Origin of the sequence: Thiomonas sp. OC7 (genome assembly GCF_900634595.1) — a bacterium.
Classification (GTDB): Bacteria; Pseudomonadota; Gammaproteobacteria; order Burkholderiales; family Burkholderiaceae_C; genus Thiomonas; species Thiomonas arsenitoxydans.
Genome location: NZ_LR131953.1, coordinates 3748208 through 3804712 on the forward strand (window position 1 = coordinate 3748208; position 56505 = coordinate 3804712).

Genomic DNA, 56505 nt, shown 5'->3' on the forward strand with positions numbered 1-56505 from the left:
GAGCAATGAACAAGATCATTCTGGCTCTCGTGGCGCTGGTCGTGGCCATTTTGTTGCTGTCTTCCAGCCTATTCGTGGTTGATCAACGGCAGTTCGCCGCCGTGTTCGGCTTGGGGCAGATCAAGCGGGTCATCAGCACCCCCGGTCTGTATTTCAAGATTCCGGCGCCTTTCGAGAATGTGGTGTTTCTCGACAAGCGCATCCTGACCCTGCAAAGCCCGGATACCGATCGTTTCATCACGGCCGAGAAGAAAAACGTGGTGGTGGACTGGTATCTGAAATGGCGCATCACCAATCCGACCGAGTTCATTCGCAGTTACGGCGGCGATCAGCGACGCGCGGGCGACCGGCTTGCGCAGATTGTCAAGGCCGCACTGAACGAGCAAATCACGCGTCGCACCGTGCGTGAGGTGTTGTCTTCGCAGCGCGACCAGGTCATGCAGGACGTGCAGACCGGCATTGCGAAAGACATCAATGGCACGGGCATCCAGATCGTCGACATGCGTCTGACCCGCGTGGATTTCGTTTCCGCCATCACCCAGTCGGTTTATCGACGCATGGAAGCCGAGCGCCAGCGCGTCGCCAACGAATTGCGTTCGACGGGCTACGCCGAGGCGGAGAAGATTCGCGCCGAAGCCGACAAGCAGCGTGAAATCGTGATTTCACAGGCGTACAGCAAGGCGCAGACCATCAAGGGTCAGGGCGATGCCGAAGCCTCGTCGATCTATGCCAAGTCGTTCGGACAGAACCCGCAATTCGCCGAGTTCTACCGCAGCCTCGAGGCTTATCGCGCCAGCTTCAACAGCAAGTCCGATGTCTTGGTGCTCGACCCGAACAGCCAGTTCTTCCAGTTCTTCCGCGGGCCGGGTGGGGCCGCCTTGAAGCCGGGCAAGTAAATCCGCAACAGAGACCGTCTTAACCGGCGGTCTCTGGCGGTCTCAATGTTGTGCTGCGATGCAGAACGTCTTGTTCCTTGCCATTGGCATGGTTCTGGTCATCGAAGGCCTGATGCCGCTGTTTTTTCCCCGACAGTGGCGAGACATGTTCCGGCAGATCATGGCACTGACCGACGGTCAACTGCGCTTCGTTGGTCTGATCGCTGTCGCGACCGGCCTTCTCCTGGTGTTCCTCCTCAAGTAAGCTTGGATGTTGCACGGATGACCGTGCCCCATTTTTCTGCGCGTCTTATGAGCAACTGGCGTCTTCCCGAATATTTTTCCGATGTGTTGCCGCGTGAGGCTACAGTGATCGAGCACCTGCGCCGCGCCTGTCTCGATACGGCGCGGGGGTATGGCTACGCCCTGGTCATGCCGCCGCTGCTGGAGTTCGTCGATTCGCTGCTGTCGGGCACCGGGCAAGACCTCGATCTGCAGACCTTCAAGCTGGTTGACCAGATCTCCGGGCGGGCGCTGGGCTTGCGTGCCGACATGACGCCGCAGGCCGCGCGTATCGACGCTCACTTGCTGAATCAGGACGGCTTGACGCGCGTTTGCTATTGCGGCAGCGCGGTGCGCACGCATCCTGAGGGCGTGCACGCCAGCCGGGAAATTCTCCAATTTGGCGCCGAACTGTACGGGCATGCCGGTCTGGAAGCCGATCTCGAAGTGCAGCAGCTTGCGCTGGACTGCCTGCGACTGGCCGGGGTGGAGCGGGCCGCGCTCGATCTGGCCGACAATCGCATCGTGCGTGGCGTGCTGTCAGGCTTGCTGCTCGGGTCGCAAGACATGGAAGCGATTCTCGATGCACTGGCCAGCAAGGATGCCGGGGAGCTGCGGTTGCTGACGCGCGACTGCACGCCAACCCAACGCGCGGCCATTCTCGCCCTGCCCGAGCTGTACGGTGATGCGGACGTGCTGCTTGAGGCGCGCCGCGTGTTGCCGCAGCATGCACTCATTTCCCAGGCGCTCGACGATCTGTCGGCGCTGGCTCGCCACCACCAGCAGCAGGGCGCGCAGGTGCAGATCGATCTGGCCGATATGCGCGGCTATCGCTATCACAGCGGGGTGATTTTCAGCGTGTACGCACAAGGCTATGCCAATGCCGTGGCGCGTGGCGGGCGCTACGACGAAGTCGGCGCCAGCTTTGGCCGGCCGCGCGCTGCCACCGGATTCTCCATGGACTTGCGCGAAGTGGCGGGCTTCGCCGCCGCGCCGCAGGCCAGCGCCGCCATTGCTGCGGAGTGGTCAACAGCCTCTGGTTTGCCGGAGGCTGTCGCCGATTTGCGACGCCGGGGCGAAACCGTGGTGCAATTACCCCTTGGTCAGGCGCACGAAGCAAGCGCCTTCCGCCGCCAGCTTGTTCAGCGAGCCGGTGCCTGGCTGGTTGAAGATCGCGGCTGATCTTCCCTAACGCTATCGTTGGATTGACTGATTTACTTGAGAGAACACACGCGTGAATACTGGTCGTCATGTGGTCGTAGTGGGCACCCAATGGGGCGATGAGGGCAAAGGCAAGGTCGTCGATTGGCTGACCGATCATGCTCAGGGCGTGGTGCGCTTTCAGGGCGGTCACAACGCGGGGCATACGCTGGTGATCAACGGGCAGAAAACCGCGCTGCAGCTCATTCCTTCAGGCGTGATGCGCGCGGGCGTGGCCTGCTATGTCGGCAATGGCGTGGTGGTCGATCCGCAACACCTGCTGCTTGAAATTGGTCGCCTCGAAGCGGCTGGAGTGGATGTGCGCTCACGGCTGCACATCAGCGAGTCCTGTCCAGTCGTGCTCCCTACGCATGTGGCGCTCGACAAAGCGCGCGAGGTGCGCCGCGAAAACGACGGCAGCGGCAAGATCGGCACCACCGGCAAGGGCATCGGGCCGGCTTACGAAGACAAGGTGGCCCGCCGCGCCATCCGTCTGCAAGATCTTAAGCATCCGCAGCGCCTGCAGGCCAAGCTTGCTGAAGTGCTCGATCTGCACAATTTTGTTTTGAAGAATTATCTGCACACCGACCCGCTCGATACCGGAATGGTGATGGATCAACTGCTCCAGTCCGCCGAGCAGGTGCGGCCCCTGTTGGCCGACGTGGGCTACCTGATTCATCAGGCCCATCTGCGCGGTGATCGCTTGCTGTTCGAAGGGGCGCAAGGTTCGCTGCTCGACATCGACCACGGTACTTATCCCTTCGTGACTTCGAGCAATTGCGTGGCCGGTACGGCCGCGGCAGGATCGGGCGTCGGCCCCGGCATGCTGCACTATGTGCTGGGCATCACCAAGGCGTACACCACCCGGGTGGGCAGCGGCCCCTTCCCGACGGAGTTGCCCACCACGGAGGCGGGCAGCGTGGGGCATCACCTCTCCAGCGTGGGTCAGGAGTTCGGCACAGTGACGGGGCGTGCGCGCCGCTGTGGCTGGCTGGATGTTGCGGCGCTCAAGCGGGCGGTCATCATCAACGGCGTGTCGGGGCTGTGCATCACCAAGCTCGATGTGCTCGACGGCCTGCCGACCATCCGCGCCTGTGTGGGTTATATGCTCGACGGCGAACGGCGTGACGTGCTCCCGCTCGATGCCGACGAGATCGAGCGCTGCGAACCGATCTACGAAGATTTTCCGGGCTGGACGCAAAGCACCAAGGGCCTCACGACCTGGGATCAACTGCCTGCTGCGGCGCGCAGCTATCTGCAGCGGGTGGGCGAGTTGATCGGCGCGCCGATCGACATGGTGTCGACCGGCCCCGACCGCGATCACACCATCGTGCTGCGGCATCCGTTTCAGGCTTGAGCGTTCAGTGCGTTCCGGCAGATTTCATTTTCCACACGTTCACAAAGGTTCGGCCATGCTCAGCGAGGACGGCAAGCATCTCTATGTTTCCTGGGACGAATACCACGCCCTGATTGAAAAACTCGCCCTCAAGGTATATGCCTCGGGCTGGGAGTTCGATCAGATCCTCTGCCTGGCGCGAGGCGGGGTGCGGCCTGGAGACATTCTTTCTCGCATTTTCGACAAACCCCTGGCCATCATGTCCACCAGTTCCTACCGCGAAAGCGCCGGAACGGTGCAGGGCCGCCTCGACATCGCCCGCTACATCACGCTGCCGCGCGGGGAGCTTGAAGGGCGCGTGCTGCTCGTTGATGATCTGGCCGATTCGGGCGAGACCTTGAAAGCCGTTGAAAACCATTTGCGCAGCGCCGGAAAAATTACCGATCTGCGCAGCGCCGTGATCTGGGTCAAGGGCATTTCGACCTATCTGCCCGAGTACTACGTGGACATGCTGCCCACGAGCCCCTGGATACACCAGCCCTTCGAAGAGTACGACGTGCTACGTCCGACTCGTCTGGCCGAGCGCTGGAAAATCTGAGTCGGAGGTCGCTGCCAGCTCATGGGCAGCAGCTCAAGAGCAACTCAGCGGCAATACTGCGAAATGAGCCCGGCGATCTTGGCGCGTTCTGCGGCGCGTTGCGCATCGTCCATGATGACCCGCTGGCCTTGGGCGTCGATTTGCACCATGCGTTGACCGCTATCGAGCACCTGGAGTTGCTTTTGCGCCTGCAGGCAGTTCTGCTGGTTCACAAGCGCCTGGGCCTGTTGCTGCTGTAGTTTGGCCTGTTCCTGCGCGGCTTGCTCGGCCTTTTTCTGTTCCGCGATTTTCTTTTCCAACTCGTTGCTGGCCTGGGGCTGCGATGCCGAGTGACTTGCGGCAGCTGGAACGGCGGCGTTCGCTGTGGGGCGCTGCAGAATGTTGCTGGCGGGAATGTTGGCCGGGGGCGGCTGGTCGCTGTAATGCACCACGCCGCTGGCATCGCGCCATTTCCACTGCGCGGCGTGGGCAGACGTCATCCCCATCAGGGCCATGGCCAGAAACAGTGCGCTGCTGAAAACGCGAAATAGCGGAGCAGGTGTGAGAGTGCGCATAAGGAGTCCCAAAGTCGCCGTGGTCAAAACAGGCTGCTAGCTTAGCGCGGTTGTGCGGTTCATCGGTCGGTTCGCTGCTGTCCCGAGCGTCGCGGTGACGCGCACCCCTATAATTTCCTTTTGCACGGAGGCATCTATGCGTCTTGTAGGAAAAGCGCTGACTTTCGACGATGTGTTGTTGGTCCCCGCATATTCCCAGGTGTTACCCAGAGACACCAGCCTTGCGACTCGCCTGACTCGCAATATTTCCCTCAACATTCCTCTAGTGTCCGCCGCGATGGACACGGTGACGGAGTCGCGTCTGGCGATTGCCATGGCGCAGGAGGGCGGCATCGGCATCATTCACAAAAATTTCACCGCCAAGGCGCAAGCCACCGAAGTGGCGCGGGTGAAGCGTTTTGAGTCGGGCGTGCTGCGCGATCCGATCACCATCTCGCCCATCGTCAAAGTGCGCGATGTGATGCAGCTGTCGCGCCAGCATGGCATTTCCGGGTTTCCGGTGATCGAAAACGGCAAGGTGGTGGGCATCGTGACCAACCGCGACCTGCGGTTCGAGACCCGTCTTGATACCCCGGTGCGCGATGTCATGACGCCGCGCGAGCGCTTGGTCACCGTTCCTGAAGGCGCGCCGCTGGAGCAGGCCAAGGCGCTGATGCACCAGCACCGGCTGGAGCGGGTATTGGTGGTCAACGCCGAATTCGAATTGCGCGGGCTGATGACCGTCAAGGACATTCAAAAGGCGACCGAACGCCCGAATGCCGCCCGTGACCCGCAAGGCAAGCTGCGCGTGGGCGCTGCGGTGGGCGTGGGCGAGGGCACCGAAGAGCGCGTGGAGGCGCTGGCCAACGCTGGGGTCGATGTGATCGTGGTCGATACCGCGCACGGACACAGCCAGGGCGTTCTCGACCGGGTGCGCTGGGTGAAACGCAATTTCCCGCAGATCGAGGTCATAGGCGGCAATATCGCCACGGGCGCTGCGGCGCTCGCCTTGGTCGAGGCTGGGGCGGATGGGGTGAAGGTCGGCATCGGGCCGGGCTCGATCTGCACCACACGCATCATCGCCGGGGTGGGCGTGCCGCAAATCACCGCCATTTCCGAGGTCGCCAAGGCGCTCGAGGGCAGCGGTGTGCCCTTGATTGCAGACGGCGGCATCCGCTACTCGGGTGATATCGCCAAGGCGATCGCCGCGGGCGCGTACACCGTTATGATGGGCAGCATGTTCGCAGGCACCGAAGAGGCGCCGGGCGAGGCCATTCTTTATCAGGGTCGCGCGTACAAGGCCTACCGGGGCATGGGCTCCATCGGGGCGATGAAGGCGGGCTCGGCGGATCGTTATTTTCAGGATGGCGCTGAGGCGACTTCCGCCTCAGGCAACGAAAAATTCGTGCCCGAGGGCATCGAAGGGCGCGTGCCGCACAAAGGGCCGCTGATCGCCATCATCTACCAACTGGTCGGTGGCGTGCGTTCGTCCATGGGCTATTGCGGCTGCGGCACGATCGAGGCGATGCGCGGCAAGGCCGAGTTTGTGCAGATCACCGCAGCGGGCATGCGTGAAAGCCACGTCCACGACGTGCAGATCACGCAGGAAGCGCCCAACTATCACGTCGACTGAACTCCCATCCCCATCGTCGGCTTCGCGCCGACGCTTGCTTTCATGCACGACAAAATTCTCATCCTCGACTTCGGCTCCCAGGTCACGCAGCTCATCGCCCGCCGCGTGCGCGAGGCGCAGGTGTACTGCGAAATTCACCCTTGCGATGTGAGCGATGCTTTCGTGCGCGAGTTCGCGCCCAAGGGCATCATTCTTTCGGGCAGCCACGGCAGCACTTACGAAGACCACGAACTGCGCGCGCCGCAAGCCGTGTGGGATTTGGGCGTGCCCGTGCTGGGCATTTGCTATGGCATGCAAACCATGGCGGCGCAACTGGGCGGCAAGGTGCAATGGAGCGACCACCGCGAGTTTGGTTATGCCGAAGTGCGCGCCCGCGGTCACACCCGGCTGTTCGACGGCATCCAAGATTTCAGTACGGCCGAAGGCCACGGCATGCTCAAAGTGTGGATGAGCCACGGCGACAAGGTGACCGATATGCCGCCGGGGTTCAAGCTCATGGCGTCCACGCCGAGTTGTGCCATCGCGGGCATGGCCGATGAGGCGCGCGGTTACTACGCCGTGCAGTTTCACCCCGAAGTCACCCACACCGTGCAGGGCAAGGCCATGCTCACACGTTTTGTGCGAGAGATCTGCGGCTGCCGTGGCGACTGGGTCATGGGCGATTACATCGCTGAAGCGGTGCAGAGCATTCGCGCGCAGGTCGGTGATGAGGAGGTCATCCTCGGTCTGTCGGGCGGAGTCGATTCTTCGGTGGCGGCAGCGCTGATTCACCGCGCCATCGGCGACCAGCTCACCTGCGTGTTCGTCGATCACGGCTTGCTGCGCCTGAACGAGGGCGACCTGGTGATGGACATGTTCGCGGGCAAGCTGCACGCCAAGGTGATTCGTGTGGACGCCAGCGAGCTGTTCCTGGGCCAGTTGGCGGGCGTGACCGATCCCGAGAAAAAACGAAAGATCATCGGCGGGCTGTTCGTCGATGTGTTCAAGGCTGAGGCGGCCAAGCTCAAAGGCGACGGCGCCAAGGGCGCGAAGTGGCTGGCGCAGGGCACCATCTACCCCGACGTGATCGAGTCGGGTGGCGCCAAGAGCAAGAAGGCCGTCACCATCAAGAGCCATCACAACGTGGGTGGCCTGCCCGAGCAACTCGGCCTGAAACTGCTGGAGCCCCTGCGCGAACTGTTCAAAGATGAAGTGCGCGAGCTGGGCGTGGCGCTGGGCCTGCCGCTCGACATGGTCTACCGCCACCCCTTCCCCGGCCCGGGGCTGGGCGTGCGCATTCTGGGCGAGGTGAAGAAGGAGTACGCCGACCTGCTGCGCCGGGCCGACGCCATCTTCATCGAAGAGTTGCGTTCGACCCTTGATCCAGATTCCGGCAAGAGCTGGTACGAGCTGACCAGCCAGGCCTTCACCGTGTTCCTGCCGGTCAAGAGCGTGGGTGTGATGGGTGATGGCCGCACCTACGACTATGTGGTCGCGCTGCGCGCGGTGCAGACCAGCGATTTCATGACCGCCGACTGGGCCGAGCTGCCCTATGCGCTGCTCAAAAAAGTGTCCAGCCGCATCATCAACGAGGTGCGCGGCATCAACCGCGTGACCTACGACGTGAGTTCCAAGCCGCCAGCGACCATCGAGTGGGAGTGAAGCCAGATGCGCCTGCTGTTCGGACTCATCGGTTTGCTGCTGACGCTGCTGATCATCGTCTGGCTGGTGCGCACCCAACTCACCGGACAGGTCGGGGTGGCGACGTCCCCGTCTGCTGCGGGTGCGCGTGGTGACGAAGGGCAGCCGGCGTCGGCCGCGCTCAAGCAATTCAAGCAATCGCTCGACAAGGCGCTGAAAGCGCGGCCAGCCAGCGTGCCCGAGTAAAGCCTATGACGCCGACGTTTGCCCCCGATCTCGAGGCTGACCGCGCGTTCATGCGTCTGGCGCTCGACCAGGCGCAGAATGCCTGGCTGCTGGGCGAAGTGCCGGTGGGCGCCGTGATCGTGAAGGACGGCAAGGTCATTGCCACAGGCTACAACCGGCCGATCGGCGACCACGACCCCACGGCTCACGCAGAAATCGTGGCGCTTCGGCAGGCGGCCCATCTGCTGGGCAACTACCGTTTGCCAGAGTGCACGCTATACGTCACGCTGGAGCCCTGTGCGATGTGCGCCATGGCTTTATTGCATGCACGCTTTGCTCGCGTGGTGTTTGGCGCGCGAGACCCCAAGACGGGAGCGGCCGGCAGTGTGGTGGATCTGTTTGCCGAGCCCCGTCTGAACCACCATTGCGACATCACCCCCCAGATCGAGCAAGAGGCTTGCAGCGCACTGCTCCAGGATTTTTTCCGGGCTCGTCGCAAGGAGCAAAAGCGGCCGGAGGGGGGTGTGAACGACATTGTACACGACGCCTGCCTCTCGGGCATCGAGGTGACCGAGCTGGATATCGAGCCGCCGCTTTGCTGATTTCTCGTCTTTTCTCATCCTCAACCCTTTGCGGCCTTGTTCATGCCAGATATCGAATCCGACCCCGACCTGAAACCACAACGCGGTTTGCTGCGCCTCGTCTCACCCGCGGGCGCCGTGCAGGAGCCGCCGCGTCTGGAGGTGGCCAAGGCCCATCTGCAAGCGTTGGGCTTTCGCGTACAGGCCGGTGCGCAAGTCGTGGCGCGCGTACAGCGCTTTGCCGGGACCGATGCGCAGCGTCTGCGCGCGCTCCACGATGCGGCGCGCAGCAAGGCCGATGTGGTGATGATGACCCGCGGGGGTTATGGCCTGAGCCGTCTGCTGCAGGCCATCGACTATGAGCTGCTGGCGGAAGCTATCAAAGGGCGCAAGCAGATGTGGGTCGGGCACAGCGACTTCACCGCCCTGCAACTGGCCTTGCTCGCAAAAACGGGCGCGGTCACGTTCAGCGGGCCGATGGCCTCTTACGACTTTGGCGACAAGAAGCCCGATGACATCACGGTAGACAGCTTTTTGGATGCGGCCGACGGCACCCTGGAAGCGGTGGGTTTTGCCTGCGACGATGCGCCGCGCGGTCTTGACGTCGAGGGCGTGCTTTGGGGCGGCAATCTGGCCATGGTGACCAGCCTGATCGGCACGCCGTACCTCCCTCGCGCCAAAGGGCTGCTGTTTCTGGAGGATGTGAACGAACATCCCTATAGCGTCGAGCGCATGTTCAGCCAGCTGCTGCATGCCGGTGTAGCCCAGCGCCAGAAGGCGGTGTTGCTCGGGCAGTTCACAGCCTACAAACTCAGTGCCCACGATGCCGGCTACGACCTCAACGCCGCGGTGGACTGGCTGCGCGCGCAGCTCAAACCGCATGGCGTGCCCGTGCTGACCGGGTTGCCGTTCGGTCATGTGCGCACCAAGCTGACCTTGCCCCACGGGGTTCGCACGCATGTGCTGCGCGACGGACAGGAAGTCTTTCTGTTTTTCCCGCACGCCCAACACTGATTCTGACTCAACGCAGCGAATAGCTGCGGGTGGTTCAAGGACGGCGGGTTATTCAAACTCGCTTTATTGGCGCCGCTGCTGGTACTCGCGCCGCAGCCGCTCCTGCTCGCTGGGCGGAAGGCGCTTGAAGCGCTCTTGCTCCTGCAGAATGCGCTCGCGCTGCTGTGGCGGCATGCGCTCCCACTGCTGGTATGCGCCTTGGCCATCGCGCTGATTTGCAGAGGCCGTCGGCGCCATCATCATCACTCCAAACGCAGAGATGGCGATGGCCGCCGCGGTGAGTCTTGCCTTGCGTAGTTGGGCGCGAAATTGGGCGCGCGATTGGGTCGAATGGCACTCAAGCCGGATTGCCATTTTGCAGCCCTTGTTGCAGCATTTGCGGGTGGTTGGAAAGCCACTGATAAAACTCGATGTTCTGAACCGCGTCAGCCACCTGCGGGCTGAGTGACTGGGAGTCAAATCCACCCGGATAAGCCCCGTTGCTGCCTGCGAGGTGCGGCACGCTGATGAACACCGCCAAGGCCAGCGAAGCGGTGGCCATGCCTGCGGCAAACACCCGGGGCCAGCGCACGGTGCGAGAAGATCGGCGCGGCAGACGTGCAGCAAGCTGGGGCAGGGGCGCTAGAAGGTGGCTCAGCTGTTGGCCGAACTGCAACTCTTGCTGGCACTGCGGGCAATTTTTCAGATGAGCTTCGATATGCGCCGCCTGTTCAGCCGACGCCAGACCACTGCGATAGTGGTCGATCTGAGCGGAAGTGAGATGGTTGCGGGTCGTCATGATGTCACCTGATTCAGGCAGTTCAAACTTTAGCGGGATGGTCGGATTCAAGCAATTCCCTCAAGCGGGTGAGCGCGCGCATGTGGTGCGTTTTGACGCTGCCTTCACTGACTTTCATCGCCGCCGCCGTGTCCACGATGGACAAACCTTCCATTTCGCGCAGCAGAAACGCCTCGCGCTGCCGCGGGCTCAGGGCGGAAATGGCATCGGCAATGCGTCCGGCAAGCTGGCCGTTGGCGACTTCCTGCTCCGGGCCGAGGGCGGTGTCGGCAATCTGCTCCCAGCTGGGCGGTTGATCCTCTTCTTCGTCGCTGGAGAAGAAAAAATCGAAAATCTTCTCCACCTTGCGCCGACGGTGCATGTCGGTGATGCGGTTGCGCAGAATGCTGTAGAACAGCGGCGCCCATTCCTCAGCTGGCCGCAGCTTGTAGTTGCTCACCAGTTTGAGCAGGCTGTCCTGCACCACATCGGCAGCCAGCGCAGCGTCGCGCAATTCGATTAGCGCCATGCGGGTGGCGCGCACGCGCACCTCGGCGCAAAAGCGGTTGAGCGCGACCGAATCGTGTTGCGAGGTGTCGATCACGAGCGCTGGGGAGAGGGCGTAAGCATGATCCATAGCATAGTGGGCCGGTTCTGGCGGTGGGTTTCGGTCGAAAACGGGGTCTTAGCCTCTGTAACGCCGTTCCGGGTGCCGTGATGACAGCGGATCCGCTCGCCAGACTGAAAATTTCTGTGACACCGCCCGGTTTGCGCCTGCGCAGGGCTCCGTAGAATGGCAGCGCCTTTCGCCATCCCGTCCCAGCGCTTGCCGTGAACCCTCGCCTCGACCTGCTTCAGCCTTATCCGTTTGAAAAACTGCGCGCGCTCCACCAGGGAGTGACGGCGCCCGCGCAGTGGTCTGCGATCAGCCTGGGCATAGGCGAACCCAAGCATCCCACCCCGACCTTTATTCGCGACGCCCTGGCCGCCCATCTCGATGGCCTGGCGGTCTATCCGAGTACGGCCGGCACGGTGGAACTGCGGGAGGCGTGCGCGCAATGGGCGAGCCGGCGCTACGGTGTGCCGCTGAACGGGCAGACGCAGGTGCTGCCGATCAACGGATCGCGGGAGGCGCTGTTCGCCATCGCGCAGACTGTGGTGGACGCGAGCCGGGCCGGGGCCACGGTGGTTTGTCCCAATCCGTTCTATCAAATTTATGAAGGCGCTGCGTTGCTCGCTGGCGCGCAGCCGTGTTTCGCCGCGGTGGATGCGCAGCGCAATTTCGCGGTCGATTGGGCGGCAGTGCCCGAGGCGGTGTGGCAGCGCACGCAGTTGCTCTACGTTTGCTCGCCGGGCAATCCCACAGGCGCGGTCATGCCCCTGGAGGAGTGGAAGTTGCTGTTCGAGTTGTCCGACCGGCACGGTTTTGTCATTGCCAGCGACGAGTGCTATTCAGAAATCTGGTTCGGCGCGCAGCCTCCGCTGGGCGGACTGGAAGCCGCATGGCAACTCGGGCGGACGGACTTTCGCAACCTGCTGTTTTTCACCTCGCTTTCCAAGCGCTCGAACGTGCCCGGTCTGCGCTCCGGCTTTGTCGCGGGCGATGCCAAGCTGATCGCGGCCTTCACCCGCTATCGCACCTACCACGGCAGCGCGATGGGGCCGGCTGTGCAGGCCGCAAGTGCCGCGGCCTGGAACGATGAAACGCATGTCGAGCACAACCGCGCGCTGTACCGCGAAAAATTCGCCGCCGTGCTGCCGATTTTGCAGCCGGTACTCGACGTGCAATTGCCCGATGCCGGGTTCTACCTCTGGGCGGCTACGCCGGGCGATGATGCGCAGTTTTCCCGCGGGCTGCTCGAAAAATACAATGTCACCGTTTTGCCGGGCAGCTATCTGGCGCGGGAGCAGGGCGGCGTCAATCCGGGGCGTGGTCGTATTCGTATGGCGCTGGTGGCCCCGCTGGAAGAATGCGTCGAAGCCGCCCGCCGTATTGCCGCCTATTGTTCTGAACCGATCCACTCACAAAGACCCTCACCATGACGCAACAACTGCAGACCCTTATCGACCAGGCCTGGGAAAACCGCACCGAATACAGCCCGGCCAATGCCCCGGCGGAACTGCGCGAGGCGGTCAGCCATGTGATCGACCAACTCAACGTGGGCAAACTGCGGGTGGCCGAGCGCGTGGGTGGCGAGTGGGTGACGCACCAGTGGCTGAAAAAGGCCGTGCTGCTGAGCTTCCGTCTGCACGACAACGTGGCCATGCAGGCCGGCGATCTGCACTTTTTCGACAAGGTGCAGACCAAGTTTCACAACCTCGACGAAGCGCAGATGCGCGCCACCGGGGTGCGCGTGGTGCCGCCGGCCGTGGCCCGGCATGGCTCTTACATCGCGCCCAATGTGGTGCTCATGCCGTCGTATGTGAACATCGGCGCTTATGTGGACGAGGGCACGATGGTCGATACCTGGGCCACCGTGGGCTCTTGCGCGCAGATCGGCAAGAACGTGCATCTGTCCGGCGGCGTGGGCATCGGCGGCGTACTCGAGCCCATCCAGGCCAACCCGACCATCATCGGCGACAACTGCTTCATCGGCGCACGCTCGGAGGTAGTGGAGGGTGTGATCGTCGAAGACAACTGTGTCATTTCGATGGGCGTTTACATCGGTAAATCGACCAAGATTTACGACCGCGCCACTGGCGAAGTGAGCTATGGCCGCATTCCCGAGGGTTCAGTGGTGGTCAGCGGCAACCTGCCCAGCAGCGATGGCAAATACAGCTTGTACTGCGCCGTGATCGTCAAACGGGTGGATGCGCAGACGCGCTCCAAAACCAGCATCAACGAACTGCTGCGGACCTGAGCGCAGCCTGCGCGAATCTGCAGTTTCAAACAACTAGGGGGGTGTATGTCGGCAATGGAGCGCTTGTTCAAGCTGATGGCGGAGAAGAAAGCCTCCGACATCTACATCAGTCCGCATGCTCCCATCCTCATCCGCATCAATGGTCATGCGGTGGCAGTGAACCGGCAGGTTCTCACTCCAGAGGAGCCCTTCCGGCTACTGGCTGAAGCCGTGGGGCATGAGCGGGCCGCGGAGGTCACCCGCACCGGCGAACTCAACTTAGGGTTGCCGCGGCCGGGGCTGGGGAGCTTTCGCATCAGCGCGTTCCGCCAGCGCGGCAGCGTGGCGATGGTGGTGCGCTACATCCCCGGAGAAATTCCCGCGCTGGAATCGCTGAATCTGCCCGGCGTGCTGGCCGATCTGGTGATGGAAAAGCACGGCCTGCTGCTCATGGTGGGCTCGACCGGCGCTGGCAAGAGCACCACGCTGGCAGCGATGATCGACTATCGCAATGCCAACAAAACCGGGCACATTCTCACCCTTGAAGAACCGATCGAATATCTGTTCTCCAATCGCAAGTCGATCGTCAATCAGCGCGAAGTGGGCATCGACACCGAGTCTTTGGCGGTGGGCCTGAAAAACGCGCTGCGGCAGGCGCCCGACTGCATCATGATTGGCGAAATCCGCGATCAGGCCACGATGAGTGCCGCCCTGCAGTACTCGCTCTCGGGCCATCTCTGCCTGGCCACACTGCACGCCAACAACAGCTATCAGGCGCTCAATCGCATTGTGGGTTTCTATCCCATGGATCAGCGTGCCGCGTTGTTCAACGACATGGCTTCGGGCCTGCGGGGCATTGTGTCGCAACGGCTCCTGCGGGCGACCGCCGGAGGGCTGACGCCCGCTGTGGAAATCATGCTCAACACCCAGCTCGTGCGCGAGTTGATCGAGAAGGGCGACTTTTCCGGTGTCAAGGAAGCGATGGAAAAGTCCATGGCTGAAGGCTCGCAGACCTTCGAGCAGGCGCTGGCCACCATGGTGATCGACGGCGTGGTCAGCCGCGAAGAAGCCCTGGCCTACGCCGATTCGCCGACCAATCTGCTCTGGCGTCTGGAGAACGACTCGACGCTGCGCAAGCAGGCGGCGCCCGCCGAGGCAATCGAGGACGATACGCCCTCATTCACTGAAATCACCCTCGACCTGGACTCGCCGCGCTGAAGGCAAGGCCGGGCGCTCCCCATTTGTCGCATGTCTCCCACTCAATCCCTGGTCCATGACCTGATTTCCCGCCATTCCATCACTCCGCAAGACGAAGGTTGTCAGCAGGTGCTGCGCGACCGTTTGCAAGCGCTGGGCTTTGTCTGCGAAACGGTGGAAAGCGGCCCGCCCGATTTCCGCGTGACCAATCTTTGGGCGCTGCGCCCGGGTTCGAAGGCGGATGCCGCCGTGCTCGTGTTTGCCGGCCATACCGACGTCGTGCCCACCGGGCCGCTGGATCAGTGGCAAAGCCCGCCGTTCACCCCGACGGTGCGCGATGGCAAGCTGTATGGCCGCGGAGCCGCCGACATGAAAACCTCGCTGGCCGCCATGGTGGTGGCGGTGGAGGAGTTTCTGGCGGCGCATCCCCAACCGAGCCATGCGATCGCCTTTTTGCTCACCAGTGACGAGGAAGGCCCGGCGCGCGATGGCACGGTCAAGGTGTGCGAGCTGCTGGCGGCGCGCGGCCAGCGTCTGGACTGGTGCATCGTGGGCGAGCCTACCTCCACAGCGAAGCTGGGCGACGTGATCAAGAACGGGCGGCGCGGTTCGCTCTCTGGTCGGCTCACGGTGCGTGGCGTGCAGGGGCATATCGCCTATCCGCATCTGGCGAAAAACCCCATTCATCTCGCCGCGCCCGCCCTGGCTGAATTGGCGGCCCTCACCTGGGATGCAGGCAACGCCTACTTCCCGCCGACTTCCTGGCAGATGTCCAATATTCATGCGGGTACCGGGGCGACCAATGTCATTCCGGGCGAACTGGTGGTGGATTTCAACTTTCGCTTTTCCACCGAGTCCACGCCCGATCAGCTCAAGCAGCGCGTCCACGCCACCCTCGACCGCCACGCGCTGAACTACACGCTCGACTGGACGCTGGGCGGCGAACCCTTCCTGACAGCGCCCGGCGCGCTCTCCGCCGCGCTGCAATCGGCCATTCACGCCGAGACCGGCATCGCGGCCGAGCTGTCCACCACCGGGGGCACCTCCGACGGCCGGTTCATCGCCAAGATCTGCCCGCAAGTCGTCGAGTTCGGGCCGGTGAACGCCAGCATTCACAAGATCGACGAATGGGTCGAAGTAGACGCCATCGACCCGCTCAAAAATATCTATCGCCGCACCCTCGAGGCCTTGGTGGCATGACGCCGCCAGAGCAACGAACGGGGGCGATTTCAGCCGCTCGCACCTTGGGCACAGCCTGGGCGTTGGCGGCTCAGGCGCTGCAAGCCGCTGATCTCGACTACGGACACGGCTGCGCCGGCGCAGAAGACGAGGCCGCCTGGCTGGCGCTGCACGCCGCGGGCTTGCCTGCGAGCGAGGCTGGTGATTTTGCTACTTACGCCCATCAATCCCTGACCGCGCAGCAGGCGCTTCAGATCGAGACGGTGACGGCGCAACGCATCGCCACCCGACAGCCCCTGGCCTATCTGCTGGGCGAGGCGTGGCTGGTGGGCTTGCGCTTCGTGGTCGATCCGCGCGTCATCGTGCCGCGATCTTTCATTGCCGAATTGCTTGATGAAGGCGCGCTCGATCCCTGGCTGACTGAACCGCCTCACCGCGTGCTCGATATGTGCACCGGCTCTGGTTGCCTGGCCATTCTGGCCGCGCTCGTCTGGAACGATGCGCAGGTGGACGCCGTCGATCTTTCTGCCGACGCGCTGGCCGTGGCCGAGATCAACCGCGAGGCCTACGCCCTGCAGCACCGGCTGCGGCTCATCGCCTCCGACCTCTGGGCCTCGCTCGCTGCGGCGCCGTCGCAGGCCTACGACTTGGTGCTGTGCAACCCGCCGTATGTGCCGGCCGCCAGCATGCGGGCCCTGCCCGAGGAATATCGCCATGAGCCGGAGATGGCGCTGGCGGGCGGTGCGGACGGCATGGATCTGGTGCGACGTTTTCTGCACGACGCGCCCGCGCACCTTTCAGCGCGGGGCATCGTGGTGCTGGAAGTCGGCAACGAGCGCGCGGCTTTCGAGGCCGCGTTTCCCACGCTACCCGCGATCTGGCTGGAGACCGAACTGCATGCTGAAGGCGTGTGCGTGCTGACGGCGGACGATTTGCGGCTCGCCTTCGAGCCCGGAGCGGGAGCATGATCCGGCTCACCGACATCGTTCTGCGCCGTGGCATTCAGGTGGTGCTCGATCACGCCAGCCTGACCCTGCACCCCGGCGACAAGGTCGGCCTGGTGGGAGTGAACGGGGCGGGGAAAACGTCTTTGTTCGCCTTGCTGCTCGGCGGCCTGCATGAAGATGCGGGCAAGTTGGAAAAGCCGGCGAACTGGCGCCTGGCCACGGTGGCACAAGACGTTCCCGACTCCGACGGCACCGCGACCGATTTCGTGCTGCAAGGCGATGTGGCCCTGCAAGCCGCGCAGCAGGCGCTGCAGGCCGCCATGGCCGCGCCCGAACATGACGAAGCCTCGGGTCATGCGCTGGCCGAAGCGCAGCATGCGTTTGAGCTGGCCGACGGCTATACCGCCCGCGCCCGCGCCGAAGCCTTGCTGCTCGGCCTGGGGTTCAGCGTGGCCGAGTTGCGCAAGCCGGTGATGCATTTCTCCGGCGGCTGGCGCATGCGGCTGGCCTTGGCGCAGGCGCTTTTCGCGCCCAGCGACTGCCTGCTGCTCGACGAGCCGACCAATCACCTCGATCTCGACGCCCTGGTCTGGCTGGAGCAATGGCTGGCGCGCTATCCCGGTCTGCTGCTGGTCATTTCGCACGACCGCGAATTTCTCGACGCGGTGTGCCGCGTCACCGTGCATCTCGACGGCGGCAAGCTCACCCGCTACGGCGGCAATTACACCCTGTTCGAAGAGCAGCGCGCCGAAAAACTCATGCAGCAGCAAGCGGCGTTTACCCGCCAGCAGCAAGACATCGCGCGGTTGACGCGCTTTGTCGAACGCTTCCGCGCCAAAGCGACCAAGGCGCGGCAGGCGCAGAGCCGCATGAAAGCGCTCGAGCGCATGGAGCGGCTGGCGCCGGTCTATCTGAGCGGGGCGCTGCGCATCGAACTGCTGGAGCCGTTGAGCCTGCCGCAGCAATTGCTCACCTTGAGCGAGGCTGACTGTGGCTACAGCGATCCGCCGGTGTTGCGCTCGGTGGCGCGCGACATCACCGGTGGGCTGCGCATCGGCATTCTGGGGGCGAACGGGCAGGGCAAGTCCACGCTGGTGAAAACGCTGGCCGGGGTGTTACCCCTGCGGGCCGGGCACCGCCGAGAAGGCAAAGGGTTGGTGATCGGCTACTTCGCGCAGCAGGAAGTGGATGTGCTGCGGCTGGATGAGTCGCCCCTGCAGCACATGCAGCGACTGGCGCGCGACATCGCCCCCAACACCTCGGAGCAGGAATGGCGTAACTGGCTCGGACGCTATCAGTTCGACGGCGACATGATGACCCGCGCCTGCGGCAGCTTTTCCGGCGGCGAAAAAGCGCGGCTGGCGCTGGCCCTGGTGATCTGGCGCAAACCCAATCTGCTGCTGCTCGACGAGCCGACCAACCACCTCGATCTCCCCACCCGCGAGGCGCTCGCCATGGCCTTGCAGTACTTCGCGGGCACCGTGCTGCTGGTGTCGCACGACCGGGCCTTGCTGCGCGCCACCTGCGACGCTTTCTGGCTGGTGGCCGACGGTCAGGTTCGAGATTTCGACGGCAGTCTCGACGACTATCAGCAATGGGCGCTCTCGCGCACCGCGCAGCGGCAAAGCGCGGCGCAAGACAAGCCGAAGCCGCCCGGCACCGCCGCAGACGAACCCTTGCCCGCCGCCGACCGCAAAGAAGCGCGCCGCCAGCAGGCCGAGCAGCGGCAGCAGCGCGCGCAACAGCTCAAGCCGGTCAAGGCCGAGTTCACTCGGGTCGAACAAGAGCTGCGTCAGCTCGAAGCCGAGCGCACCGCTATCGAGGCCGCGCTGGCGCATCCGGATACGCCAGCCGCCGAACGGGTGGAGCAGGGTCGACGGCATCACGCCCTGGCCGAGCGCATTGGCGCGCTGGAAGAGCGCTGGCTCGAACTGGGCGAACAGCTGGAGTCTTTGCAATCGGTTTGAGAGCCCCCAGACCTGTCGCTTTCGCGCCAGGCCCCCCGAGGAGGATGAGAAAACTTGGGACGGCCCTACGTTTTCTCATGAGCGCCCGCCGCGAAATTTGATCCATGCTGATATGCGAACGTTTCTATCCGAGTAAATTACTCGGTTGTTCATTCACCTCAGCGCCGACCTGTCTGCGCGCCATCCCGGAGTACCCATGAAACAAACCCTGCTGCAAGAAAAATATCCCGTTTACGTTGCCGAAGTTTCCAAATCCGAAACGCGTTACACCACGGTCGATGAAGTGGTGGCGTATTTCAAGGAAAAGATCGCGGCCAACCCCAAGGTGAAATTCATCGCCGTGTTCGACCATTTCGAACACACCACCAACATCGGCGGCACCATTGCGCCGGAGATCAAGGCCGCAGCCGAAGTGATTTTCTGCTTCGGCATCGCGCTGCCCAACCCCATGGTGCTGGCGGTGCGTCCCCGTTCCATCGGCATTGCCGATATGGGCGACAAGTTTGTAGTCACCTTCCTCGAGGCGCCGATGGCTCCTGCCAACGAAGCCATGGAAGCCTGGACCAAGGGCCTGCACAACAAAGACTGATGTCAGCTCCGGCCCTTTCAGCCTGACCAAGGCGCCGCGCGACTGCGAAGTCCGCGGCGTTTTTTTGTGTGCCGAAAAACTACCCTGGAGCCCTGCGAGCAGCGCGCCACAACAGCACGGCAAAGCAGCTTGCCGCGATCGCCAGTCCGGTGGTGTTGCCCATCCAGAATCCGGCGGCGCCTTGCAGCGCGGGCGGGGTGATGCCCAGCGTGTTGAATCCCAGCAGATAGCCGCCCCCCAGGCCGACCCCCCATAGCGACAGCGCGTACAACATACTGGGCAGCAGAGCGATGTGGTACGAGCGCAGGATGAAGGCGCTGGTGGACTGCACCGCGTCGAACACCTGATAGAGCGCGATGAACAGGAACAGGTGATAGGCCACGGCCTGCACCTGCGGGTCGGAGGTGTACCAGCCGATGATGCGCCCACGTTCCAGCCAGACGACCAGACCGATGATGACGGAGAGCAGCGCAGCAGCCCCCACGCCGCTCCAGGCCGTGTGCCGCGCGGCCCGGGTATGGCCGGCGCCCAGATGCTGGGCCACTACCGAGCCCGTAGCGATGGAAATGGACAGCGGCAACATATAGAGCACGGTGGCGAAGTTGGCGGTGATCTGGTGGGCCGCCAGCACGGTGTCTCCCAGCCGGGCGATGAACAGCGCCATGAAGGTGAAGGCCGACACTTCGACCAGCAGGCTCAAGCCGATCGGCCCGCCCAGACGCAGCAAATGCGCTTGCGCCTTCCAGTCCGGCCACTCCCACCGCGAGAGCGCGGCATAGGGGCGCAGCGCGGCGCTGTAGCGGTGCTGCAGCAGCGCCACGGCAAGCAGCCCATATTGAGTCAGCACGGTAGCGGCGGCGCAGCCCTGCGCACCCAGCGGCGTCATGCCATGCAGGTCAAATTGCCCGGGCAGTAGAAACACGGCATTGAGCAACAGCTTGACGCCCAGGCCCCCGATCTGCAGCGCGGCGGTGAGCAAGGGGCGCGAAATGGCCTGGCTGAGCGCGGCGTGCACCCGAAAGGCGAGAGCCGCCGGCAGGCCGAGAGCGAGAATCGCCAGATAGCGATCAACCGTCGCATCGCGCGCCTGCCCGGTCAACGCCAGCAGTGGCTGCGGCCAGAGCAGCACCGCGATGCCTAGAACGCAAAGACCTCCGGCCAGCCAGAGTCCCTGGCGGAAACTGGCCCCCACCGCGCCGGGCTGACCCGCCCCGAATCCGCGCCCGAGCGTGGGCAAGAGGGATTGGGTGACGCCGGAGAGCGAGACGAATAAGGTGATGTAAATTGCCTGCCCGATGGACAGAGTGGCCAGACTGGCCGTGGAGGCGAAGTGCCCCAGCATCACCGTATCGGCCACACCGAAGCCGATGACGGCAAGCTGGCCAATGAGCACACTCACCGCCAGTCGCAACAGATTGCGCAGAGGACGCATGGGAAACGGCTCAGGGGCGTGAAGGCGCGAGACGTTGGTACAGATAGAGCGTGCCGCCGCGATCCCCCGGACGGCCGCCGCGCCAGATCAGACGCCACTGCGACGCAGGCAGCGGCGCGCGGGCGCCTAGCGCATAGGTGCATTGCGCCGTTCGCGAGGCGGAGAAATCGAGTCGGCTCCAGTAGCCGATCAGCGCCTGCGTGGTCAGATCGATGGCCACAGGCTGCAGGCAGGGCGAGCCGACCTGCATCGACAGCGCGCTGGCGCTCTGCACTGCATGCGCGACCTCGCGCCCCACGTTGCGGTAGGTGCTCGCATAGTTCAGAACTGGCATCCACAAGCTGCCCACCAGCACCCAGGCGAGGGTCACGCCGCTGGCCGACAACACCATGCCCTTCCACAAGGGGTGACGGTGGCGGCCGGTACGCCAAACAACCACTGCACCCCAGGCCAGAGTGGCGAACAGCGAGATCGCCAGGGCGACTGGGTCGAGACTGAATTGAAAGCCCGGCGCCAGCCGTGCAATATTGGCGGCCGGCTTGGCCGGCCAGCCGATAAACATGGCCAGCCACATGACCCAGACCACCAAGGCCAGCAGGCTGTAGAACAGCACGGCAAACCAGTCGATCGCTGCCAGGCCCGCGCGGCGCAACACCGGCAGCGCGAATCCCGACAGAATGGCCAGGGGCGGCAGGGCCAACAGAAAAACCTTGTCGTTGTTGCCCAGCGCCAGTGCGCTCAGCAAGGCCAGGGCTGCAAGAGCCCAGGCGGGCCGCAGATGCCAGGCCATCAGGGACTCACGCCAGCGCCACAAACCCCACGCGGCCAGCGGCCAGGCCGGCCAGGTGAACCACAGCCCGATGCGAAAGAAGTTGGCCAGAGTATCCAGATCAGGCCATTTGCCTCGCAGCATCCACCCCATCTGCGATTCGGCCCACAGCGCTGACAACACACCGATCGCCAACGCCAGCATGAGTGCCCAGTTGGCGCGGCGCAGACTGCCCCACAGCACGAGACCGAGCGTGAAACTCAGCAGCAGGGCAAACCATCCCGCCGCCGTCAGCGCCAGACACAGCAAGCCCGTGGCGATCAGACTGGCCGATTTCCAGGGTTTTCGCGGCAGCAGTGATACCCCCAGCAAAACGCCGCTCACCGCGGCGAGTTGCACGACCTGGGTCGAGGCTTCGTGACCGCGCCCCAACAGGCCCAGCGTGGCCAGCAAGGTGAGCAGCACCCCATCGGCAATGGCGCGGGCATAGTCGTTGGGAGCGATGGGCGGACCAAACGCGGGCCGCACCGGTTGAGCGTCGTCGTGGCGGGCGAAGTGAAAGGCGGCGTACCACGTCAGGCTCATGCTCGCCGCTAATGCCAGCATGAACGGCAGCCGCGACGCGAGCACCGGCCCCAGCCAGGAACCCAGGAGTTGTATCGATCCCGCCCCCAGCCAGTGGGCCAGCCAGCCGCCACTGACCGCCTGCCCGTAAAGCGTGGGATGAAACCAGGACGTGAGACCCTGCGCCATCTGCCACATCACCGCAAAACTCAGGCCATCCGTGCGCCAGGGATCGCGACCGATGAATCCCGGAAGAAGGTAGGCCGCACACAGAATCAAAAGCAGCGGCCGCGACAGTTTGCCCACCGCACCGGGCTGCAGCGAGGGGCGCACCGGCGGTCTGCGGGTCTGTCCGTGAGAAAACGGCGAGCTCATGGCGAGTGCGATGGCGGATGAGAAGGGCGGATGCGTGGGAAACAACAACGGGCAGCCAGGCTGCCCGTTGTGCGGTGAAACTCAGGGGTTGCTGTGTACAACCCCGTGGCGCGAAAGGCGCGCGATGCGCCTCAGGCCTTGCCCGCGGCCTTGGCGAACTTCTGGCGGAACTTCTCGACGCGGCCGCCCAGCGTATCGATGCTCTTTTGTTGACCGGTATAGAACGGATGCGATTCGGCGCTGGTTTCCACCTTGTACAGGGGAACCTCACGGCCGTCGTCGAGCTTGATGGTTTCGCGGGTCTGCGCGGTGGACGAGATGAGAATCTGCGAACCAGTGGACAGGTCGAGGAAGCAGACTTCGCGGTACTGGGGGTGGATTCCTGATTTCATGGGGGTTCCTTGGGTAACGATCTTGACGATCAAACGCTAGCCGCCGACGCCTGGGCTTGTTGCAAACGAGCGCTGCATACGGCTGTTGCAAACTGTCGGTACTTGGCAAAACGCAACATTGTCGCAGATTTTTCGGGCGATCAACCGCCTCGGCGCATCAGATCGAAGAATTCGGCGTTGTTCTTGGTCTGCTTCATCTTGTCGAGCAGAAATTCCATCGCCTGAATCTCGTCCATGGGATAGAGCAGCTTGCGCAGAATCCAGGCTTTTTGCAGGATTTCGGGCTTGAGCAGCAGTTCCTCGCGGCGTGTGCCCGAGCGGTTGATGAGCATGGCGGGATAAACGCGCTTCTCCGACAGACGGCGATCCAGATGGATTTCCATATTGCCGGTGCCCTTGAATTCTTCGTAGATCACTTCGTCCATGCGGCTGCCGGTATCGACCAGCGCGGTGCCGATGATGGTCAGCGATCCACCCTCTTCGATATTGCGTGCCGCGCCAAAAAAGCGCTTGGGGCGTTGCAGGGCGTTGGCATCGACCCCGCCGGTCAAAATCTTGCCGGAGGTTGGAATGACGGTGTTGTAAGCCCGCGCCAAGCGAGTGATGGAGTCGAGCAGAATGACCACATCTTTTTTCAGTTCTACCAGACGCTTGGCCTTTTCGATCACCATTTCGGCGACCTGCACGTGCCGCACGGCGGGCTCGTCGAAAGTGGAACTGACCACTTCTCCCCGCACCGAGCGCTGCATTTCAGTCACTTCTTCCGGGCGCTCGTCGATCAACAGCACGATGAGCACCACTTCAGGATGATTGTTGGTGATGGCATGCGCAAGCGCCTGCAGCATCACGGTCTTGCCGCTTTTGGGCGGGGCGACCAGCAGGCCGCGCTGCCCCTTGCCGATCGGGGCCACGATGTCGATCACACGGCCGATGATGTTCTCTTCCCCCTTGATGTCGCGCTCCAGACGCATGTGCTCCGTGGGGAACAGCGGCGTGAGGTTCTCGAACATGATCTTGTTCTTGTTCTCCTCCGGGGTCACGCCGTTGACGCGGTCGACCTTCACCAAGGCAAAGTAACGCTCGCCATCCTTGGGTACACGCACCTCGCCCTCGATGGAGTCGCCAGTGTGCAGATTGAAGCGGCGGATCTGGCTGGGCGAGATGTAGATGTCGTCGGGTGACGCCATATAGCTCGACTCGGGCGCCCGCAGAAAGCCGAAGCCGTCTGGCAGAACTTCAAGGCAGCCGTCGCCGAACACCTGCTCGCCAGTGCGCGCGTGCTTTTTGAGGATGGCAAACATCAGTTCCTGCTTGCGCAGGCGGCTGGCGTTTTCAATCTCGAACGACTGCGCCATTTCAAGCAGCTTGGAGACGTGCGTCGCTTTGAGTTCGGACAGATGCATGATGAAAAACTCGGGAAGGGGAGGCTGCGCAATATCCGTCGTCAGACGGTGCGTGCATCAGAGCAGCACGCGCAAGCAGCTAAAAGAATCGTGAGGGAATGTGGGCCGTGCCAAGGGTGCACGGCGGGGTGTCACGGCGATTGAATTGCCTGGCGCGGCGGTTCAACCTGACTGTTGCGCGGTGCGACGCTTGAGGATTGCGAACTGCACCGCGCGATAAAAAATTATAGATGGGCGTCGACGAAAGCCGTCAATTGGGACTTGGAGGCAGCGCCCACTTTGTTGCCAGCCAGTTCGCCGTTCTTGAACAGCAGCAGGGTGGGAATGCCACGAATGCCGAACTTGGCGGGGATGCTGCGGTTCTCGTCCACATTGACCTTCATGATGGCGAGCTTGCCCTGGTATTCGCTGGCCATCTCGTCGAGCGTGGGCGCAATCATGCGGCAAGGCCCGCACCACTCGGCCCAGAAGTCCACGAGAACGGGAACGCCGGACTTCAGCACGTCTTGCTCGAAATCGGCGTCATTGGTGTGTTTGATCAGTTCGCTAGCCATGGTCACCTCGATAGAAAGATTTGATGGGGATTTTGACACAAGTTGCCGCTGTGGCGCTGAACGCGTGTGGTGGTTACGGAATCAGCGCTGCGACAAAAAGCCTTTGGGTTGCCGATGAACAAGCGCGCATCAGACGCAGCGGGCAGGCAGAGTGTTGGGATGACGAGCCGTTCCCCCGGCACTCACGGTAAACGGCTGTGGCTGCTCCGTTCCCGACCTGACCAAGTTCACCGCGCCGCGATGCGGGGCGGCCCGTCAATTGACATTGTAGGGGTAATCGCAGGGCCATTACTGCAGCGCGTGTGGCGGGGGGCTGAGTCAATCGCCCGTTTCTTCCATCAACGCCCGCGCCTGGGCGATTTGGCCGCGATAGGCCTCGAAAATCTTGCGCAGTGCGGTCTGCATGTCGGCCTTGGGCGCCCAGTCGAGGTCGCGCATGGTGTTGGTGATTTTGGGCACGCGGTTCTGCACGTCCTGATAACCCGCGCCGTAATACGCGCCCGAGCTGGTTTCCACCACCTTCACGTCTTTGGCCGATTCGGCGTATTCGGGCATGTCGGCAGCCAGGCGCAGCATCATGTCGGCGAGTTCGCGCACCGAATGATTGTTGGCCGGATTGCCGATGTTGTAGATCTGGCCGCTGGCCACGCCGTTCTTGTTTTCGATGATTTTCATCAGCGCGTCGATGCCGTCGTCAATGTCGGTAAAGGCGCGTTTCTGGTGACCGCCATCGACCAGGCTGATGGTTTCGCCGCGCACGATATGGCCCAGGAACTGGGTGACGACGCGGGAGCTGCCTTCCTTCGCCGAAAAAATATTGTCCAGTCCGGCGCCAATCCAGTTGAACGGGCGGAACAGGGTGTAGTTCAGGCCGTCCTGCTGGCCGTAACCGGCAATGACGCGATCCATCAACTGCTTGGAGCAGGCGTAGATCCAGCGCGGTTTGTTGATCGGGCCGTAGACCAGCGGCGAGTTCTCCGGGTCGAATTCAGCATCTCCGCTCATGCCGTACACCTCGGAGGTAGACGGGAACACCAGATGCTTCTTGTGCTTCACGGCCGCGCGCACGATGGGCAGATTGGCCTCGAAGTCGAGCTCGAAAACCCGCAGCGGCGCCTTCACATAAGTCGCCGGCGTGGCGATGGCCACCAAGGGCAGGATCACGTCGCATTTGCGCACGTGGTACTCGATCCACTCCTTGTTGATGGTGATGTCGCCTTCGAAAAATTTGAAGCGCTTGTTGGCGGTGAGGTCTTCCACGCGGTCGGCGTTCATGTCCATGCCGTACACCTGCCAGTCGGTGGTGGCGAGGATGCGCATGGAGAGATGATGACCGATGAAACCGTTGACGCCGAGGATGAGGACTTTTTTCATGATTGCTGTGTTGCGAGTTCCGAAATTTGTAGATCGTTCAGGGGAATGCCAGGTTGGCCGGCATCCCATAGTTCGATGATGTGAAGTGCGCCGCCATCGCCGGTTCGGGCCAATAGTTGCCCCTCTGCGATATGCAGGCCGACCGTACTTTTGTCGGCGATTCGCGCACGCAGTGATGGTGATGCGATGCGGGCGCGCGCCACGATGAAACGCCGGCCCAGGTGATTGAAAAATGCGCCGGGGTAGGGCGGGGCCACGGCGCGGATGAGGTTGTAAACCGATTGCGCTGACTGGTTCCAGTCGATGCGACCGTCTTCGGGCTTGCGACCGCCGAAATAACTGCCGACGGACAGATCGTTGCGGCGACGCGGCACTTCCCCGCGCATCAACTGCGGCAGGACGTTCCACAGCGCGATTTCGGCGGCCACGGTGAGCTTGTCGAACACCTCCTTGGCGGTGTCGTCAGGCAGGATGGGTACGGCCTGCTGCGCGACGATATCGCCCGCATCCGGCTTGGCTTCCATCAGATGCAGCGTGGCGCCGGTCTCGGTTTCGCCGTGCAGCACGGCCCAGTTCACCGGAACTCGCCCGCGGTATTTGGGCAGCAGCGAGCCATGCATATTGAGCGCGGCGATTTTTGCGGCGGCCAGCAACCGCGCGGGCAGCATGCGGCGGAAGTAGAAGGAAAACAGAAAGTCGGGCGAAAGCGCCGCGACCCGGTCGATCAGCGCCGCGTCAACTACGTCGTCCACATAGACCACGGGAATGCCGGCCTCTGCCGCCACGTCGGCCACGCGATCGAACCACAGGGTTTCGGTCGGGCTGTCCGGGTGGGTGACGACCAGTTGCACCTGCACACCCCGCGCGAGCAGCGTTTTGAGGCAGCGCACGCCGACGTTGTGATAAGCGAAGACGACGGCGTTCACGGCAGCGGGGCGGGGGTTTGTTGCGCGGCGTTGGCCGCCTGCGCGATATGCGGCACGAACACGCCGGGCTCGGGGGGCAGATCCTGCAACACGGCCTGAACGAGATAACGCGGACGTCCGCGCACCTGCTCATAAATGCGGCCGATGTATTCCCCCAGCAGGCCGATGCTGAACAGCACCACGCCGAGCAGGAAGAAGGTGATGGCGAACAGGGTGAAGACCCCCTGTACCTGCGAACCTTCGACGAAGCGCTGCACCATGAGGTAGAGAAACAGCGCGCCCGAGGCGAGCGACAGCAAGATGCCGGAGTAAGACATGAGCTGCAGCGGCACCAGAGAAAATCCGGTGACCAGATCGAAGTTCAGGCGGATGAGCTTGAACAGTGAGTATTTGGACTCGCCCGCCTGCCGCTCTTCGTGCGCCACTTCGATTTCGGTGGGTTTGAGCGCGAAGGTGTAGGCCAGCGCGGGCACGAAGGTGTTGGACTCGGTGCAGCGGTTGACGGTATCGACCACGTCGCGGCCATAGGCGCGCAACATGCAGCCCTGGTCGGTCATGCGCACGCTGGTGATTTTTTCGCGCGTCCAGTTCATCGCGCGGCTGGCATAGCGGCGAAACCGGCTGTCCTGGCGCATGCGGCGAATGGTGCCGACATAGTCGTAGCCCTCGCGCATTTTGGCGACGAGCTTGCCGATCTCTTCGGGCGGGTTCTGCAGGTCGGCGTCGAGGGTGACGACGATGGGTGCGCGGGTGTGCTCGAAACCCGCGAGGATGGCCATGTGCTGACCATAGTTGCCGTTGAACAGCACCACGCGGGTGACATCCGGGCGCAGACGTTGCTGCGCAGCCAGCAGCGCGGCCGAGCGGTCGCGGCTGCCGTCGTTGACGAACAGAATTTCGTAGGGCTCGTTCAGCGCATCGAGAGCGGGGTAGAGGCGGGAGAACAACGCGGCGAGTCCGGCCTCTTCGTTGTAGACGGGAACGACCACCGAAACGGCGGGGTGAGCATGCAGAGTCATAGGCCGAATTGTCGCAGCACGGCGTCGAGGGCGTCAGTTACCCGGGTCACATCGCTGTCTTGCATGCCGGGAAAAAGCGGCAGGGTGAGAATGGAAGCGCCCACGGTTTCGGCGTGTGGAAAGTCGCCGGGTTTGAAGCCGCGCTCGCGGTAAAGGCTGAACAGGTGGATGGGCGGATAGTGCACGCCGGTAGTGATGCCGCGGTCTTTGAGCGCCTGCATCAGGGCGGCGCGTTGCACTTGCGGCGGCGGCACGATCTGGAACATATGCCAGTTGCTCTGGATGAAATCACGCGGCGGCAGTTGCACGCCCCTGGCCTCGACGCCCAGCGCATCGAACGCGGCGAAATAGCGCTGCGCCAGATCTCGGCGGCGGGCGTTGAAGCGTTCGATGTGCTGCAACTGTCCCCAGCCCACGCGCGCGGCCACATCGGTGAGATTGGACTTGCCGCCCACTACATCGACGTCCATGCCGTCCAGGCCGCTGCGCTGCACACCTTGCAGGCGCAGGCGGCGGGCCAGATCGACGTCGGCGTCGGCGGGAAGCACCAGACAGCCGCCCTCGATGGAGGTGATGTTTTTGTTCGGATGAAAGCTGAAAGAGGCAAAGTCGCCAAAGCTGCCGATGCGCTGGTGTTTCCACAGACTGCCGATGGCCTGAGCCGCGTCTTCGATGACGCGCAGACCGTGGCGGGCGGCGATGTCATAGATCGCATCCAGGTCGGCGGGCAAGCCGGCGAGGTGAACGGGCAGGATCGCCCGGGTGCGCGCCGTGATGGCCGCTTCGATGCGGTTGGCGTCGATATTGCGGGTGGCGGGATCGATGTCGACAAACACGGGCGTGGCGCCCACCGCCAGGACCACATTGCTCGTCGCCACCCAGGACAGCGGCGTGGTGATGACTTCATCGCCCGGGCCGACGCCCAGCAGCCTGAGCGCGATCTCCATGGTGACGGTGCCGGAGGAATAGGCGAGTACCGGGCGTCCGCCGAAGTAATCGGACAGCGCCTGCTCGAAGCGAGCGCACCAGGGGCCTGTGGTGATCCACCCCGAACGCAGCACTTCGACGACACCGGCAATGGTGTCTTCGTCGATTTCCGGGCGGGTGAAGGGAAGAATGTCTTGCGGATTCATACAGGTGAATTCAGGCTCGGGCGACGATGATGACACCCACGATGATGACGGCAATGCCGACGAGTTTCTGCGCGGTGAGCGCTTCGCCAAACAGCCACCACGCGGCAAAGGCGGTCACCACATAGCCGAGCGACAGCATGGGATAGGCGATGGAGACCTGCACCCGGGTGAGCGCCAGGATCCACACTACGACGGAGACCGCGTAGAACGTCAACCCCAGCAGAATCTGCCATTGCAGGGCGAAGTGCAGTCCGGCGTGCCAGATATTGCTTGCGGTGAAGCTGAAGCGTCCCACGGTTTCGGCCCCCGATTTGATGAGCAACTGCGCCGCCGCGTTGAGCAGCACGCCGGTGAGCACCAGGCCAAAGGCGACCGCGCTCATCGCTGGGCTCCGGCGTCAGCTTGCGGGGAAACCAGCGACGGCCCTGCGTTCCAGTCCGCCGGCAGCCGCGCCGCTGCCGCTTGGGCGGCCGCGCCGTAGTCTTGCCCCGGTTTGGCGATGACGACGAAGCGCGGGGCGCGGTAGATCACCGTCATCGGCATATGCAGCGCCTGCAGCGCGGGCAGGGTGGACGGCGACATCAGCGCCAGAGGCTGCTTGTCCTCGTTCCAGCGCCGGGCGAAATCGGCGTAGGTCGGCACCCACAGACCGGGCTGCTGCGTAATGCCGAAATGCAGCTCGCCCTGATACTCGACCAAGGTGACGGTGCGGTCGAGGTAGAAGGGCAAGGTCTGGTCATAAGTGCCCACGGCGTAGAACGGCTGACCCGGCAGAATCCAGGGCCGGATGGCGTGGACCACATCCTTGGTCGATGCGGTGCGGCCCAGAATCTGGAACTGCTGGATGCCCAGCGAGAACCCCAGCGTCATCGCCACGCTGACCAGCAGCACGGCCGCAGTGCGCCGGCCCTGCGCCTCCCAGCGCCAAGCCACAAGCCCGCTGATCAGCGCTAGCGCTGCGGTGCCTTCGAGCCACCAGCCGAACTGCTGATACAGCGCGCCGGGCGTGGTGGCGTTGCCCAATCGGTGCAACTGCGTGAAGCCGATCACCGCCGCCAGCCCGAGCAGCGCCAGCAGAGCAAACTGCCAGCGCAGCACTCTGGGCCGCGCTTGGTCGAGATAGTCGCCGATCAATAGTGCAATGGCCGGGAAGATGGGCAGGATGTAAGACGGCAGCTTGGATTTGGAAATGCTGAAAAACACAAAAATGAATACCGCCCAAATCACCAGCATGCCTTGTGCATGCAGGGTGCGCCCCTGTGCGCTGCCAAATGCCGCACCGCGCAGCGCGGGCCGCGCCGCGCCGCGCCAGAGGGCGGGAACAAGACTGCCCAGCCAGGGCAGCACGCCCAGGATCAGGATGGGAAAGAAGTACCACCACGGACCGGGACGTTTGAGTTCGCTGGTGAGAAATCGGGTGAACTGCTGATAGATGAAAAAGTAGTCGAAAAACTCGGGATTACGCGCTTGCACCCAGACGAACCATGGCGCGGCGATGGCCAGAAAAATGAGCAGACCGCTGATGATATATAGCCGCGTCCACAGCTTCCAGTCGCGGTAAATCAGGGTGTAGAGCACCAGCGCGGCGCCGGGCAGCAGAATGCCGATCAGTCCCTTGGACAGCACGGCAAGCGCCATGAAGGCCCAGGTGGCCCACATCCACCAACGGGTCTGGGCGCGACTGGCGCCTGGCCGCTGCGCCAGCAGAAAGGCCATCAGACTCGCGGACATGGTGGCTGCGGTGCCCATGTCCAGCGTGTTGATGTGGCTCATCGCGTTCCAGTAAAACATGCTCGCCAGCACGCCTGCGGCAAACACCCCGGTGCGCCGGTTGAACAGCCGTGTTCCGGCCCAGCCGGTGAACAGCACCGTGAGCAGGCCGGTGAGCCCTGTCCACAGACGCGCCTGCCATTCGCCGAAGCCGAACACTTCATAAGTCACCGCAGTCGCCCAGTATTGCAGCGGCGGTTTTTCGAAGTATTTGAAACCGTCGAGCCGGGGCGTGACCCAGTCGCCCGTCACCACCATTTCCCGCGGAATTTCGGCGTAGCGGCCTTCGTCCGTCGGAACCAGATCGCGCCAGCCCAGCGTACCCAGCCAAAGAACGACGAGGGCGGCAAACAGCAGCCAGGTCAGGCCGCGGCCGGGGCCGGTGTCTGAATCGGAAAAGTCTTGTGTGGATTGCGACATGGAGCAAGCGTGTTCTGTGCAAGGCTGGGAGCCTGGCGGATAGCCGAGCATGGTAACGGGCTGTTCCTTGCACGCCACTGAGGGTCGGTGCTGCAATGCAGAGCACACGAAACTGAACCGGAGACTCTCATGACCTGGCCCACCCATGATGTGACCAATCAAGCCCCGCCCTTGCAGGATTACAACCTGTTCACCGCCGATCCCGCGCTGCGCGAGGCGCTCGCCCGTGCTGGCGGCGGCTGGGCGGAGGAGCAACTCACGCGGCAGGGCGCGGAGCTTGGCGCCGCCGCCAGCTACGAGCAGGGGCGACTGGCCAACCAGAACACGCCGGTTCTGCACGCTTTCGATGCCAGGGGCTTTCGCCGCGACCAGATCGAGTTTCACCCGGCCTGGCATGCGCTGATGAGCGACATCGCCCGGCGCGGCCTGCACACCGGCCCTTGGGCGCAACCGCGGCCGGGCGCGCATGTGGCGCGGGCGGCGGGCTTCATTCTGCAAACGCAGATCGAAGCCGGGTCGATGTGTCCCACCACCATGACCTACGGCGCGATTCCCGCGATGTCGCGCGACGCCCTGCTGGCGCGCGACTGGCTGCCCACGCTGATGCGCCCGGAATACGACCCGCGCGATCTGCCTCTGGCGCAAAAACGCGGCGGCCTGATCGGTATGGGCATGACCGAAAAGCAGGGCGGCTCCGACTTGCGCAGCAACACCACCCGCGCCGAACCCGACGGCGCGGGCGGCTACCGCCTGACCGGGCACAAGTGGTTTTTTTCCGCGCCGCAATGCGATGCCCATCTCGTGCTGGCGCAGACCGCGGGCGGCCTGAGCTGCTTTTTCGTGCCCCGCTGGGCGCCGGACGGCAGCAAGAACCCGGTGCTGATCCAGCGGCTCAAAGACAAGTTGGGCAACCGTTCCAACGCCTCATCCGAAGTGGAATTTCAGGGGGCTTGGGGGCATCTGCTCGGCGAAGAAGGGCGCGGCGTGCCGACCATTCTGGAAATGGGCACCTATACCCGGCTGGATTGCGTGCTCGGCACCACCGGGCTGATGCGCCAGGCGCTGAGCCAGGCGGTGCACTACGCGCGGCACCGCCAGGCATTCGGCGCCGCGCTGATCGATCAGCCGCTGATGCGCAATGTGCTGGCCGACATGGCGCTGGAGGTCGAGGCTGCCATCGCGCTAGCTCTGCGGCTGGCGCAGGCCTTCGACTCGCAGCACGACGAGGCGCAGTCGCTGCTGCGGCGCCTGCTCACGCCGGCGGGCAAGTTTCGCATCTGCAAACGCGGCGCCGAACTCGCCGCCGAGGCGATGGAGGTGCTGGGCGGCAACGGCTATGTCGAAGAGGATGTGCAGGCGCGCATCTACCGCGAGATGCCGGTGAATTCCATCTGGGAAGGATCGGGCAATGTGATGTGTCTGGACGTGCTGCGCGCCCTGGGCAAAAATCCGCGCACCGCCGATGCCCTGATGGCTGAACTCGCCCAGGCGCAGGGGCGCAACGCCCATTTCGACGCGCACCTGCAGCGCTTCTCGGCGGCTCTGCAAGATACCGACGCGCAGCAATCGCGCGCCCGGGCGCTGACCCACGACCTCGTGCTGGCCGTGCAGGCCGCTTTGCTGCTGCGTCACGCGCCAGAGCCGATCGCCCAGGCTTTCTGCGCATCCCGGCTCGGGGGTGAGTGGGGTGGGGGCTTCGGCACCTTGAGTAAGGCGACGGATTTCGATCTGCTGCTCAGTCGGGCGCTGCAATCGGCGTGAGCAGAGCTCTCAAGAAGCTCGCCGGGCCGCCCCTAGAGCTTCTTGCCCCTTGAGGGGAGAGCCGAGCGAAGCGAAGGTTTTCGGGGTGGTCTCAATTCAAAATGCGGAACTTGATCGGCACCAGCACCCAGGACGTGATCGACTGACCGTTGCGCGTGGCGGCCACAAAGCGCCATTGCGCCACGGTGGTTTCGGCGGCTTCGTCCAGCCGCGAATAGCCGCTGGACGACATGAGCTTGATCTGCAGCGGGCGCCCATTCGGGCCCACCTGCACCTTGAGCAGGGCCGTGCCCTCCTCACCCAATTGGCGCGACAGCCGGGGATAAGGCGGCGGCGGATTGTCGAGATACTCCGCCTTGTACGAGGCCGCAGTCTCCACGACGGGCTCGGGCGCAGCGGAGGCCGCCGCCGCGGGATGGGGCGGGCCAGGTGCCACTGTCGGCGTGGCGACCTGCGGGGCCGCACTGTGCGCGGCAGTTTTCCCCGAGTGGTCGGGAGCAGGAGGGACCGCAGGCGCTACGGTCGGCTCGATCGACGGCGTGTTCGCGCGTGGCAAGACGGGCTTCGGCGGCTGCGGGCGCTGGGATATCGTTGGAATCTGCGAGGTCGGATGCGGCGGAGCGGGGCGGGTGAAGTGCTTTTTCGGTGGGGCGGGCTGCGTTTTTTCGGGTGGCGGCACGACCGCTGTCGCCTGGGGTGGCGCAGGGGGCCGCGCGGCAGGCAGCGGCGCTTTCTGCAAGGTGATCCATTCAATCCGCTGTTCTGGCTTGTTGGGCGCCTGGGTGGGCGTGAACACCAGCCAGGCGAGCAGCAAGGCGTGCGCGAGCAGAACGCCGAACGCGAGGGCGAGCAGAGGGATGGGCCGAGGCGGGGGCGTCAGAGAGGGAAGGGTATTCATTACGGCAAGTCGGCGTGTCCGGGCGCTTTGAGCGGCCCCTGGGCCGGGCTAGGCCCAGCCCGCCCCCCGTGGGGGTCAAGGGAACTTGGGGCGGCCCAGCGTTTCCTTGAGACGCTGCGCAGACAAACCTCATGAATATAATCTGACAAATTTTGTGCGCCTGAAGTGTTGCCGCCCTGCGGTGACCCCCAAGGGGCGTGATGGTCGGGCAAATTGGCCTCACAGCTATTTGCGCGCCGCGCCCCAGATTGTCGGCCAGGCTGGCGATCCATTCCAATATCCGGGCGCTCACCGGAGAATTCTCATGCTGTCCATGCTGCCCAAAGCCGTTCTGGTTCTCGCCGACGGCTCGATCTTTCGCGGCCTCTCCATTGGCGCGAGTGGACAGACGGTTGGCGAAGTGGTGTTCAACACCGCGATGACCGGCTATCAGGAAATCCTGACCGATCCCAGCTACTGCCGCCAGATCGTCACCCTGACTTATCCGCATATCGGCAACGTCGGCGCCAACGCACAGGACGTGGAAGCGGCCCAGGTGCATGCCGCCGGGCTGATCATCAAGGATCTGCCGCTGCAGATGTCGAACTATCGCGGCGAACAGACGCTCGACGCCTATCTGCGTCAAAACGGGACGGTCGCCATCGCCGGCATCGACACCCGCAGGCTGACGCGCCACTTGCGCACCGAGGGCGCGCAAAGCGGCTGCGTCATTGCCCTAGAGGCGGGGCAAGACATCACCGATACCGTGATTCAGACGGCGCTCGATGGCGCGCGCGGCTTTGCCGGTCTGGCCGGAATGGATCTGGCCCGCGTCGTCACCACGCCGCAACCCTACGAGTGGACGCAGACCGACTGGTCGCTGGAGCGAGGTTATGGCGAAATGGCCCAACCCCTGCGTCATGTCGTGGCCTACGACTTCGGCGTGAAGTTCAACATCCTGCGCCTGCTGGCGGCACGCGGCTGCCGCGTCACCGTGGTGCCCGCGCAAACCTCTGCCGCTGACGTGCTGGCGCTGCGGCCCAACGGCGTGTTCCTCTCCAACGGCCCGGGCGACCCCGAACCCTGCGATTACGCCATTGCCGCGACCCAGAGCATCATCGCCGCCGACATGCCGACCTTCGGCATTTGCCTCGGTCATCAGATCATGGGGCTGGCCGCTGGCGGCAAGAGCTTCAAGATGAAATTCGGCCATCACGGCGCCAATCACCCGGTCAAAGACCTCGATAGCGGCCGCGTGTCCATCACCAGCCAGAACCACGGTTTTGCGGTGGACGCGGCCAGCCTGCCCGACACCGTGCGCACCACGCATGTCTCGCTGTTCGACGGCACGCTGCAAGGGCTGGCCTGGAAAAACAAACCGGCTTTCTGCTTTCAGGGCCACCCGGAAGCTAGTCCCGGGCCGCATGACATCGGCTACCTGTTCGACCGTTTTGTCGCTCTGATGGATCGCGCCTGAGACTGCCCATGGATCACATGTTCGGCGTCGTCAATCTGTGGACCTATGTGCTCGGGGTGATTTTTATCGTCCTGCTGCCGGGGCCGAATTCCCTCTATGTGCTGAGTGTGGCGGCGCAGCGCGGGGTGCGCCAAGGCTATCGGGGCGCGTTCGGGGTGTTTCTGGGCGACACGGTGTTGATGGTGCTGGCCGCAGCCGGGGCAGCCTCGTTGCTGGAAACCAATCTGGCCCTGTATCACCTGGTTCAGGCGGCGGGAGCACTGTATTTGGGTTGGCTGGGCATCAATATGCTGCGCGCGGCCTGGAAGCGCTGGCATACGCCTGATACCGGCCTGCATGCCCAGGCGCCGCAGCCTCATGCCCACCCCGCGCAGGCCGGAAAGAGGCTGGAAAACCCGTTTCAAAAAGCCTTGTTCATCAGTCTGCTCAACCCCAAGGCGATTTTGTTTTTTGTGTCGTTTTTCATCCAGTTCGTCGATCCGCATTACCCGCATCCGGCGCTGTCGTTTCTGCTGCTGGGACTTATCGTCCAGTTCTTCAGCCTGCTCTATCTGTCGGTGCTGATCTTTGGCGGCGTGCGTGTGGCGGATGCCTTCCGCCGCCGCCGACGCCTTTCCGCGCTGACGATGGGCGCGACCGGGGCCGGATTTTTCGGCTTCGGCGTGAAACTGGCGCTGGCGGCTACCGCAAGAACACACTGATTTTTCACCTGATTCAACCGCATAAAGAGACTCGCCCATGCCCAAGCGCAGCGACATTAAAAGCATTCTGATCATCGGGGCCGGCCCCATCGTCATCGGCCAGGCCTGCGAGTTCGACTACTCCGGCGCCCAGGCCTGCAAGGCGCTGCGCGAAGAGGGCTACAAGGTCATTCTGGTCAACAGCAATCCGGCGACCATCATGACCGACCCGGAAACGGCCGATGTCACCTATATCGAGCCCATCACCTGGCAGGTGGTCGAGACCATCATCGAGAAAGAACGGCCCGACGCCATCCTGCCGACCATGGGCGGGCAGACCGCGCTGAACTGCGCGCTCGATCTGCACCACAACGGGGTGTTGGGCAAGTACGGGGTGGAGTTGATCGGCGCCAAGCCCGCGGCCATCGACATGGCCGAAGACCGCCAGAAGTTCAAGCAGGCCATGACCCGCATCGGTCTGGGTTCGGCGCGTTCGGGCATTGCGCATACCCTCGAAGAAGCTTGGGGCGTGCAGAAGACCATTGGATTTCCGGTCATCATCCGACCCAGCTTCACCCTGGGCGGAACTGGGGGCGGCATCGCCTACAACCCTGAGGAATTCGAGACCATCTGCAAGCGCGGCATCGAGGCGTCGCCCACCAGCGAACTGCTGATCGAGGAATCGCTGATCGGCTGGAAAGAGTTCGAGATGGAAGTGGTGCGCGACAGCGCCGATAACTGCATCATCGTCTGCTCGATCGAAAACCTCGACCCGATGGGCGTGCACACCGGCGACTCGATCACCGTCGCCCCGGCGCAGACCCTGACCGACAAGGAATACCAGATCATGCGCAATGCCAGCATCGCGGTGCTGCGCGAGATCGGGGTCGATACCGGCGGCTCCAATGTGCAGTTCGCGGTGAATCCCGCTGACGGCCGCCTCATCGTCATCGAGATGAATCCGCGGGTGAGCCGGTCTTCGGCGCTGGCGTCCAAGGCCACAGGCTTTCCGATCGCCAAGATCGCCGCCAAGCTGGCGGTTGGCTATACCCTCGACGAACTGCGTAACGACATCACCGGCGGCGTCACCCCGGCCTCATTCGAGCCGACCATCGACTACGTGGTCACCAAGGTGCCGCGTTTTGCCTTTGAAAAATTCCCGCAAGCCGACTCGCGTCTGACCACGCAGATGAAGTCGGTCGGCGAAGTGATGGCCATGGGCCGCACGTTTCAAGAGAGTTTCCAGAAGGCGCTGCGCGGGCTCGAAGTGGGCGTCGATGGCATGAACGAAAAGACGCAAGACCGCGAGGTGCTGGAGAAGGAGCTGGGCGAGCCCGGCCCCGAGCGCATCTGGTATGTCGGCGACGCGTTCGCGCAGGGCATGAGCCTGGACGAAGTGCACCAGCTCACCCGCATCGACCCGTGGTTTCTGGCGCAGATTCAAGACATCGTGCAGACCGAGCTGGAGCTGGAGCGCAACTTCACCCTCGATCAGCTCGATCGCGAGCATCTCTACGCGCTCAAGCAGAAGGGCTTCTCTGATCGCCGCCTTGCCAAGCTGCTGCACACCACCGAGACGGCGGCGCGCAACCGCCGCCGTTCGCTGCAGGTGCGACCGGTGTTCAAGCGGGTCGATACCTGCGCGGCCGAGTTCGGCACGCAAACGGCCTATCTCTACTCGTCCTACGACGAAGAGTGCGAGGCCGCACCCACCACGCGCAAAAAAATCATGGTGCTGGGCGGCGGGCCCAACCGCATCGGCCAGGGCATCGAGTTCGACTATTGCTGCGTGCACGCGGCACTGGCCATGCGGGCCGATGGCTATGAAACCATCATGGTCAACTGCAACCCGGAGACGGTGTCGACCGATTACGACACCTCCGACCGACTGTATTTCGAGCCGCTCACGCTGGAAGACGTGCTGGAAGTCGTCGATAAGGAGCGGCCGACGGGTGTGATCGTGCAGTATGGCGGGCAGACGCCGCTCAAGCTCGCACTCGATCTCGAAGCCAACGGCGTGCCCATCATCGGCACCAGCCCGGACATGATCGACATGGCCGAAGACCGTGAGCGCTTCCAGCACTTGGTCGAGCAGCTCGGCCTGCTGCAGCCGCCCAACCGCACCGCGCGCTCGGAAGCCGAGGCGCTGACCAAGGCCGAGGAAATCGGCTACCCGCTGGTGGTGCGTCCCAGCTATGTGCTGGGCGGGCGGGCGATGGAAATCGTGCACGAACAGCGCGACCTCGAACGCTATATGCGCGAAGCAGTGAAGGTGAGTCACGATTCGCCGGTGCTGCTCGACCGCTTTTTGAATGACGCCATCGAATGCGATGTCGATGCCATCTGCGACGGCACTGAGGTGTTCATCGGCGGGGTGATGGAACACATCGAGCAGGCCGGTGTGCACAGCGGCGACTCGGCCTGCTCGCTGCCGCCATACTCGCTATTGGCCGCCACAGTGGCACGCATCAAGGAGCAGACCGTCAAGCTCGCGCATGGCCTCAAGGTCGTTGGCCTGATGAATGTGCAGTTTGCCATTCAGCAACTCGACGGCAAAGATCGCATCTTCCTGCTGGAAGTGAACCCGCGGGCTTCGCGCACCGTGCCTTTTGTCTCCAAGGCCACGGGGTTGCAACTCGCCAAAATCGCCGCACGCTGCATGGCCGGCCAGACGCTGGCGCAGCAAGGCATTACAAGGGAAATCACGCCGCCCTACTACTGCGTGAAAGAGGCGGTGTTTCCGTTCAACAAATTCCCGGGTGTCGATCCCATCCTCGGGCCTGAAATGAAATCGACGGGCGAAGTCATGGGTGTGGGCCGAACCTTTGGCGAGGCCTTCGTCAAGTCGCAGCTCGCGGCCGGTACCCGCCTGCCCGATCCGCAGGCCGGCGGCAAGGTGTTCCTTTCAGTCAAGCAAAGCGACAAGCCGGACGCCGTTGAAGTGGCGCGTCAGTTGGTGGCCATGGGTTTTGGCGTAGTAGCCACCCGCGGAACCGCGGCCGCCATCGCCGAGGCGGGGGTGGAAGTGCAGGTGATCAACAAGGTCACCGAGGGGCGCCCGAATATCGTGGACATGCTCAAGAGCAACGAGATCGTGCTGGTGATCAACACGGTGGAAGAGCGCCGCAATGCCATCACCGACTCGCGCGCCATCCGTACTTCGGCACTGGCCGCGCGGGTTACGACCTACACCACCATTTCCGGCGCACTTGCCGCGGTCGAGGGGATGAAACAACTGCAGAAAATCGCGGTTTACCCCTTGCAATCATTCGCAAACGCGTAAAATCAGTTTCATCTGAGCACCGCACCCAGGCGATTCGACGCCGCAGGCTGCGGTGCTCGTTTTTTTCCTGGTTAAACGGAGGCCCAATCATGGCGACCCCCATGACGCGCAAAGGCGCGGAACAACTCAAGCAAGAACTGCATCGTCTCAAGACCATCGAGCGACCCGCGGTGATCCAGGCCATCGCCGAGGCGCGTGCGCAAGGCGATTTGTCTGAAAACGCCGAATACGACGCGGCCCGCGACAAGCAGGGCTTTATCGAAGGCCGCATCGCCGATATCGAGGGCAAGCTCGGCACAGCGCAGATCATCGATCCGAGCGAACTGCAGGCCGACGGCCGCGTGGTGTTCGGCGCTACGGTGGAACTGAGCGACGAATCCAGCGGCGACGAAATCACCTACCAGATCGTGGGTGACGACGAAGCCGATCTCAAGCAGGGACGAATTTCCATCAACTCCCCCATCGCTCGGGCGCTGATCGGCAAAGAGTCCGGTGAAGTTGCGCAGGTCGCCGCGCCGGGTGGCGTGCGCCACTACGAAATCCTTGCCGTGCACTACCGATGAGCAGTCTGCGCACCCGCTGGTTTCTCGCCGCGCTCTGGCTGGGCGGCATGGTGGCCGTCGGCCTCATCGGCGCACCTACGGCGTTCGCCACGGTGCCCGAAAAAATGATCGCCGCCGCCGTGGCCAGTCGCATGTTCTACTTCATGGCGCTGGCCGCCATCGTTTTCGGCGTGCTGATTGCCGCGCTCGAACGGTTTGCCGACAAAAGGACGATGTCAGCGGATCTGTTGTTGCCGCTGGGTGGCGTGTCTTTTGCCGTCCTGGGCGAGTTCGGCGTGGTGCCTCGGTTGCTGCAGGCCGCCTATAGCCATTCGCCGCAAGCAGGCATGTGGCACGGTATCGCCAGTCTGGTGTTCGCCCTGCAGGCCCTGTGTGTGGCGGCGTATGTGTGGCGGCTGCCAACACGCCGCAAAACGGCCTGAAACCTCTTTTGAATGCGTTTCAGCCGCGAGACGATTTTTTCACGCTGGTCTGGCGCGGCTTGGCGCGCTTGACCTTGCCCGTGGCCGAAAGGCGCTGATTGCCCAGCAGGGTGACACGCTTGACCTTGGCCCGGTGTGTCGGGCTGCTGGCAGGCACGACCACTTTGACGGTGCGGGGCGATTTGCCGCGCTTGGCAACTTGCGTTTCTTCTCCAGGCGCCTGCCGGGTTTCTTTCGGGCGTGGCCGGTACAACACCAGCAGTTTGCCAATCGCCTGCACAGGAGCGGCGCCCAACGTGTCGCAGATGGTGTGTTGCATGGCTAGGCGCGCCGCGGCATCGTCACCGAACACGCGCACCTTGATGAGTTCGTGCGCCTTGAGCGCCACGTCGATTTCCGCCAGATTGGCCGGAGTGAGCCCTTGCTCGCCGATCATCACGACGGGTTTGAGCCCATGTGCCTGGGCGCGCAGGCTGCTGCGAAAGGGCGGAGTGAGTTCCAATGGGGTCATGATTGCCAAGCGCGTCGCGTCATCTCTGCGCGCGCATTTTGAAGTCTTAATCCGCTATTGTCCTTGAAGAACCCATGTCGAGTGCGAAGAAAAACAAATTCAGCAAAGCCTGGCTGCAGGATCATCTCAACGATCCCTATGTGAAGCTGGCGCAGCGTGAGGGCTATCGAGCCCGCGCCGCCTACAAACTCAAGGAAATCGACGAGGCCGAGGGGCTGTTAAGGCCCGGGCAGATCGTGGTCGATCTGGGCAGCACGCCGGGCTCGTGGTCGCAATATGCGCGCAACCGGCTGATGCGTGGCGGCGCGGTTCAGGGCACTATTTTGGCGCTGGATTTGCTGCCCATGGAGCCCGTGCCCGATGTGCATTTTCTGCTGGGTGACTTCCGCGAAGAGGCGGTGGTGAACCAGTTGGAGGCGCTTCTCGAAGGGCGCAAGGTCGACGTGGTGTTGTCCGATATGGCGCCCAATCTCACCGGCATTCCGTCGGCTGATGCGGCCCGAATCGAACATCTGAGCGAACTCGCCCTGGACTTTGCCCAGCGCTGGCTGCAACCCCAGGGCGCGATGGTGATCAAGACCTTTCACGGCAGTTATTACAGTCAGATCGTGAAGGCTTTCAAGCTGGTATTCCAGCAGGTGAAGGCGGTCAAGCCGCAAGCATCGCGAGACAAATCGGCGGAAACTTTCATCCTGGCGCGAACGCTGAAAAAGTCGGCTGCGTAAGCGCTCAACGTGATTGCAGCCACCGCGACAGACTTGCTATTTGTCAAATTCGATCAGATTGACGGAATCAATAGCCCATTTTGTCGGATCGGTTTTCCACAATCGCTGCGCCCCGCCTCTTGAAATGCCTAAAATGCGCTGCATGTCTTGCATCTGCGCTTGCCCTGTTTCAGGAGGTTGGTTTTGAATAATCAATGGTTTTCCAAAATTGCGATCTGGCTGGTGATCGGTCTCGTACTGTTCACGGTGTTCAAGCAGTTCGATCGTCCCCAGCAGACCGCAGATGCCGTGAGCTACACCCAGTTCATGCAAGACGCGAAAGCCGGGCGCATCAAAAAAGTCATCGTGCACCAGAGCGGTATTCTGGACGTCACGACCACGGAAGGGCGTCGTTTCAATCTCACCTCGCCCGGCGACCTGTGGATGGTGGGCGATCTGGTGAAAGACGGTGTCGATGTCGTCGGCGCGCCGCGCCAGGAGCAATCGTTCCTGACGCAGATCTTCATTTCCTGGTTCCCGATGCTGTTGCTGATCGGCGTCTGGGTGTACTTCATGCGCCAGATGCAGGGCGGTGGCCGTGGCGGTGCGTTCAGCTTCGGCAAGTCCAAGGCCCGCCTGCTCGATGAATCGAGCAACAACGTAACCTTTGCCGACGTCGCCGGTTGCGACGAGGCCAAGGAAGACGTGAAGGAACTGGTGGACTTTCTTAAAGATCCGCAGAAATTCCAGAAACTTGGCGGGCGCATTCCCCGGGGCGTGCTGCTTGTCGGCCCGCCCGGTACCGGCAAGACGCTGCTGGCCAAGAGTATTGCGGGCGAAGCAAAAGTGCCGTTTTTTACCATCTCGGGTTCTGATTTTGTCGAAATGTTCGTCGGTGTGGGCGCGGCTCGTGTGCGCGACATGTTCGAGAACGCGAAAAAGCATGCACCCTGCATCATCTTCGTCGACGAAATCGACGCTGTGGGTCGCCATCGTGGCGCTGGTCTGGGCGGCGGCAACGATGAACGCGAGCAGACCCTCAACCAGATGCTGGTGGAGATGGACGGCTTCGAGACCAATCTCGGGGTGATCGTGATCGCGGCGACCAACCGGCCCGACATTCTCGACCCGGCGCTGCTGCGTCCTGGCCGCTTCGACCGGCAGGTCTATGTCACGCTGCCGGATATCCGCGGTCGCGAGCAGATTCTGCAAGTGCATATGCGCAAGATTCCCGTGGGCACCGATATCCGGGCCGACATTCTGGCGCGAGGCACTCCCGGATTCTCTGGCGCCGATCTGGCCAATCTGGTCAACGAGGCCGCTCTGTTCGCCGCTCGCCGCAGTGCGCGCGTGGTTGAAATGGAAGACTTCGAACGCGCCAAAGACAAGATCATGATGGGTGCGGAGCGCAAGGGCATGGTCATGCCGGAAGAAGAGCGCCGCAATACGGCCTATCACGAGTCGGGCCACGCGCTGGTTGCCATGATGCTGCCTAAGACCGATCCGGTGCACAAGGTCACCATCATTCCGCGCGGCCGCGCACTAGGCGTCACTATGCAGTTGCCTGAGACCGATCGCTACAGCATGGATCGTGACCGCATGCTCAACATGATCTCCGTGCTGTTCGGCGGCCGCATTGCCGAAGAAGTGTTCATGAATCAGATGACCACGGGCGCTTCCAATGACTTCGAACGCGCCACGCAGCTGGCACGCGACATGGTCACGCGCTACGGAATGACCGAGTCGCTGGGCCCCATGGTTTACGCGGAGAACGAAGGCGAGGTGTTCCTCGGACGGTCGATTACCAAGACCACGCATGTTTCGGAGCAGACCATGCAGAAGGTCGATTCGGAGATCCGTCGCATCATCGACGAGCAGTACGCCTTGGCTCGTCGGCTGATCGAAGAAAACAAGGACAAGATGCACGCCATGGCGGCAGCCTTGCTCGAATGGGAAACCATCGACTCCGATCAACTGGCCGACATCATGGCGGGCCGCGAGCCCCGTCCACCCAAGCTGCCGCCCAGCAGCGGCCCGACGTCCGCCCCGCGTACGCCCTCGGCGCCCGCAACCGGCGCTGCGCCTGACGCCCCTTCAGCGACGGCGGCCTGATTTTCGGGCTTCACTGGCGGTATTCATATTCAGCTCGCCACAGCGAGTTCAGCAACGGCCCGGTCTAAAACCGGGCCGTTTTTTTTAGGAATCATCTCCGATGGCAAGTCATTGGCAAGCAGGGCGCTTCACCCTGCAATTGCATCGGCCCCTGGTCATGGGCATCGTCAACGTCACGCCGGATTCATTTTCCGATGGCGGGCAGCATGCGGATGCGGTGCTCGCCTTGCGACATGCACAGACTTTGGTGGAGCAGGGGGCCGATATTCTGGATATTGGCGGCGAGTCGTCCCGCCCGGGCTCTCCGCGGCTGAGCCATGCGCAGGAATGGGCGCGCATCGCCCCGGTTTTACAGGAGGCCGTGCGCTGGAACGTCCCGGTTTCGGTGGATACTTACCAACCCGAAACCATGCGCCGTGCACTCGATCTGGGCGCGGACATCATCAACGATATTCACGCTTTGCAGCGGCCGGGCGCCCTTGAAGTGGTCGCCGCTTCAAAGGCCGGGGTCTGTCTCATGCACATGCAGGGCGATCCCGCCAGCATGCAGCAGGCGCCGCACTATGCGGACGTTTTAGGCGAAGTCAGGGAATTTCTGTGGAGCCGTGTCGCTGCGGCCGAGTCGATGGGTATCGACCGATCCCGCGTCGCCCTCGATCCGGGGTTTGGCTTTGGCAAAACGCTGGAACACAATCTGACTCTTGCGAAAGGTTTACCTGAGCTCGCGCAATCGGGATACCCGCTGCTGGTGGGACTTTCGCGTAAATCGATGATCGGCGCACTGACGGGGCGCGATGTGGGCGAGCGTCTGCCGGGCAGCTTGGCCGCAGTGCTGGCTTGTGTGGCAGCGGGTGCGCAGATCGTGCGCGTCCACGACGTTGGCCCGACATGCGACGCGATTAAAGTGTGGAGCGCCATGCGCGCCTAAGTTCGGGCTTGCTCAAGCGCGCACAACAACCGCATAACAACCTTTGGGAGAAGGAATGAGCAGACAGTATTTCGGGACCGACGGCGTCCGTGGCCATGTGGGCAAAAGCCCGATCGTGCCAGAGTTCGGCATGCGCCTGGGGCATGCCGCGGGCAAGGTGTTGCGCAGCCAAGGCGTCGGTCGGCCGACGGTGTTGATCGGCAAAGACACACGTATCTCGGGCTATATGCTCGAAGCTGCGCTGGAGTGCGGCTTCATTGCCGCCGGTTGCGATGTGGTGCTGGTCGGCCCATTGCCCACGCCCGGAGTGGCCTATCTCACCCGCGCACTGCGCCTCGATCTGGGCGTGGTCATCAGTGCATCGCACAATCCGTTTGCCGACAATGGCATCAAGTTTTTCTCGGCGGGCGGCAGCAAGTTGCCCGATGTCTGGGAGCTGGAAGTGGAAGCAACCCTGCCCGAGGCCGAGGGCTGCGTGCCCTCCGAGCAACTCGGCAAGGCCCGCCGACTCGATGATGCCGCGGGGCGCTACATCGAGTTTTGCAAAAGCACGTTTCCCAATCACTTCACCCTCAAGGGCCTGCGGCTGGTGGTGGACTGTGCGCATGGTGCGGCCTATCACATCGCGCCCGCGGTGTTTCATGAACTGGGGGCCGAGGTTATTTCCATCGGGGCGCAGCCCGATGGTTTCAATATCAACAAAGAGGTCGGTGCAACGGCGCCGGATGCGCTGATTCGCGCGGTGCGCGCCAACCAGGCCGACTACGGCATCGCCCTTGATGGCGACGCCGACCGCCTGCAACTCGTCGACCGCCACGGCCGCCTGTTCAATGGTGACGAGTTGCTTTATCTGCTGGCGATGGATCGCAAGCCCGCGGGTGTGGTTGGCACGCTGATGACCAATCTCGCGGTGGAAAAAGCGCTTGAGCAGCAGGGCATGGAATTCGTGCGCGCGGCCGTTGGCGACCGCTATGTGCTCGAAGAACTGCTCGCACGCGGCTGGCAGCTTGGCGGCGAAGGCTCTGGTCACATGCTGCTGCTCGATCGGCATACGACAGGCGACGGTATCGTCGCCGCGCTGCAGATGCTTGAGCTTGTCGTGCGAACCGGTCGCAGCCTGGGTGAGCAATTGCAGGCCGTCCAACTGTTTTCGCAGACGCTGCTCAACGTCAAGCTGCCGCCCGGGCTCGACTGGAAAACACATGCCAAGTTTGCGAGTGCGCGCGCTGCCGCTGAGACTCAGCTCAATGGGAGTGGCAGGCTGCTCATCCGCCCATCAGGCACCGAGCCCGTGTTGCGCATCATGGTCGAACACCGCGACGCACAGGCAGGGGAGCGCATCGCTAGAGAACTTGCCCAGTCTCTTGGTTGATTGGGTCTGTTCCAGCATGCTTGACAACGTCATATGATTGTCACAATCGATTTCTACGATCCATTGTGTGGCAGAAAGCCATTTCTGAAACCCTCTCAAGGAGAATGACACATGAACTGGAATCGTCGATCTTTTGGCAAGGCTGCGCTGGCCATTGCCGTCTCTGGTGCATTGAGCACCGGCATCATGACCACGGCTTTTGCCGCTACCAGCCTGACTGGCGCCGGGAGCACCTGGGTGTACCCCTTGGTGGTGAAATGGTCCGTCGCCTATGACAAGGAGACTGGCACCAAGGTCAACTATCAAGGTATCGGGTCTGGTGGCGGTATTGCTCAGATCAAGGCCGGCACGGTGGCGTTTGGCGCCAGCGATATGCCCCTCAAACCTGAAGAACTGGAAAAAGATGGACTGATTCAGTTCCCTACAGCGGTTGCAGGCGAAGACCTGGTGTACAACCTGCCGGGCATTAAGCCGGGTGAGTTGATTCTTAGCGGCCCCGTCGTTGCTGACATCTATCTTGGCAAGATCAAGAAGTGGAATGATCCGGCGATCGAAAAGCTCAACCCCGGCCTCAAGCTCCCCAGCATGGATATCACCGTGGTGCACCGCTCGGACGGTTCCGGTACCACGTTCACTTTTGCTGACTACCTCTCCAAGGTCAGCCCTGAGTGGAAACAAAAAGTCGGTGCCAACACCTCGCTGAACTGGCCCACCGGGGTAGGCGGTAAGGGCAACGAGGGGGTGGCAGCTTATGTGCAGCGCATTTCCGGCTCCATTGGTTACGTTGAATATGCTTACATTCTCGAAAACAAGATGTCCTATGCCCGCATGATCAATCGTGATGGCAAGGTCGTGAGCCCTAGTCTCAAGGGCTTTCAGGATGCCGCTGCCCACGTTGATTTCAACAAGGCGCAAGACTTCTACGTCATTCTGACTGATCACACTGGCCCGGACACCTGGCCGATTTCGGGCTGCACCTGGCAGATCCTGAGCAAGAAGGCTCCCAAGGCGACCAATGAGGAAGTCACCAAATTCTTCACTTGGGGCTTCGAACATGGTCAGAAAATGGCCGAGTCGATTGCCTTTGGCCCATTGCCGACTAGCACGGTTGATGTCATCAAGACTTACTGGAAGAAAAACCTCGGCATCTGAGTTCGCCTGAGGTTGTCTTCAGCGTGATGGCTGTGAACCAGGCACTTTCAAGCGAAAAAGCTTTGGAGTGCCTGGTTTGTTTCATAAGAGATCAGAAAGTGAAATGACATGAGCGCATCCGGAGCGGCGGCAAGCAAATCACTTGACCAAAACACTTCGGAGCAAAATCCTGCGAAGAAGATTGGCTCTTCTTTTGCAGATATTTTGTTCCGCAAGGGGACGGGTTTCATTGCCTTCATCGTAGCGATCGCTTTGATCGCCATCATGATTTCCCTCATTATCGAGGGCTGGCAAGCCATTCACACCTTCGGTTGGAAGTTTCTTGTCACTTCAACCTGGGACCCCGTGACCAATGAATACGGCGCGCTGGTCTTCATTGTGGGCACGCTGGTCAGTTCGGCGATCGCCATGGTGATCGCGGTTCCGGTGAGTTTCGGTATTGCGCTGTTTATTTCTGAGCTGTCGCCAAACTGGATGCGCGGTCCGATTTCCGCAACCATTGAACTGCTGGCCGCCATTCCCAGCATTATTTATGGCATGTGGGGTTTGCTCGTTTTTGCGCCCTGGTTTGCAAATATAGAGCCTTGGATCAACAATAATCTAGGTGCAATACCTGGAATTGGTATTTTGTTTCAGGGCCCGCCCATGGGCATTGGTATGTTGACGGCGGGTATCGTACTTGCCATCATGATCATTCCGTTCATCGCCTCGATTATGCGCGATGTTTTTCTGATTACTCCACCGCCCTTGAAAGAGTCCGCTTATGCGCTGGGTGCGACGACTTGGGAGGTTGCCAGTAATGTCATTCTCCCTTACACACGCACGGCGGTGACAGGCGGAATTTTTCTAGGCCTAGGTCGGGCGCTGGGCGAAACCATGGCGGTCACCTTCATCATCGGCAATGCCAATAACCTGAGCGCGAGTCTTTTGATGCCCGGTGCATCGATTGCTTCGGTTATTGCAAACGAATTCACCGAGGCGACGACAAGCTTATATAAGTCATCACTGCTCGCCTTGGGTTTGGTGCTTTTTGTGATTACAGTTATTGTGCTCGCTTTGGCAAAGCTACTGCTGATGCGTCTTGAGTCCAGCCAAGAAGGCAAAAAATCATGATGTCGCTTTACACACGCCGCCAATTGATCAATAAAATCAATATGATTATTGCCGTATTGATGACGGCATTCGGAATTTTTTGGGTGATCTGGATTCTCTGGACCACCGCACGGTATGGTTTGCCAGCACTAAATCTTCACCTTTTTACGCAGGATACGCCTCCTCCGGGCGCAGAAGGTGGCGGATTGCGCAATGCCTTTGTCGGGAGTTTCATTCTTCTAGGTATTGCTGTAGTGATCGGAACGCCTATCGGCATTCTGGCGGGAACTTGGCTGGGCGAGTTTGCCGTCAAGCGCAAGCTCGGTGGGGTAGTGCGATTTCTTAATGACATTCTGCTGAGCGCACCCTCCATCGTCGTTGGCTTGTTCGCTTATGCAATTTTGGTCGATCCGTTAGGCCATTTCTCGGCGTTTTCAGGTGGTGTTGCTCTCGCACTGATTCTGATCCCGGTCGTGGTGCGCACGACAGATGAAATGTTGCGTCTTGTGCCGGGTTCATTACGTGAAGCGGCCATAGCCCTCGGCACGCCCTATTGGAAAATGGTGACCAAGATCACCTGGAAAGCCGCCTCTACCGGAATTTTGACGGGTGTGATTCTTGGGGTAGCGCGAATCAGCGGTGAAACGGCACCTCTGCTCTTCACGGCGCTCAACAATCAGTACTTTAGTTCAGATGTGTGGCATCCGATGGCGAATTTGCCTGTAGTTATTTTTCAGTTTGCTATGAGTCCTTATGCGAACTGGCAACAAATGGCTTGGGCTGGCGCGTTTGTGGCGGTGGTGTTCATCCTGATTCTCAGCCTGGGTTCACGGTGGTTAATCAGCCGCGGCGGTGTGAAATCCTGACCTGAAACTATCATATTGGAATTAATTATGGAAACGACTATCGCCCCTCCTCGCCCTTCCGTTACTCCGACCCGCCAATCTGGCCCGTCAGATAACCCCGTCAAGATTCAGACCAGGAAGCTATGTTTTTACTACGGCAACTTTAAGGCCATCAACAACGTCGAACTTGATATTCCAGGCAATCAAGTTACGGCATTTATCGGGCCGTCTGGCTGTGGAAAATCAACCCTGCTTCGTATGTTCAACCGGATGTATGAACTCTATCCGGGTCAACGCGCAGAGGGTGAAATTAATATTGATGGCGAAAATATCCTCACCAGCAAAAAAAATGTTTCGCTGATTCGCGCGAAAATCGGTATGGTGTTCCAAAAACCTACGCCATTTCCGATGTCAATCTATGAAAACATCGCGTTTGGCGTTCGACTTTATGAAAGTATGTCTCGTTCGGAGATGGATGAGCGAGTCGAGACAAGTTTGACCAGGGCCGGTTTGTGGAATGAAGTGAAGGATAAATTGCAGCAAAGTGGCATGGGACTGTCCGGCGGGCAGCAGCAGCGGCTTTGCATTGCACGGGGTATTGCGATTAAACCGGAGGTCTTGCTGCTTGATGAACCGACTTCCGCGCTCGATCCGATATCAACTGGCAAGATCGAAGAGTTGGTCACCGAGTTGAAAAAGGACTACACGGTCGTTATTGTGACGCATAATATGCAGCAAGCGGCTCGTGTTTCAGATTACACGGCTTATATGTATCTTGGGGAGCTTGTTGAATTCGGGCAAACCGATCAGATTTTCCTGAAACCCAAGAAGCAGGAGACCGAGGACTACATAACCGGTCGTTTCGGATGATCTGGTACTAAAAGCACTTCCATACTTGGCAGAACCCTTGCCTCAAGCCCAGATAGTTCCAATAAAGGATTTCGTACCATGGATGATAAACCCCATCTGTCGACACAGTTCGACGCTGAAATCAACGCTGTATCCACCCGTGTGCTTGAAATGGGCGGGCAGGTTGAATCGCAACTGGCGCAGGCCATCTATTCCCTGCGCCACCTCGATGTCGAGGCCGCGCGCACCGTGCTGCAGGTCGAGAAGCGGGTGAACCAGATGGAGGTGGATATTGACGCCGACATCACGCAAATCATCGCCAAGCGCCAGCCCACGGCGCGTGATCTGCGTTTGCTGGTGGCCATCTCCAAGGCTATCGCCAATCTGGAGCGGGCTGGTGACGAGGCGGCCCGCATCGCCCGCATGGCGCGCGACATTGTCGAATCGGGCACGCCCATGACCATCGGCATCAGCGATCTGCAGCACGCGTCTGATCTCGCCATCGAGCAAATGCGCAAATCGCTCGACGCCTTCGCGCGTCTTGACGAGAAAGCGGCGGTTGACATCGTCGAATCCGACTTCCGCATTGACGAGGAGTTTGATGGCTTCACCCGCAAGGTCATCACCTATGTGATGGAAGACCCTCGCGCCATTTCCACCATGCTCGATCTGATGTTCGTGGCCAAGGCCATCGAGCGCATTGGCGACCATGCCAAGAACATCGCCGAGTTGGTGATTTACATCGTGCGCGGCACCGATGTGCGGCACAACAAGGAAGCCTTCCGCGAAGTGGCGGGCTCGCTTGGATCCGCGCTTTGATTCAGCGTTTTGTTCTGAAAAGCACCCTGCCATGAGTCTGTCGAGCAATATTCTGATCGTCGAAGACGAGCCCGCCATCGCCGAATTGCTGGCGATGAATTTGCAGCATGCCGGCCATTGCCCCATTCGCGCTGGCAGTGCCGAAGAGGCGCTGCGGGTCATTCGCGACGTGTTGCCCGATGTGCTGTTGATCGACTGGATGCTGCCGGGCATGTCGGGCGTGGCGCTGGCGCGGGCCTTGCGCACCGATGCGCGCACCAAGGCCATTCCCATCATTATGCTTACCGCCCGCAGCGAAGAGGGCGACAAAGTGCAGGGGCTCGACGCCGGGGCGGACGACTACATCACCAAGCCGTTCTCACCCAAGGAGCTGCTGGCCCGCATTCGCGCGGTGCTGCGCCGTCGCGCGCCGCAGCTCACTGCCGAGCAGGTACAGATCGGCGGGTTGTCGGTCGATCCGTCCAGCCGTCGCGCCTTGTTCAAGAAGCCGGGAAGCGAGCCTCTGGAAATCAGGTTGGGGCCCACCGAGTTCAAGTTATTGCACTACCTCATGGCGCATCCCGAGCGAGTGCACAGCCGAGGCGCGCTGCTGGACAAGGTGTGGGGCGACCACGTGTTCATCGAAGAGCGCACGGTGGACGTGCACATCAAGCGTCTGCGCGAAGCGCTGTCTCCGGTGCAATGCGCCGAGATGGTGGAAACGGTGCGCGGAGCGGGCTATCGCTTTACCGCACAGTCGCGCTCACCGCAGGTCTCGGCTGCCTGAGATAGCCACACTCAGGTTCCCCACTGAGGTAGCCCGCCCAGGTCGCCGCTTGATGCCGCCCGGCCGAAAAGGGCTTCGTCTGCTTTACAGTGTGAATCGATACAAGTACGACACCTGAGCGCAGCCTTTCGCGCGTTTCCCATGATCTCTGTCGCCTGGCGCATCTCCCTTATTCTGCTTCTGGTTCTGGTGGCCGCAGGGGTTGGGGCTTTGATCGACGGGCGCTCTGGCGCCATGGTGGCGGCGCTGCTGGTGCTCATCGGCGCGGTGGCGCGTGATTCCATCGCGCTGTCGCGATTGATCCGCTGGCTCAAGGCGCCCGAAGTGACACCGGTGCCCAATGGCTCTGGCGCCTGGGCCGAAGTGTTTTACCGGGCATCGCGTCAATTGCGGCTGTGGACGGGGCGTCTGGGCTACGAGGAGTCCAAGCTGCACCGCTTCATCGAGGCGCTGCAGGTCTCGCCCAACGGGGTGATTCTGCTCGATGAAAACAACCAGATCGACTGGTGCAACGCCACTGCGGCGCAGCACTTCGGTCTGGACGCGCAGCGCGATCTTCGCCAACATGCGGTGCACCTGATTCGCACCCCCGAGTTTGTCGCCTATCTCCAGGCGGCGCACTTTCACGAGCCCTTGCACATGCACCGCGCAGGTTCTCGGTCGCAGTTCACGCTGAGCGTGCAGGTCTTTCCCTATGGCGATCAGCAGAAACTGCTGCTGTCGCAAGACATCACGCAGCTCGAGCGCACCGAGTCGATGCGCCGCGATTTCGTGGCCAATGTGTCGCATGAGATCAAAACCCCGCTGACCGTGCTGGGGGGGTTCGTCGAAACCATGCGCGACATGCCGCTCGACGAAACCCAGCGCCTGCGCGTGCTCGACATGATGCAGACCCAGTCCGACCGCATGCGGCATCTCGTGGATGATCTGCTTGTGCTGGCGCGGCTGGAGGGCGATCCCTATCCTCCGACCGAAATGGTCATCGACATGCCGTCGATGATGACGCAGTACCAGAACGAGGCGCTGGCGCTGTCCGGCGGAAGGCATCAGATCAAGATGGAAGCGCGTACCGATCTGTGGGTGCGCGGTAGCCCGCAAGAGCTGCATTCCGCGCTCTCCAATCTGGTCAGCAACGCGGTGCGCTACACCCCGGACGGCGGCGCCATCAGCCTGGCATGGGACGCCGTTTTGATCGACGGCCAGCCCCGCTACGCAGAATTCAGCGTGAGCGACACCGGCATCGGCATTGCCGCGGAGCATATTCCGAGGCTGACCGAGCGCTTCTACCGTGTCGATCGTGGACGTTCGCGCGAGTCGGGCGGTACCGGGCTGGGGCTGGCGATCGCCAAGCATGTGCTGGTGCGGCATCAGGCCGAACTGCTGGTGCACAGCACCCCCGGCAAGGGCAGCCGGTTTGTGGTGCGCTTCCCGGCCGCCCGGCTGGCCCCCGCAGGCACACCCTCTGCAGGACGTGCCGCGGAGGTTTCACCCAAAGAAGGCGCGCTCAAGGCCGCTTGAAACGCCGTCTAATTTTTGCGTTCCATCCGCGAGTGCATCAGCACCTGATGGCAGCTCAGGCGGCTGCGTGAGCCGCGCGGACGGTGGTAATTGCCCTCGCTGTCCATCTCCCAGGCGTTGCCCGGGTGTTGCCACTGCATGCGCAGACCCTCGCGGATGACCTGCGCCTTGATCTTGTTGTCGAGCAAGGGCACGGCGATTTCGACCCGGCGAAGCAGATTGCGCTCCATCCAGTCGGCTGAGGAGATATAGACCTCGGCTTCGCCGCCGTTGTGGAAGTAGAACACCCGTGAATGTTCGAGAAAGCGGCCGATGGTCGAACGCACCCGAATGTTGTCGGACAAACCTTCCACGCCCGGGCGCAGCATGCAGGCGCCGCGCACCAGCAGTCGCACCTCCACACCCGCCTGTGAGGCGGCATAAAGCGCCTCGATCACTGTGGGTTCGAGTAGTGCGTTGATTCGCGCCCAGACGCGCGCGGGCTTGCCGCTGCGCGCGTGGTCGGCCTCTCGTGCGATGGCGGCCAGCACATTGGCATGCAGGGTGAACGGGGCCTGCCACAGCCGCCTGAGTTCCTGCGCCTGGCTGGAGCCGGTGATTTGCAGAAACACGCGGCGCGCGTCCTCGCAGATTTCCGGGTTGGCGGTCATCAGGCCGAAGTCGGTGTAAAGCCGCGCGGTGCGGGCGTGATAGTTGCCGGTGCCCAGATGTGCGTACATGCGCAGCACCTTGCGGCCGGTGCCCTCGGCGGCTTCGCGGCGGACGATGAGCAGCATCTTGGCATGGCACTTGAAGCCGACCACGCCGAAGACCACATGCGCGCCCGCCGCCTCCAGCCGCGACGACCAGTTGATATTGGTTTCTTCGTCTAGCCGCGCCATCAGTTCCAGCACCACGGTGACTTCCTTGCCATTACGCGCCGCTTCGATGAGGGCGTCCATCAGCTCGGAATTGCCGCCGGTGCGGTAAATGGTCTGCTTGATGGCGACCACGAACGGATCGCGCGCGGCCGTCCTCACCAGATCGACCACGGGAGCGAAGGCATCGTAGGGATGGTGCAGCAGGATGTCGCGGGCCCGGATGCGATCGAAGATCTCGGTATCCACGCCGGGCCAGTCTCGCGGTAGGGCGGGCAGATAGGGGCTGAACAGCAGTTGCGGCTCGTTGACGTAGTCAAGAATTTCCTGCAGTCGCACCAAGTTCACCGGGCCGTCCACCCGGTAGCAGTCTTGCGGCACGATATTGTTTTCGCGCAGCAGGCGGTCGATGACGGCGTGCGGGCAATCGGCCGCCACTTCCAGCCGCACCGCATCGCCGAAGTGCCGGGCGCGTAGTTCGCCTTGCAGTGCGGCGCGCAGATTGGTGATGTCGTCGTCGTCGATGAACAGTTCGCTGTTGCGGGTGACGCGAAACTGATGCACGCCGAGCACTTCGAGTCCCGGAAACAGTTGCCCGGCAAACGCCTGCATGCACGACGACAGCAGCATGAACCCGTATCGCGCGTCGCACAGCTCCGGCGGCATGGGCACGACCCGGGGCAAGGTGCGCGGGGTTTGCACCACGCCCAGCTCGATATTGCGGCCGAAGGCGTCGGTGCCGCCGAGTTGCACGGCGAACACCAGGTTCTTGTTGATGACGCGGGGGAAGGGATGCGCCGGATCGAGGCCGATCGGCGTGAGCAAGGGCGAAACTTCGGTCTCGAAATAATGCTGCGCCCAGGCGCGCTGCGCATCGGTCCAGTCGGGCAGGCGGTACAGGCGGATGCCCTGCTTGTCGAGTGCCGGCAGCACGGCCTGTTGCAGCACGCGGTACTGGTCGGCAATCAGGGCGTGGGCGCGTTCGGAAATCTCGGTCAGGGCTTTGCTGACGAGCATGCCATCAGGCGTGCGTGAAGCCGGGTCGGCTTCCAGCATGTCTTGCAGGGTGGCGACGCGGGTTTCAAAAAACTCGTCCATATTGCTCGACACGATGCTGAGAAACCGCAACCGTTCGAGTAGGGGATTGGTGTCGTCGAGCGCCTGAAACAGCACACGGCGATTGAATTCGAGAGTGCCCAGCTCACGATTGAGCAGGCGAGGTGCGGTGGCGGGATGGGACATGAATAACTCTGGCGGAGAAGCGACTGGCATTTTGCCAGTGCCGGGAACAAACCGAGCGAGAATGACGGTTTAGCATGAAATCTTGATGACATTTTTCAAAAACCTGTCATCAAACCAACGTTCAATTGCTGCTTATGCCCAACCTGCTCAATCAACACCTTGCCGCCGTCGATCTTGGATCGAACAGTTTTCGCATGCTTATCGGACGGGCGCAGGACAGTGCGGCGGGGGTGCAGGTCTATGCCATCGACTCCTTGCGCGAGCCGGTACGTCTGGCAGCGGGGCTGGACGACAAAAAGTATCTGTCGGAAGCCGCGCAGCAAATCGCGTTGCAAACCCTGCAGCGCTTCGGCGAGCGCCTGCGCCAGTTTCACCCGGACCGGGTGCGGGCCGTGGCCACCAACACGGTGCGCGTGGCCAAGAATGCCCCGCAGTTTCTGCAGCGCGCGCAGGCGGCGCTGGGGTTTCCGATCGAGGTCATTGCCGGGCGGGAAGAGGCGCGGCTGGTCTATATCGGTGCGGCGCATTCGGTCTCGGTGGTGCAGGGCAAGCGCCTGGTGGTCGACATCGGCGGGGGCTCGACCGAGTTCATCATCGGCCAGGGCTATGAGCCGGGGATGATGGAGTCGCTCTACATCGGCTGCGTGTCGATGAGCCAGCGCTTCTTTCCGGGCAATCAGGTGGACGAGACCACCATGCGCGCGGCCGAGATTGCGGCGCGCAAGGAGATTCAGATCATCGCCGCCGACTTCAAGCGCAATGGCTGGAACCATGCGGTGGGTTCCAGCGGTACGGCGCGCGCTCTGGCCGACATGATCGGCGGCAGCGGTTTCAACCCGCCCGACCAGCCGGGCGACATCACCTTGCAAGGGCTGCGCGAACTGCGTCGCACCTTCGTGCGGGCGGGCAATCTCAACAAGCTGCGCATGGAGGGGCTCAAACCCGACCGCGTGCCGGTGGCGGCCGGCGGGCTGGCCATCATGCTCGGCGTCTTCGAGGAGTTGGGCATACAGTCGATGGAAGTGACGGATGCCGCGCTGCGCTTGGGCGTGCTCTACGACCTGCTGGGGCGCGAGCAGTCGCAAGACATGCGCGAAGTCACCGCCCTGCAGTTCACGCAGCGCTATGGCGCCGATGCCCAACAGGCGCGACGGGTCTCGGAACTGGCCCT

53 protein-coding genes and 1 other RNA gene (1 of these 54 running past the window's edge) are annotated in these 56505 nt (G+C 62.3%); 35 read left to right on the forward strand and 19 right to left on the reverse strand.

What is annotated here, in order from left to right; genetic code table 11:
• Positions 1-5 precede the first annotated feature (5 nt).
• The 5 genes from hflC (at position 6) to BIO17B3_RS18155 (ending at position 4291) form a co-directional block, all read left to right on the forward strand.
• Complete coding sequence (hflC, locus tag BIO17B3_RS18135) at positions 6-896, forward strand: protease modulator HflC (RefSeq protein WP_156055041.1); 891 nt, start codon at positions 6-8, stop codon at positions 894-896.
• A 70-nt stretch (positions 897-966) separates the two neighbouring features.
• Positions 967-1140, forward strand: coding sequence for a DUF2065 domain-containing protein (locus tag BIO17B3_RS18140; protein WP_370512641.1), 174 nt, complete (start codon positions 967-969; stop codon positions 1138-1140).
• A gap of 47 nt (positions 1141-1187) precedes the next feature.
• The gene (locus BIO17B3_RS18145) at positions 1188-2339 is read left to right on the forward strand and encodes an ATP phosphoribosyltransferase regulatory subunit (protein WP_156055044.1); all 1152 of its coding nucleotides are present in this window, start codon (positions 1188-1190) and stop codon (positions 2337-2339) included.
• A 52-nt stretch (positions 2340-2391) separates the two neighbouring features.
• The gene (locus BIO17B3_RS18150; protein WP_156055046.1) at positions 2392-3714 is read left to right on the forward strand and encodes an adenylosuccinate synthase; all 1323 of its coding nucleotides are present in this window, start codon (positions 2392-2394) and stop codon (positions 3712-3714) included.
• A gap of 55 nt (positions 3715-3769) precedes the next feature.
• A complete protein-coding gene (locus BIO17B3_RS18155) occupies positions 3770-4291 on the forward strand; it encodes a phosphoribosyltransferase (protein WP_013106143.1) in 522 nt (173 codons plus the stop codon).
• 44 nt (positions 4292-4335) lie between these two features.
• On the opposite strand, the gene BIO17B3_RS18160 is transcribed toward BIO17B3_RS18155, so the two are convergent.
• A complete protein-coding gene (locus tag BIO17B3_RS18160) occupies positions 4336-4845 on the reverse strand; it encodes a DUF4124 domain-containing protein (RefSeq protein ID WP_156055048.1) in 510 nt (169 codons plus the stop codon).
• 136 nt (positions 4846-4981) lie between these two features.
• Here BIO17B3_RS18160 and guaB point away from each other — a divergent pair, with 136 nt between their 5' ends.
• The 5 genes from guaB to BIO17B3_RS18185 are packed head-to-tail and all read left to right on the forward strand — an operon-like array spanning position 4982 to position 9897.
• The gene (gene guaB, locus BIO17B3_RS18165; protein ID WP_156055049.1) at positions 4982-6457 is read left to right on the forward strand and encodes an IMP dehydrogenase; all 1476 of its coding nucleotides are present in this window, start codon (positions 4982-4984) and stop codon (positions 6455-6457) included.
• Positions 6458-6499: 42 nt separating this feature from the next.
• Positions 6500-8098 carry a glutamine-hydrolyzing GMP synthase gene (guaA, locus tag BIO17B3_RS18170; RefSeq protein ID WP_156055051.1) on the forward strand — a complete coding sequence of 533 codons (1599 nt, stop codon included), beginning with the start codon at positions 6500-6502 and terminating at the stop codon, positions 8096-8098.
• Positions 8099-8104: 6 nt separating this feature from the next.
• Positions 8105-8323, forward strand: coding sequence for a hypothetical protein (locus tag BIO17B3_RS18175; protein ID WP_013123369.1), 219 nt, complete (start codon positions 8105-8107; stop codon positions 8321-8323).
• 5 nt (positions 8324-8328) lie between these two features.
• Positions 8329-8904 (forward strand): tRNA adenosine(34) deaminase TadA, encoded by a 576-nt coding sequence (gene tadA, locus BIO17B3_RS18180; protein WP_156055052.1) that lies wholly within the window; start codon positions 8329-8331, stop codon positions 8902-8904.
• Between the two features lie 42 nt (positions 8905-8946).
• Entirely contained in the window at positions 8947-9897 is a 951-nt protein-coding gene (locus tag BIO17B3_RS18185) for an LD-carboxypeptidase (RefSeq protein ID WP_156055053.1), read from the forward strand.
• 63 nt (positions 9898-9960) lie between these two features.
• Here the strand turns inward: BIO17B3_RS18185 and BIO17B3_RS18190 are convergent, their stop codons facing one another.
• Genes BIO17B3_RS18190 through BIO17B3_RS18200 form a run of 3 tightly spaced genes read right to left on the reverse strand, consistent with a single transcriptional unit; the run spans position 9961 to position 11291 of the window.
• Positions 9961-10251 carry a DUF3106 domain-containing protein gene (locus BIO17B3_RS18190; protein WP_156055055.1) on the reverse strand — a complete coding sequence of 97 codons (291 nt, stop codon included), beginning with the start codon at positions 10249-10251 and terminating at the stop codon, positions 9961-9963.
• Positions 10235-10675, reverse strand: a complete 441-nt coding sequence (locus BIO17B3_RS18195; RefSeq protein WP_156055057.1) for an anti-sigma factor — start codon at positions 10673-10675, stop codon at positions 10235-10237. The genes BIO17B3_RS18190 and BIO17B3_RS18195 overlap by 17 nt, the downstream gene beginning before the upstream one ends.
• Positions 10676-10697: 22 nt before the next feature.
• Positions 10698-11291 (reverse strand): RNA polymerase sigma factor, encoded by a 594-nt coding sequence (locus BIO17B3_RS18200; protein ID WP_013106135.1) that lies wholly within the window; start codon positions 11289-11291, stop codon positions 10698-10700.
• Positions 11292-11485: 194 nt separating this feature from the next.
• On the opposite strand from BIO17B3_RS18200, the gene dapC reads away from it, so the two are divergent.
• From dapC to BIO17B3_RS18235, 7 genes are all read left to right on the forward strand, one after another.
• Positions 11486-12697: a succinyldiaminopimelate transaminase gene (gene dapC, locus BIO17B3_RS18205; protein WP_156055059.1), complete on the forward strand. Its 1212-nt coding sequence runs from the start codon at positions 11486-11488 to the stop codon at positions 12695-12697.
• Positions 12694-13515, forward strand: a complete 822-nt coding sequence (gene dapD, locus BIO17B3_RS18210) for a 2,3,4,5-tetrahydropyridine-2,6-dicarboxylate N-succinyltransferase (RefSeq protein ID WP_013106133.1) — start codon at positions 12694-12696, stop codon at positions 13513-13515. The genes dapC and dapD overlap by 4 nt, the downstream gene beginning before the upstream one ends.
• A 45-nt stretch (positions 13516-13560) precedes the next feature.
• Positions 13561-14712, forward strand: a complete 1152-nt coding sequence (locus BIO17B3_RS18215) for a PilT/PilU family type 4a pilus ATPase (RefSeq protein WP_041608979.1) — start codon at positions 13561-13563, stop codon at positions 14710-14712.
• Between the two features lie 30 nt (positions 14713-14742).
• A complete protein-coding gene (dapE, locus tag BIO17B3_RS18220; protein ID WP_156055060.1) occupies positions 14743-15891 on the forward strand; it encodes a succinyl-diaminopimelate desuccinylase in 1149 nt (382 codons plus the stop codon).
• Positions 15888-16838 (forward strand): 50S ribosomal protein L3 N(5)-glutamine methyltransferase, encoded by a 951-nt coding sequence (gene prmB / locus BIO17B3_RS18225; protein ID WP_156055062.1) that lies wholly within the window; start codon positions 15888-15890, stop codon positions 16836-16838. Before dapE ends, prmB begins: the two co-directional genes overlap by 4 nt.
• A complete protein-coding gene (locus tag BIO17B3_RS18230) occupies positions 16835-18784 on the forward strand; it encodes an ABC-F family ATP-binding cassette domain-containing protein (protein WP_156055064.1) in 1950 nt (649 codons plus the stop codon). The genes prmB and BIO17B3_RS18230 overlap by 4 nt, the downstream gene beginning before the upstream one ends.
• A 196-nt stretch (positions 18785-18980) precedes the next feature.
• Positions 18981-19373, forward strand: a complete 393-nt coding sequence (locus BIO17B3_RS18235; RefSeq protein ID WP_013106127.1) for a DUF6858 family protein — start codon at positions 18981-18983, stop codon at positions 19371-19373.
• A 79-nt stretch (positions 19374-19452) separates the two neighbouring features.
• Here the strand turns inward: BIO17B3_RS18235 and BIO17B3_RS18240 are convergent, their stop codons facing one another.
• The 12 genes from BIO17B3_RS18240 to BIO17B3_RS18295 all read right to left on the reverse strand — a co-directional run bounded on the left by BIO17B3_RS18240 (position 19453) and on the right by BIO17B3_RS18295 (position 31504).
• Entirely contained in the window at positions 19453-20805 is a 1353-nt protein-coding gene (locus tag BIO17B3_RS18240; RefSeq protein WP_156055066.1) for an MATE family efflux transporter, read from the reverse strand.
• A 10-nt stretch (positions 20806-20815) separates the two neighbouring features.
• Positions 20816-22513 carry a hypothetical protein gene (locus tag BIO17B3_RS18245; RefSeq protein WP_156055068.1) on the reverse strand — a complete coding sequence of 566 codons (1698 nt, stop codon included), beginning with the start codon at positions 22511-22513 and terminating at the stop codon, positions 20816-20818.
• 131 nt (positions 22514-22644) lie between these two features.
• On the reverse strand, positions 22645-22905 hold the full coding sequence (locus BIO17B3_RS18250; protein WP_013106124.1) for a type B 50S ribosomal protein L31: 261 nt from the start codon (positions 22903-22905) through the stop codon (positions 22645-22647).
• 140 nt (positions 22906-23045) lie between these two features.
• Complete coding sequence (rho, locus tag BIO17B3_RS18255; protein ID WP_013106123.1) at positions 23046-24308, reverse strand: transcription termination factor Rho; 1263 nt, start codon at positions 24306-24308, stop codon at positions 23046-23048.
• Positions 24309-24532: 224 nt separating this feature from the next.
• Positions 24533-24862, reverse strand: a complete 330-nt coding sequence (gene trxA / locus BIO17B3_RS18260) for a thioredoxin TrxA (protein WP_013106122.1) — start codon at positions 24860-24862, stop codon at positions 24533-24535.
• Positions 24863-25020: 158 nt separating this feature from the next.
• An RNA gene (ffs, locus tag BIO17B3_RS18265) (signal recognition particle sRNA small type) lies at positions 25021-25119 on the reverse strand.
• A gap of 61 nt (positions 25120-25180) precedes the next feature.
• Complete coding sequence (locus BIO17B3_RS18270; protein ID WP_156055070.1) at positions 25181-26236, reverse strand: bifunctional UDP-4-keto-pentose/UDP-xylose synthase; 1056 nt, start codon at positions 26234-26236, stop codon at positions 25181-25183.
• Entirely contained in the window at positions 26233-27162 is a 930-nt protein-coding gene (locus BIO17B3_RS18275) for a formyltransferase (RefSeq protein WP_156055071.1), read from the reverse strand. The genes BIO17B3_RS18270 and BIO17B3_RS18275 overlap by 4 nt, the downstream gene beginning before the upstream one ends.
• Positions 27159-28181: a glycosyltransferase gene (locus tag BIO17B3_RS18280; RefSeq protein ID WP_156055073.1), complete on the reverse strand. Its 1023-nt coding sequence runs from the start codon at positions 28179-28181 to the stop codon at positions 27159-27161. Before BIO17B3_RS18280 ends, BIO17B3_RS18275 begins: the two co-directional genes overlap by 4 nt.
• A complete protein-coding gene (locus BIO17B3_RS18285) occupies positions 28178-29314 on the reverse strand; it encodes a DegT/DnrJ/EryC1/StrS aminotransferase family protein (RefSeq protein ID WP_156055075.1) in 1137 nt (378 codons plus the stop codon). The genes BIO17B3_RS18280 and BIO17B3_RS18285 overlap by 4 nt, the downstream gene beginning before the upstream one ends.
• Positions 29315-29324: 10 nt before the next feature.
• Entirely contained in the window at positions 29325-29696 is a 372-nt protein-coding gene (locus tag BIO17B3_RS18290) for an SMR family transporter (protein ID WP_013123352.1), read from the reverse strand.
• Positions 29693-31504 carry a glycosyltransferase family 39 protein gene (locus BIO17B3_RS18295; protein WP_156055077.1) on the reverse strand — a complete coding sequence of 604 codons (1812 nt, stop codon included), beginning with the start codon at positions 31502-31504 and terminating at the stop codon, positions 29693-29695. The genes BIO17B3_RS18290 and BIO17B3_RS18295 overlap by 4 nt, the downstream gene beginning before the upstream one ends.
• A 129-nt stretch (positions 31505-31633) precedes the next feature.
• Between BIO17B3_RS18295 and BIO17B3_RS18300 the strand changes: the two genes are divergently transcribed.
• On the forward strand, positions 31634-33265 hold the full coding sequence (locus tag BIO17B3_RS18300) for an isovaleryl-CoA dehydrogenase (RefSeq protein ID WP_156055079.1): 1632 nt from the start codon (positions 31634-31636) through the stop codon (positions 33263-33265).
• A 91-nt stretch (positions 33266-33356) separates the two neighbouring features.
• On the opposite strand, the gene BIO17B3_RS18305 is transcribed toward BIO17B3_RS18300, so the two are convergent.
• Positions 33357-34163 (reverse strand): energy transducer TonB, encoded by an 807-nt coding sequence (locus BIO17B3_RS18305; RefSeq protein WP_156055081.1) that lies wholly within the window; start codon positions 34161-34163, stop codon positions 33357-33359.
• Between the two features lie 304 nt (positions 34164-34467).
• On the opposite strand from BIO17B3_RS18305, the gene carA reads away from it, so the two are divergent.
• From carA to BIO17B3_RS18330, 5 genes are all read left to right on the forward strand, one after another.
• Positions 34468-35619, forward strand: coding sequence for a glutamine-hydrolyzing carbamoyl-phosphate synthase small subunit (carA, locus tag BIO17B3_RS18310; RefSeq protein ID WP_156055082.1), 1152 nt, complete (start codon positions 34468-34470; stop codon positions 35617-35619).
• Between the two features lie 8 nt (positions 35620-35627).
• Entirely contained in the window at positions 35628-36320 is a 693-nt protein-coding gene (leuE, locus tag BIO17B3_RS18315) for a leucine efflux protein LeuE (protein WP_156055085.1), read from the forward strand.
• Positions 36321-36357: 37 nt separating this feature from the next.
• Entirely contained in the window at positions 36358-39582 is a 3225-nt protein-coding gene (gene carB / locus BIO17B3_RS18320; RefSeq protein ID WP_156055086.1) for a carbamoyl-phosphate synthase large subunit, read from the forward strand.
• Between the two features lie 89 nt (positions 39583-39671).
• Positions 39672-40145 (forward strand): transcription elongation factor GreA, encoded by a 474-nt coding sequence (gene greA, locus BIO17B3_RS18325; RefSeq protein WP_013106110.1) that lies wholly within the window; start codon positions 39672-39674, stop codon positions 40143-40145.
• Positions 40142-40567 (forward strand): DUF4149 domain-containing protein, encoded by a 426-nt coding sequence (locus BIO17B3_RS18330; RefSeq protein WP_156055088.1) that lies wholly within the window; start codon positions 40142-40144, stop codon positions 40565-40567. Before greA ends, BIO17B3_RS18330 begins: the two co-directional genes overlap by 4 nt.
• A 19-nt stretch (positions 40568-40586) precedes the next feature.
• Here BIO17B3_RS18330 and BIO17B3_RS18335 read toward each other — a convergent pair whose 3' ends face one another.
• Positions 40587-41078 carry a YhbY family RNA-binding protein gene (locus BIO17B3_RS18335; protein WP_156055090.1) on the reverse strand — a complete coding sequence of 164 codons (492 nt, stop codon included), beginning with the start codon at positions 41076-41078 and terminating at the stop codon, positions 40587-40589.
• A gap of 74 nt (positions 41079-41152) precedes the next feature.
• On the opposite strand from BIO17B3_RS18335, the gene BIO17B3_RS18340 reads away from it, so the two are divergent.
• From BIO17B3_RS18340 to phoR, 11 genes are all read left to right on the forward strand, one after another.
• Entirely contained in the window at positions 41153-41803 is a 651-nt protein-coding gene (locus BIO17B3_RS18340; protein WP_156055091.1) for an RlmE family RNA methyltransferase, read from the forward strand.
• Positions 41804-41986: 183 nt separating this feature from the next.
• Positions 41987-43894, forward strand: a complete 1908-nt coding sequence (ftsH, locus tag BIO17B3_RS18345; protein WP_013123341.1) for an ATP-dependent zinc metalloprotease FtsH — start codon at positions 41987-41989, stop codon at positions 43892-43894.
• A 100-nt stretch (positions 43895-43994) separates the two neighbouring features.
• Positions 43995-44822, forward strand: coding sequence for a dihydropteroate synthase (gene folP, locus BIO17B3_RS18350; protein WP_156055093.1), 828 nt, complete (start codon positions 43995-43997; stop codon positions 44820-44822).
• 55 nt (positions 44823-44877) lie between these two features.
• The gene (gene glmM, locus BIO17B3_RS18355; RefSeq protein WP_156055094.1) at positions 44878-46194 is read left to right on the forward strand and encodes a phosphoglucosamine mutase; all 1317 of its coding nucleotides are present in this window, start codon (positions 44878-44880) and stop codon (positions 46192-46194) included.
• A 111-nt stretch (positions 46195-46305) separates the two neighbouring features.
• Complete coding sequence (gene pstS, locus BIO17B3_RS18360; RefSeq protein WP_156055096.1) at positions 46306-47346, forward strand: phosphate ABC transporter substrate-binding protein PstS; 1041 nt, start codon at positions 46306-46308, stop codon at positions 47344-47346.
• Positions 47347-47454: 108 nt separating this feature from the next.
• Positions 47455-48459, forward strand: a complete 1005-nt coding sequence (pstC, locus tag BIO17B3_RS18365; RefSeq protein ID WP_156055097.1) for a phosphate ABC transporter permease subunit PstC — start codon at positions 47455-47457, stop codon at positions 48457-48459.
• Complete coding sequence (gene pstA / locus BIO17B3_RS18370; protein ID WP_013123336.1) at positions 48456-49304, forward strand: phosphate ABC transporter permease PstA; 849 nt, start codon at positions 48456-48458, stop codon at positions 49302-49304. The genes pstC and pstA overlap by 4 nt, the downstream gene beginning before the upstream one ends.
• A gap of 27 nt (positions 49305-49331) precedes the next feature.
• The gene (pstB, locus tag BIO17B3_RS18375) at positions 49332-50153 is read left to right on the forward strand and encodes a phosphate ABC transporter ATP-binding protein PstB (RefSeq protein WP_041608978.1); all 822 of its coding nucleotides are present in this window, start codon (positions 49332-49334) and stop codon (positions 50151-50153) included.
• Between the two features lie 78 nt (positions 50154-50231).
• Positions 50232-50951, forward strand: coding sequence for a phosphate signaling complex protein PhoU (gene phoU, locus BIO17B3_RS18380; RefSeq protein ID WP_013106099.1), 720 nt, complete (start codon positions 50232-50234; stop codon positions 50949-50951).
• Between the two features lie 37 nt (positions 50952-50988).
• The gene (gene phoB / locus BIO17B3_RS18385; protein ID WP_172979069.1) at positions 50989-51717 is read left to right on the forward strand and encodes a phosphate regulon transcriptional regulator PhoB; all 729 of its coding nucleotides are present in this window, start codon (positions 50989-50991) and stop codon (positions 51715-51717) included.
• Between the two features lie 141 nt (positions 51718-51858).
• Complete coding sequence (gene phoR / locus BIO17B3_RS18390; protein WP_156055099.1) at positions 51859-53235, forward strand: phosphate regulon sensor histidine kinase PhoR; 1377 nt, start codon at positions 51859-51861, stop codon at positions 53233-53235.
• A gap of 8 nt (positions 53236-53243) precedes the next feature.
• On the opposite strand, the gene ppk1 is transcribed toward phoR, so the two are convergent.
• Positions 53244-55334, reverse strand: a complete 2091-nt coding sequence (gene ppk1, locus BIO17B3_RS18395; RefSeq protein WP_156055101.1) for a polyphosphate kinase 1 — start codon at positions 55332-55334, stop codon at positions 53244-53246.
• A gap of 134 nt (positions 55335-55468) precedes the next feature.
• Between ppk1 and BIO17B3_RS18400 the strand changes: the two genes are divergently transcribed.
• On the forward strand, positions 55469-56505 hold the 5' portion of the coding sequence (locus tag BIO17B3_RS18400) for a Ppx/GppA phosphatase family protein (RefSeq protein ID WP_156055103.1). Its footprint extends 499 nt past the window's final position; the window shows 1037 of its 1536 coding nt (coding positions 1-1037); the start codon lies at positions 55469-55471; its stop codon lies off the right edge, out of view.

Excerpts from the sequence above, each read along its gene's own strand:
- carA (WP_156055082.1), top strand. The coding sequence starts at position 34,468 with ATGCTGTCCATGCTGCCCAAAGCCGTTCTGGTTCTCGCCGACGGCTCG.
- BIO17B3_RS18190 (WP_156055055.1), bottom strand. The coding sequence starts at position 10,251 with ATGGCAATCCGGCTTGAGTGCCATTCGACCCAATCGCGCGCCCAATTT.
- carB (WP_156055086.1), top strand. The coding sequence starts at position 36,358 with ATGCCCAAGCGCAGCGACATTAAAAGCATTCTGATCATCGGGGCCGGC.
- guaB (WP_156055049.1), top strand. The coding sequence starts at position 4,982 with ATGCGTCTTGTAGGAAAAGCGCTGACTTTCGACGATGTGTTGTTGGTC.
- pstC (WP_156055097.1), top strand. The coding sequence starts at position 47,455 with ATGAGCGCATCCGGAGCGGCGGCAAGCAAATCACTTGACCAAAACACT.
- dapE (WP_156055060.1), top strand. The coding sequence starts at position 14,743 with ATGTCTCCCACTCAATCCCTGGTCCATGACCTGATTTCCCGCCATTCC.
- dapD (WP_013106133.1), top strand. The coding sequence starts at position 12,694 with ATGACGCAACAACTGCAGACCCTTATCGACCAGGCCTGGGAAAACCGC.
- BIO17B3_RS18280 (WP_156055073.1), bottom strand. The coding sequence starts at position 28,181 with ATGACTCTGCATGCTCACCCCGCCGTTTCGGTGGTCGTTCCCGTCTAC.
- BIO17B3_RS18340 (WP_156055091.1), top strand. The coding sequence starts at position 41,153 with ATGTCGAGTGCGAAGAAAAACAAATTCAGCAAAGCCTGGCTGCAGGAT.
- glmM (WP_156055094.1), top strand. The coding sequence starts at position 44,878 with ATGAGCAGACAGTATTTCGGGACCGACGGCGTCCGTGGCCATGTGGGC.
- BIO17B3_RS18185 (WP_156055053.1), top strand. The coding sequence starts at position 8,947 with ATGCCAGATATCGAATCCGACCCCGACCTGAAACCACAACGCGGTTTG.
- prmB (WP_156055062.1), top strand. The coding sequence starts at position 15,888 with ATGACGCCGCCAGAGCAACGAACGGGGGCGATTTCAGCCGCTCGCACC.
- BIO17B3_RS18330 (WP_156055088.1), top strand. The coding sequence starts at position 40,142 with ATGAGCAGTCTGCGCACCCGCTGGTTTCTCGCCGCGCTCTGGCTGGGC.
- BIO17B3_RS18295 (WP_156055077.1), bottom strand. The coding sequence starts at position 31,504 with ATGTCGCAATCCACACAAGACTTTTCCGATTCAGACACCGGCCCCGGC.
- trxA (WP_013106122.1), bottom strand. The coding sequence starts at position 24,862 with ATGGCTAGCGAACTGATCAAACACACCAATGACGCCGATTTCGAGCAA.
- ppk1 (WP_156055101.1), bottom strand. The coding sequence starts at position 55,334 with ATGTCCCATCCCGCCACCGCACCTCGCCTGCTCAATCGTGAGCTGGGC.
- BIO17B3_RS18285 (WP_156055075.1), bottom strand. The coding sequence starts at position 29,314 with ATGAATCCGCAAGACATTCTTCCCTTCACCCGCCCGGAAATCGACGAA.
- BIO17B3_RS18155 (WP_013106143.1), top strand. The coding sequence starts at position 3,770 with ATGCTCAGCGAGGACGGCAAGCATCTCTATGTTTCCTGGGACGAATAC.
- BIO17B3_RS18215 (WP_041608979.1), top strand. The coding sequence starts at position 13,561 with ATGTCGGCAATGGAGCGCTTGTTCAAGCTGATGGCGGAGAAGAAAGCC.
- folP (WP_156055093.1), top strand. The coding sequence starts at position 43,995 with ATGGCAAGTCATTGGCAAGCAGGGCGCTTCACCCTGCAATTGCATCGG.
- pstB (WP_041608978.1), top strand. The coding sequence starts at position 49,332 with ATGGAAACGACTATCGCCCCTCCTCGCCCTTCCGTTACTCCGACCCGC.
- phoU (WP_013106099.1), top strand. The coding sequence starts at position 50,232 with ATGGATGATAAACCCCATCTGTCGACACAGTTCGACGCTGAAATCAAC.
- greA (WP_013106110.1), top strand. The coding sequence starts at position 39,672 with ATGGCGACCCCCATGACGCGCAAAGGCGCGGAACAACTCAAGCAAGAA.
- BIO17B3_RS18305 (WP_156055081.1), bottom strand. The coding sequence starts at position 34,163 with ATGAATACCCTTCCCTCTCTGACGCCCCCGCCTCGGCCCATCCCTCTG.
- BIO17B3_RS18300 (WP_156055079.1), top strand. The coding sequence starts at position 31,634 with ATGACCTGGCCCACCCATGATGTGACCAATCAAGCCCCGCCCTTGCAG.
- BIO17B3_RS18290 (WP_013123352.1), bottom strand. The coding sequence starts at position 29,696 with ATGAGCGCGGTCGCCTTTGGCCTGGTGCTCACCGGCGTGCTGCTCAAC.
- BIO17B3_RS18335 (WP_156055090.1), bottom strand. The coding sequence starts at position 41,078 with ATGACCCCATTGGAACTCACTCCGCCCTTTCGCAGCAGCCTGCGCGCC.
- BIO17B3_RS18195 (WP_156055057.1), bottom strand. The coding sequence starts at position 10,675 with ATGACGACCCGCAACCATCTCACTTCCGCTCAGATCGACCACTATCGC.
- BIO17B3_RS18160 (WP_156055048.1), bottom strand. The coding sequence starts at position 4,845 with ATGCGCACTCTCACACCTGCTCCGCTATTTCGCGTTTTCAGCAGCGCA.
- BIO17B3_RS18175 (WP_013123369.1), top strand. The coding sequence starts at position 8,105 with ATGCGCCTGCTGTTCGGACTCATCGGTTTGCTGCTGACGCTGCTGATC.
- BIO17B3_RS18250 (WP_013106124.1), bottom strand. The coding sequence starts at position 22,905 with ATGAAATCAGGAATCCACCCCCAGTACCGCGAAGTCTGCTTCCTCGAC.
- guaA (WP_156055051.1), top strand. The coding sequence starts at position 6,500 with ATGCACGACAAAATTCTCATCCTCGACTTCGGCTCCCAGGTCACGCAG.
- BIO17B3_RS18245 (WP_156055068.1), bottom strand. The coding sequence starts at position 22,513 with ATGAGCTCGCCGTTTTCTCACGGACAGACCCGCAGACCGCCGGTGCGC.
- BIO17B3_RS18200 (WP_013106135.1), bottom strand. The coding sequence starts at position 11,291 with ATGGATCATGCTTACGCCCTCTCCCCAGCGCTCGTGATCGACACCTCG.
- hflC (WP_156055041.1), top strand. The coding sequence starts at position 6 with ATGAACAAGATCATTCTGGCTCTCGTGGCGCTGGTCGTGGCCATTTTG.
- tadA (WP_156055052.1), top strand. The coding sequence starts at position 8,329 with ATGACGCCGACGTTTGCCCCCGATCTCGAGGCTGACCGCGCGTTCATG.
- BIO17B3_RS18240 (WP_156055066.1), bottom strand. The coding sequence starts at position 20,805 with ATGCGTCCTCTGCGCAATCTGTTGCGACTGGCGGTGAGTGTGCTCATT.
- BIO17B3_RS18230 (WP_156055064.1), top strand. The coding sequence starts at position 16,835 with ATGATCCGGCTCACCGACATCGTTCTGCGCCGTGGCATTCAGGTGGTG.
- pstS (WP_156055096.1), top strand. The coding sequence starts at position 46,306 with ATGAACTGGAATCGTCGATCTTTTGGCAAGGCTGCGCTGGCCATTGCC.
- pstA (WP_013123336.1), top strand. The coding sequence starts at position 48,456 with ATGATGTCGCTTTACACACGCCGCCAATTGATCAATAAAATCAATATG.
- BIO17B3_RS18270 (WP_156055070.1), bottom strand. The coding sequence starts at position 26,236 with ATGAAAAAAGTCCTCATCCTCGGCGTCAACGGTTTCATCGGTCATCAT.
- phoR (WP_156055099.1), top strand. The coding sequence starts at position 51,859 with ATGATCTCTGTCGCCTGGCGCATCTCCCTTATTCTGCTTCTGGTTCTG.
- leuE (WP_156055085.1), top strand. The coding sequence starts at position 35,628 with ATGGATCACATGTTCGGCGTCGTCAATCTGTGGACCTATGTGCTCGGG.
- rho (WP_013106123.1), bottom strand. The coding sequence starts at position 24,308 with ATGCATCTGTCCGAACTCAAAGCGACGCACGTCTCCAAGCTGCTTGAA.
- BIO17B3_RS18145 (WP_156055044.1), top strand. The coding sequence starts at position 1,188 with ATGAGCAACTGGCGTCTTCCCGAATATTTTTCCGATGTGTTGCCGCGT.
- BIO17B3_RS18235 (WP_013106127.1), top strand. The coding sequence starts at position 18,981 with ATGAAACAAACCCTGCTGCAAGAAAAATATCCCGTTTACGTTGCCGAA.